Here is a 57671-nt window from a genome sequence, read left to right as displayed (position 1 = left end):
TCAGTGCGACCGGAAAGCTCCATGATGCTCTTACGTGAAGTCCCTTCTACCAGAATGCGCTGGGTGGTGCCGAGCATCCGGCGGCTCCATGCCATCGCTTGCTGATTAATGCGCTCTTGCAGAATATACAGACGCTGCTTCTTCTCTTCTTCCGGAACATCATCAACCATATCGGCGGCTGGTGTACCCGGACGTGCAGAGAAGATAAAGCTGTAGCTCATGTCGAAATTGACGTCGGCAATCAGCTTCATCGTTTTCTCGAAGTCTTCGGTGGTTTCGCCAGGGAAGCCGACGATGAAGTCAGAGCTGATCTGAATATCCGGGCGCGCCGCACGCAGTTTACGGATGATCGCTTTGTACTCCAGCGCCGTATGGGTACGTCCCATCAGGTTCAGAATGCGATCGGAACCGCTCTGTACCGGCAGATGCAGGAAGCTCACCAGCTCCGGCGTGTCGCGGTACACTTCGATGATATCGTCGGTGAATTCGATCGGATGGCTGGTGGTAAAGCGAATACGATCGATCCCGTCGATCGCCGCAACCAGACGCAGCAGATCGGCAAACGATCCGGTGGTGCCGTCGTAGTTCTCACCGCGCCAGGCGTTCACGTTCTGGCCGAGCAGGTTAACTTCACGCACGCCCTGAGCAGCAAGCTGGGCAATCTCAAACAGAATATCGTCGGACGGACGGCTTACCTCTTCACCACGGGTGTAAGGCACTACGCAGTAGGTGCAATATTTATTGCAGCCTTCCATGATGGAGACAAACGCGGTCGGCCCTTCGGCGCGCGGTTCTGGCAGACGGTCAAACTTCTCGATTTCCGGGAAGCTGATATCTACAACCGGGCTGCGGTCGCCGCGCACGGAGTTGATCATCTCTGGCAGGCGGTGCAGCGTTTGCGGCCCAAAAATAATATCGACATAGTGGGCGCGCTGGCGAATGTGCTCGCCTTCTTGCGATGCCACGCAACCGCCGACGCCGATAATCAGGTCTGGATTCTTCTCTTTTAACAGTTTCCAGCGACCCAACTGATGGAAGACTTTTTCCTGAGCCTTCTCGCGGATTGAGCAGGTGTTCAGCAGCAGCACATCCGCTTCTTCCGCCACGTCGGTCAGTTGATAGCCGTGGGTGGCATCCAGCAGATCGGCCATCTTCGATGAATCGTACTCGTTCATCTGACAGCCCCAGGTTTTAATATGGAGTTTTTTGGTCATCGACTTGCTCTTGCGAAATAGTAGCCAGGAATGCAGGGCGCATAGTGTAATGCTTTGCTGCCGTTGTGACCAGTATGAGCGTTATCAGCCCTTGGGGGTAAAAATCCTGTAAACTTAAAGCATATTGCTAACAGGATGATTGACCATGACAAATCAACCAACGGAAATTGCCATTGTCGGCGGAGGAATGGTCGGCGGCGCACTGGCGCTGGGACTGGCACAGCACGGGTTTACGGTAACGGTTATTGAACATGCCCAGCCTGCGCCGTTTGTTGCGGACAGCCAGCCGGACGTGCGGATCTCGGCGATCAGCGCGGCTTCGGTATCATTGCTTAAAGGGGTAGGGGCCTGGGATGCAGTACAGGCTATGCGTTGCCATCCTTACCGCAGACTGGAAACGTGGGAGTGGGAAACGGCGCATGTCGTGTTTGACGCCGCTGAACTTAAGCTACCGTTGCTTGGCTACATGGTGGAAAACACTGTCCTGCAACAGGCGTTGTGGCAGGCGCTGGAAGCGCATCCGAAAGTAACGTTACGTGTGCCAGGCTCGCTGATTGCACTGCATCGCCATAATGATCTTCAGGAGCTGGAACTGAAGGGCGGTGAAACGATCCTCGCGAAGCTGGTGATTGGTGCCGACGGCGCAAATTCGCAGGTGCGACAGATGGCGGGAATTGGCGTTCATGCCTGGCAGTATGCGCAGTCGTGTATGTTGATTAGCGTACAGTGTGAGAACGATCCCGGCGACAGCACCTGGCAGCAATTTACCCCGGACGGACCGCGTGCGTTTCTGCCGTTGTTTGATAACTGGGCATCGCTGGTGTGGTATGACTCTCCGGCACGCATTCGCCAGTTGCAGAATATGAATATGGCGCAGCTACAGGCGGAAATCGTGAAGCATTTCCCGTCGCGTCTGGGTTACGTGACACCGCTTGCCGCTGGTGCGTTTCCGCTGATACGTCGCCATGCGTTGCAGTATGTGCAACCAGGGCTTGCTCTGGTGGGCGATGCCGCGCATACCATCCATCCGCTGGCGGGACAGGGAGTGAATCTTGGTTATCGTGATGTCGATGCCCTGATTGACGTTCTGGTGAACGCCCGCAGCTACGGCGAAGCGTGGGCCAGTTATCCTGTGCTCAAGCGTTACCAGATGCGGCGTATGGCGGATAACTTCATGATGCAAAGTGGTATGGATCTGTTTTATGCCGGATTCAGCAATAATCTGCCACCGCTGCGTTTTGTGCGTAATCTTGGTTTGATGGCGGCGGAGCGTGCTGGCGTGTTGAAACGTAAGGCGCTGAAATATGCGTTAGGGTTGTAGCCTCACAACATTGCTGGATGCATGCCAACCGTAGGTCGGATAAGACGCGGCAGCGTCGCATCCGACTTTGAAGGATAAGACGAGTCAACATCGCATTCGGCATTGAATATACGCAGAAAAGCAAAAAGCTCGCCGAAGCGAGCTTTTTTAATGTGGCTGGGGTACGAGGATTCGAACCTCGGAATGCCGGAATCAGAATCCGGTGCCTTACCGCTTGGCGATACCCCAACTGGGTGCACTTACAAGGTAAGCGTCTTGAATAAATTGGCTGGGGTACGAGGATTCGAACCTCGGAATGCCGGAATCAGAATCCGGTGCCTTACCGCTTGGCGATACCCCAACAAATTTGTTTTTGAATTTGCCGAACATATTCGACACATTCAGAATTTGGTGGCTACGACGGGATTCGAACCTGTGACCCCATCATTATGAGTGATGTGCTCTAACCAACTGAGCTACGTAGCCAGATTGTTTCTTCGATGGCTGGGGTACCTGGATTCGAACCAGGGAATGCCGGTATCAAAAACCGGTGCCTTACCGCTTGGCGATACCCCAATAACCGGGCGGTGAACCGCTTATTCGAAGAATATGGCTGGGGTACCTGGATTCGAACCAGGGAATGCCGGTATCAAAAACCGGTGCCTTACCGCTTGGCGATACCCCATCCGTACAACGCTTTCTGGTGAATGGTGCGGGAGGCGAGACTTGAACTCGCACACCTTGCGGCGCCAGAACCTAAATCTGGTGCGTCTACCAATTTCGCCACTCCCGCAAAAAAAGATGGTGGCTACGACGGGATTCGAACCTGTGACCCCATCATTATGAGTGATGTGCTCTAACCAACTGAGCTACGTAGCCATCTTTTTTTTCGCGATACCTTATCGGCGTTGCGGGGCGCATTATGCGTATAGAGCCTTGCAGCGTCAACCTCTTTTTCAAGGAAAATTGCTCGAAAGTGACTGTTTGGTTAGGTTGCGAACAGCATGGCGCTATATTCGTCAATTATTGTTTACTTTGTGTTTTTTCCCCACCCTACAGCCATTCTTTTGTCATACAGGATGAAATTCGGAATTCAACAATAGTGGTGGGAAATTAATCTATGAAATACTGGCCTACAGTAATGAGTTGTCAAACAGCGATGTGGCAAACCCGGAACATTTCCTTACTGCATATCAGAATCAACAAGCGCCCCAGTAACTGAAATTGCCCCGGATTTCTCCGGGGCAATATTACACGTCTTATTTATATGCCGACTGGTGAACGCCAACCGCGCGACCAGACGGATCGTCCATTTTCTTGAACGCTTCATCCCACTCAATCGCTTTAGCGGAAGAACAAGCGACGGAAGGACCGCCCGGCACGCACTCAGCGGCGCTCGGAAGCGGGAACAATTCTTCAAAGATCTCCCGGTACAGATACGCTTCTTTTGAGGTCGGCGTGTTGAACGGGAAGCGGAAGCGGGCAGTTTCCAGCTGTTGATCAGAAACCTGCTGCGCTGCCACTTCTTTCAGGGTGTCGATCCAACTGTAACCGACGCCATCGGAGAACTGCTCTTTTTGCCGCCAGGCCACGCTTGCAGGCAGATACGCTTCAAAACATTCACGCAGGATGTGTTTTTCCATTTTGCCGTTACCGCACATTTTATCCTGTGGGTTAATGCGCATCGCCACATCAAGGAATTTTTTGTCGAGGAACGGAACGCGTGCTTCCACGCCCCAGGCTGACATCGCTTTGTTGGCACGCGCGCAGTCATACATATGCAGGGCCAGCAGTTTACGCACCGTCTCTTCATGCAACTCTTTAGCGTTCGGCGCTTTGTGGAAGTATAGATAACCGCCAAACACTTCGTCAGAACCTTCACCGGACAGCACCATTTTAATGCCCATCGCCTTGATCTTACGCGACATTAAATACATCGGTGTTGAAGCGCGAATAGTGGTCACATCATAAGTTTCGATGTGGTAAATCACGTCGCGGATGGCATCCAGACCTTCCTGTACAGTGAAGTGAATTTCGTGATGCACCGTGCCCAGATGGTTTGCCACTTCCTGGGCTGCTTTCAGATCCGGTGAACCCGGCAGACCTACAGCAAAGGAGTGCAACTGCGGCCACCAGGCTTCAGAGCGTTCCTGATCTTCCACGCGACGGGCGGCGTATTTCTTGGTGATAGCGGAAATAATTGAGGAATCCAGACCACCAGAAAGCAGCACACCGTAAGGCACATCAGACATCAGATGGCTTTTAACGGAATCTTCCAGTGCCTGACGCAGCTCGTTTTTGTCGGTCACGTTATCTTTCACCGCATCGTAGTCGAACCAGTCGCGATGATAATAAGAACGGATTTCGCCGTCCTGACTCCACAAATAGCTCCCCGCCGGAAACTCTTTAATCGTGCGGCAAACTGGCACGAGGGCTTTCATTTCTGAGGCCACATACAGCTGACCGTGTTCGTCATAGCCCATATACAGTGGGATGATCCCCAGATGGTCGCGACCAATCAGATATGCATCTTTTTCGCTGTCGTACAGGGCAAAGGCAAACATGCCCTGCAAGTCGTCGAGAAATTCCGGCCCTTTTTCCTGATACAGCGCGAGGATCACTTCACAGTCAGACCCGGTCTGGAACTGGTAACGATCGCCATATTCAGCGCGCAATGCCTGGTGGTTGTAGATTTCACCGTTTACTGCCAGCACATGAGTTTTTTGTTGGTTGTAGAGAGGTTGCGCCCCCGCGTTAACGTCAACAATTGACAGACGTTCGTGGGCGAGAATGGCGTTATCGCTGGCATAAATACCGGACCAGTCCGGGCCACGATGACGCATCAGGCGTGACAGCTCGAGTGCTTTCTTACGCAGCTCAACTGCGTCTGTTTTGATATCGAATACGCCAAAAATTGAACACATAACCTTCTCCGTTAACCTGGTGTTTACTGCGTGTTGTGTTTGCTTGTTAAAAAAATGCCGCAAAGCAGCACGGTGCGCAAGCGATTTGGCGGTGGAAAAATAAAAAACGTAATGACGATTGCTGATTGATGAAAAAGGGGAGGGCTTTTGGGTATATTTATTGATGGATCGATAATTTTTGACGGGTTTTATTGAATGGGGTGATTTTAATGATGGGTAAAAATAAGAAACCACGCCCTGAGGCGTGGTTGCTATTCAGATAACGTCGATTTCAGCGACTGATGGGTAAATCCAACTTGGGCGGAACGGCATACTGTCGATATCGTCGAGCGACGAAACACCAGAAAGCACCAGAATCGTCTCCAGACCGGCCTGGAAGCCCGCCAGAATATCGGTACGCAAGTTATCGCCGACAATCACCGTTTCTTCCGAATGCGCCTGCATTTTGTTTAATGCCGCGCGGATGATCCACGGACTCGGCTTTCCAACATAGAACGGTTTGCGCCCGGAGATTTTCTCGATCCCTGCACACAACGCGCCACAGGCGGGATAAAAACCGCGCCCGTGGGTGTCCGGGTTGGTGGCGATAAAGCGTGCACCGTTAGCGACGAAATAGGCTGCTTTATGCATCATGTCCCAGTTGTAGGAACGCGTTTCGCCAACAATCACAAAATCAGGGTTCACATCGGTAATAGTGAAACCGGCTTTGTACAGTTCATGAATCAGTGCGCCTTCGCCCACCACATACGCTTTCTTGCCTTCCTGGCGACGCAGGAAATCGGCGGTCGCCATCGCGGAGGTATAAAACACGCTATCCGGTACATCGACACCGGCAGTGGCAAAGCGATTCGCCAGATCTTGCCCGGTCTGCGAAGGATAGTTGGTCAGCAACACCAGCGGCAGGCCTTTATCCATAATCCCGTGCAAAAATTCCGCTGCACCCGGTACGGCGACGTTATCGTGCATCAGCACGCCGTCGATATCGCAAATTACATTTTTAATGGTCATGGACTACCCAGAATATTGACAACAATAAGCGCCACTATAAAAGCACATTAATTTTCCAGCAAATGCTGGAGCAAAATACCGTTGAGCATGGCGCGTTTTACCAGCGCAAAAGCGCCGATTGCCGAGCGGTGATCCAACTCAGAACGTACCACCGGTAGATTAGTACGAAACGCCTTCAGCGCCTGGGTATTAATGCAGCTTTCAATAGCAGGGAGCAGCACTTTATCGGCTTCGGTGATTTCTCCAGCAATAACAATTTTTTGCGGATTAAATAAGTTGATAGCAATGGCGATGGTTTTACCCAGATGACGACCGACATATTCAATCACTTCCGAGGCCAGGCTATCGCCTTTGTTCGCGGCTTTGCAGATAGTTTTGATGGTGCAGTCGTCCAGTGGCACACGGCTCTGGTAGCCCTGCTTTAACAGATTCAACACCCGTTGTTCAATGGCAGCATTGGCGGCGATAGTTTCCAGGCAGCCAAAGTTGCCGCAGTGGCAGCGTTCACCCAGCGGTTCGACCTGAATATGGCCAATTTCACCGACGTTGCCGTTGCGCCCGATAAAAATTCGCCCGTTAGAGATAATCCCGGCCCCGGTTCCGCGATGGACACGCACCAGAATGGAGTCTTCGCAATCCTGACTTGCACCGAAGTAGTGCTCTGCCAGCGCCAGACTGCGGATATCGTGGCCGACAAAACAGGTCACTTTAAAACGCTCTTCCAGTGCTTCAACCAGCCCCCAGTTTTCTACCTGAATATGCGGCATGTAATGAATTTTGCCGCTGTCCGGGTCTACAAGCCCTGGCAGGATCACCGAAATCGCGATCAGCTCGCGTAGCTTGCGCTGGTAGCTATCAATAAACTGAGCAATGGCATTCAGCAGGGCATGTTCCAGCGTCTGCTGGGTACGTTCCGGCAGCGGGTAATGTTCTTCTGCCAGCACTTTGCTGCTGAGATCAAACAAGGTGATGGTGGCGTCGTGACGACCAAGCCGTACGCCGATTGCGTGGAAATTGCGGGTTTCGGTGACGATGGAGATAGCGCGGCGGCCCCCGGTGGAGGCCTGCTGATCAACTTCTTTGATCAGCCCGCGTTCGATAAGCTGACGCGTAATTTTGGTTACGCTGGCGGGGGCAAGCTGACTTTGCTCGGCAATCTGAATCCGCGAGATTGGCCCGTACTGGTCAATCAGGCGATAAACTGCCGCGCTGTTAAGCTGTTTTACGAGATCAACATTACCTATCTGAGCTTGTCCGCCTGGTGTCATACTTTCTCTTATTGAGTTACGACCTCGTTACCGTTAACGATGGTCCTGGTGATTTTAAAATCAGGTGTGAATGCAGTCAGGTTGGCTACTTTACCTGCGGCGAGCGTGCCGAGACGTTTCTCAACGCTAATCGCACGTGCCGGATAGAGCGTCGCCATACGCAGCACTTCATCCAGTGCGATACCACAATGTTCGACCAGATTACGCACGCCTTCAATCATGGTTAAGGATGAACCGCTTAACGTACCGTTCTCATCCACACAAAGTCCATTACGGTAGTATATTGTTTTACCCGCAAAAATGAACTGTTCAATGTTGGCACCTGCTGGCGCGGTGGCATCGGTAACCAGACACAATTTGTCGCCTTTCAGACGTTTAGCGTTACGAATGTTGGCGTAATCAACATGCAGGCCATCAGCGATAATACCGCAATAAATGTCAGCTTCGTCGAGGATCGCGCCCGCCAGGCCCGGTTCACGACCGGTAATATACGGCATCGCGTTGTACAGATGGGTGGCAAAGGTAATCCCCGCGCGGAAACCGGCTTTCGCTTCTTTCAACGTCGCGTTGGAGTGACCAGCAGAAACCACAATCCCGGCATTTGCCAGTTTGCTGATGACTTCCGCTGGAACCATTTCCGGTGCCAGAGTCACTTTGGTAATCACGTCGGCGTTCTCACACAGGAAATCGACCAGCGCGGCATCAGGCTTACGCACAAAATTCGGATTATGGGTGCCTTTTTTTACCAGATTCAGCCACGGACCTTCCAGATGCAGACCTAACGCCTGGTTCGGATGTTTTGCCAGGTACTCGCGCATAACGCGCACGCCCTGTTTCATCAGCTCATCGCTGGTGGTGATAAGCGTCGGCAGATAGTTAGTACAGCCTGATTTCTCATTGGCTTTCTGCATGATTTCCAGCGTTTCCACGCTGACCGCTTCAGCGGTGTCGTTAAACTGTACGCCGCCGCAGCCGTTTAACTGCACATCGATAAAACCGGGGGAGAGAATGGCCCCGTTCAGTGAACGTTGTTCGATCTCTGGCGGCAGTTCCGCTACCGGACAGACGCTTTTAATCAGGCCATCAGCGATAACAACCGCGTGGTCATCAAGAAATTCGTGGCCGGTAAAGATCCGGCCCTGGGTTAATGCATACATTCTGACCCCCGATTTTAAAAAATATTGCCCTGAGCAAGGTGTCAGGGCAGGGATAATAATTACAGACCTTTGATATTTTCTGCTTCTAATTCATTGAAATATCTTAAAGTCTTAACTTTCAGCTCCATGGTGGAAGGTTCATCGCACACCATGATCGCTTTTGGATGCAGTTGCAGACAGCTGATGGTCCACATGTGGTTCACGCAACCTTCAACGGCGGCCTGCAGTGCCAGTGCTTTCTGACTACCCAGCACCAGAATCATCACTTCTTCGGCATCCAGCAATGTACCAACACCGACAGTCAGGGCATATTTTGGCACCTGATTAACATCGTTATCAAAGAAACGAGAGTTCGCGACGCGAGTGTCATGAGTCAGGGTTTTGATACGAGTACGAGAAGCCAGAGAAGACGCCGGTTCGTTAAATGCAATATGACCGTCGTTACCTACACCGCCCATAAACAGATGAATTTTTCCGTAAGAACGGATTTTTTCTTCATACTGGCGGCATTCGGCGTCGATATCCGGGGCGTTGCCGTTGAGAAGGTTGATATTTTCTGCTGGAATATCAACGTGATCGAAGAAATTACGGTGCATAAAGCTGTAGTAGCTTTCCGGATGCTCTTTCGGCAGACCGACATATTCGTCCATGTTGAAGGTGACAACGTGCTTAAAGCTGACCTGGCCTGCTTTATGCATTTCGACTAACGCTTTATAGGTGGTCATCGGCGTGCCGCCAGTCGGCAGGCCCAGTACAAACGGACGATCGGCAGTCGGTTTGAACGCATTGATACGATTGACGATATGGCGAGCAGCCCATTTGCCGACCTGTTCAGCGGTAGTCAGGGGGATCAGTCTCATTATTCACCTCAATAAGTAAAATGTAAGCCGTTGGCGGATTAGGCATCTTTAAGCGTAACCTGGATTTGCGCAGACAGGCGTCAATCCGACCTGATTTTTTGAATGATAAAATAAGTTTTCTGGTTTAGCCAGTAAAAGGGAGTGATGATAACGATATTTGGTGACAAAACTCACAAAAGACACGCGTTTAATTTGCGATACGAATTAAATTTTCACACACTCTGTAGCAGATGATCTAACAATCTGATTACAGAACATCGGCAGTACAATTTGCAGCAAAATAAAAATACGGCTTTAAACGAGCCAAATAGGGTTCTCGTAGGGGGAATAAGATGAATATTTTAGGTTTTTTCCAGCGACTCGGTAGGGCGTTACAGCTCCCTATCGCGGTGCTGCCGGTGGCGGCGCTGTTGCTGCGATTCGGTCAGCCAGATTTACTTAACGTTGCGTTTATTGCCCAGGCGGGCGGTGCGATTTTTGATAACCTCGCATTAATCTTCGCCATCGGCGTGGCATCCAGCTGGTCGAAAGACAGCGCAGGTGCGGCGGCACTGGCGGGTGCGGTAGGTTACTTTGTGTTAACCAAAGCGATGGTGACCATCAACCCAGAAATTAACATGGGTGTACTGGCGGGTATCATTACCGGTCTGGTTGGTGGCGCAGCCTATAACCGTTGGTCCGATATTAAACTGCCGGACTTCCTGAGCTTCTTCGGCGGCAAACGCTTTGTGCCGATCGCCACCGGCTTCTTCTGTCTGGTGCTGGCGGCCATTTTTGGTTACGTCTGGCCGCCGGTACAGCACGCTATCCATGCAGGCGGCGAGTGGATCGTTTCTGCGGGCGCGCTGGGTTCCGGTATCTTTGGTTTCATCAACCGTCTGCTGATCCCAACCGGTCTGCATCAGGTGCTGAACACCATCGCCTGGTTCCAGATTGGTGAATTCACCAACGCGGCGGGAACGGTTTTCCACGGTGATATCAACCGCTTCTATGCCGGTGACGGCACCGCGGGGATGTTCATGTCCGGCTTCTTCCCGATTATGATGTTCGGTCTGCCGGGTGCGGCGCTGGCGATGTACTTCGCAGCACCGAAAGAGCGTCGTCCGATGGTTGGCGGGATGCTGCTTTCTGTTGCTGTTACTGCGTTCCTGACCGGTGTGACTGAGCCGCTGGAATTCCTGTTCATGTTCCTTGCACCGCTGCTGTACCTCCTGCACGCACTGCTGACCGGTATCAGCCTGTTTGTGGCAACGTTGCTGGGTATCCATGCCGGCTTCTCTTTCTCTGCGGGGGCTATCGACTACGCGTTGATGTATAACCTGCCGGCCGCCAGCCAGAACGTCTGGATGCTGCTGGTGATGGGGGTTGTCTTCTTCGCTATCTACTTCGTGGTGTTCAGTTTGGTTATCCGCATGTTCAACCTGAAAACGCCGGGTCGTGAAGATAAAGAAGACGAGATCGTTACTGAAGAGGCTAACAGCAATACTGAAGAAGGTCTCAATCAACTGGCAACCAACTATATTGCTGCGGTTGGCGGTACTGACAACCTGAAAGCCATTGACGCCTGTATTACTCGTCTGCGCCTTACCGTGGTTGACTCAGCTCGCGTCAACGATGCGATGTGTAAACGTCTGGGTGCTTCTGGGGTAGTGAAACTGAACAAACAGACTATTCAGGTGATTGTTGGCGCGAAAGCAGAATCCATCGGCGATGCGATGAAGAAAGTCGTTGCCCGTGGTCCGGTAGCCGCTGCGTCAGCTGAAGCAACTCCGGCAACTGCCGCTCCTGTAGCAAAACCGCAGGCTGTACCAAACGCGGTATCTATCGCGGAGCTGGTATCCCCGATTACCGGGGATGTTGTGGCACTGGATCAGGTTCCTGACGAAGCATTCGCCAGCAAAGCGGTGGGTGACGGTGTGGCGGTGAAACCGACAGATAAAATCGTCGTATCACCAGCCGCAGGAACAATCGTGAAAATCTTCAACACCAACCACGCATTCTGTCTGGAAACCGAAAAAGGCGCGGAGATCGTCGTCCATATGGGTATCGACACCGTAGCGCTGGAAGGTAAAGGCTTTAAACGTCTGGTGGAAGAGGGCGCGCAGGTAAGCGCAGGGCAACCGATTCTGGAAATGGATCTGGATTACCTGAACGCTAACGCTCGCTCGATGATTAGCCCGGTGGTTTGCAGCAATATCGACGATTTCAGCGGCCTTATCATTAAAGCTCAGGGCCATGTTGTGGCGGGTCAAACACCGCTGTATGAAATCAAAAAGTAATCTGCTTTATGTCTGATGCGACGCGGCAGCGTCGCATCCAACAATAAAAAGCGGCAGGGATCTTCTCTGCCGCTTTTTTTGTCTGAGATTACATTGGGAAGATAAAAACAGCGCCTGCACAAAGCGCCAGAATGCGGATGAGATACATTGGTACAGAGAACACCCAGAATTCGGGAAGTTTGTATTTCCCCATTCCGAGGATCATGGCTGGCATTCCGTCAATAGGCATATAGCCGCCATTCCAGCCAGAAATCACCACCGCAATCGCGGCAGCGGTCGGGTTAAGCCCAAGGCTAGTACAGGCGGCAATGGCGATGGGGGCAAAAATATATACTGACCCCATATTCGAACCCGTGAAGGTGGCGCAGGTACTGGTAAGCAAAGCAAAGGCGACAATAAATACAAACGGTGAGACGCCAGAACCGAGCACACCTGCAACGGCATCGCCAACCATCGCCGTAAAGCCGGTGCCCGCCAGTGCATCAGCTACACCGATCACCCCCGCCATCATTAAAATGACCGGAGCCCCCATATGATCGCGAACTTCTTTGAAGTCCAGTACATCGATCATCAGAACAAACGCACCCGCAAGACCCGGAATAACGAAGGCGATATTTCCCAGAATGTTCATTAGCATCATGCCGATAACGCTGACAGCGAATGCGGCAATAGTGCAATATTCTTTCCAGGCAGGAAGGGCGTTAAACGTTTCCTCGCGTGCCGCCAGCGCATCCTCGGAAGCATCCGCAATGGGATGATCCGGAAGAAAACGGTAGGCAATAAGACTCCATGTGAGGAAAGCCGCTGACATGATGAGATTCACCAGCGCAAAGCGCCCCATCGAAATCTCCTGATGAAACCCCGCGGTTTCGAGTACGGTCGCCGTAACGCCAAAGAGAAGCGCGAGATTGATAGGAAGAAGCGGGTGGTTGGTGGCAAATCCCAGGGGCATCATTAATTTCGATGTTGGTAGCTTTTTACTGTACGGAATGGTGGATACCAGCGACAGAATTAGCACGTAATAACCGGTCGCTCCGGTGCCGGCAAGACTGGCACCCAGCATAACAATGACTAACAACAGCCCATAGCTGCGGTAACTGCCTTTATTGACCAGGCTTATCATCGCAGATTTAACGTTGCTGATAAGCCGGGTTTTTTGTAGCGCCGCCATGACCACCATAAACCCTGCAATCATCACCACGCTTGGATTGACGAATCCGGCAAAAGCCTGTTGAACGGTCGAAAGTCCCGATACAACCAGCAATAAACACGCAAGCAGTGGCGGTGCGCCAAAAGGCATTTTGTCCGACATGATCAGCACGATCATCAGGACCAGTATTCCTAATGCCAGGATCATTTCCATTGTCATTTTTTCTCTCCTTTTAGGCTTCCAGCATGTCGCGCGGTACTTTAAAGACCGCTTTGCGTATTGAAGTAGCCGTGCCAATTGCGCACAGTGCCTGGTGAGGTTCCTCAGGCATAAAGACGGCGAAATCACCGGCGTGTAGGGTGATGGCGACACTGTTTTCAGGGGATGGGGCGATAAACAGATCGGGCTTACGTTCTTCATCGTTTTCGCGAGCGATGGGCCGCGTTCCCGCATTAATGCCCTCACAACCAGTAATCACCACCTGTATATCGGCCCATAAATGGTGATACTCCGTATGGCGGAGTTCGGCGGGTTGCGTGTCTGAAGTTCCCAGCGTGCAGAACCACCGACATCCTTCAGGTTGCCAGCGACCGTCCTCTCTGGTGGATAACGCCGATAACGAACACTCCGGGCGCAGCAGAATATTTCTCACCCAGGCAGGAAGCCCCGCCAGCGACAAATGGTTGAGATTACCGATAATCATGATGCCTGCCCCTTAACCCACTCGGGGGAGATGCGTACGTACTTGATGGCCTGACGCCACCAGGTGTAAGCGATATGTAGCGTACCGTCCGGGCTTTGTTTGATGCTGGGGTAGGAGAACTCACGATTTAGCTTTTCCAGGGAATTGTTGGTCATGCAGTAGCCGTCGCCTTCATCGAGATTGCGCCGCCACGGCCAGCTTTTCCCACCATCGGCAGAAATCGCTACCGTCATCGGCGCGCGTGGGGCCCCCCAGAAAGCGGAGCGTCCGACGGCTGTCGGTTCTTTGCGGCTGTCGTCGCCATCGTCGATTTCGTCATAAAGCGACGCGCGACGTTCTACTGCGCCTGCCGCACTCATCGCGTTGTACACCAGCGCCAGTTCGCCGCTGGCAAGTGTCGTTACCTGAATAGACGAATTGTTGTTGGGCAATTCGGTTGCTTGCGGTACTGACCAGCTCTCGCCGTTGTCCGCGGAATGGCTGATATAGATGTTGTCTGCCCAACGGCTGCGAAAGAGAGCAACCAACGTACCGTTGTGCAGCATTGTGATATTCATATGAACACAGCCAAGACTTTGCGGCACCTCGACATCGCGCCAGGAGTGACCACCGTCAGCGGAAATTTTCACTGCGCTGATATCATCATTGCCGACCCATTTTTCGCCGGGTTGGGTACGGCAATAAAAGACGGGCAGCAGCCAGTTGCCGTTATCAAGCACCGTGATTGGCTGTCGAATGAACGTACCGGGTTTATCAAGCAGGGTGGCAATCTCGCCCCAGGTTTGTCCGAGGTCGTCTGACTTACGGTAGCGGACGATGGCGGTGTCCTGATTACCGGATATTTGTGCGGTCCATAGGAGCCACAGCACGTTATCCGGCGCGAGAAACAGCACCGGGTTTTGCTCTGAACGCGTGTCATCGTGGGAAAGTTTGACCGCATCGCTCCACTGCATTCCGCCAGCGGGCAATCGCGATCCCCAGACAGAAATATCGGCAATACCTTCCTGCGTTCCCGCAAACCAGACGCACATTAACGCGCCATCCGGCAAAGGCAGAATATTCGCCGCGTGGTTTTGCGGGCAGGACGAGGGCAGCATGGCGGTAAGCACATGCGAATCGTTTTCGGATGGACGGATGACGCCGTCACGAATAAGGGCTACAGACATAGTTAGACTCCATCTTAAAGTTGGTAATAGATTTATTAATGCGAGTGCGATTCATGCGTTTCGAGCAATGTCGAAACTTTTTTATTTTTTCTTTCACGGATAATATTGAGTGTCTCAACACTTAATGAGAAAAATATCGCGAAGTAGAGATACTCTTTGGCAATATGAATGTTGAGACTATCGGCAACCAGCAATACACCGACAAACAATAAAAAGGTTAACGCCAGTATTTTTATTGACGGCGTGGCGTTAACGAAATCACCAATTGTTTTCGCCGCAAACATCATGACACCGACGGCAATCATTACGGCGGCAATCATGATAAATATATGCTGAGAAAGGCCGACGGCGGTGATCACCGAATCCAGGCTAAACACGATATCGAGCAGCATTATCTGTACAATGGCACCGCACAACGACAGTTGCCGCGATCCGCTGCCATGTTCGTCTTCCTGCGCGGGCGACAGCTCTTCGCGTATCTCCTGTATCGCTTTATAAATCAGGAACAGCCCGCCCCCGAGCAGAATCAAGGTGCGGAACGAAATCTCCAGCGTCAGCACGGTAAAAAGCGGCTGGGTAATATGTGAAAGCCACGCAATGGATATCAGCAATAATATCCGCATAATCATCGCGCAGCTTAAACCCAGTTTACGCGCCATATTTTGTTGTGATAACGGAAGTTTTGCCACCACCAGTGAAAGAAAAATAATATTATCCACCCCAAGAATAATTTCCAGAAAGGTGAGGGTAATTAAAGTGAGCCAGATATCTGGCTGCATAAACCACAAAAACATGGGGTAATCCTTTATTCTCTTTATCTAAACTTTATAGCGGGCTGGATAATAGAGTTAATTTAATTAATGTTATAATGACGAATAATTTGTTGAATCTCGCTGATCTGTTCAGGCGTGAAATTAACCGCGTAGCGGCTATCACCAACATCATGCCCCATAAGCTGCAACGCTTTTTTCACCGCAGCCGGGGAGAATGCTACTTTATAAAGATCGGTACGCAGGCCCGTTACACTCTCCTGTGCTTCATAAGACCCTTCAATATCACCGGCATGGAAGCGAGACCAGATGGCATTGATTTCTCGCGGCGCGATGTTGGCGAGCCCAGAGATACAGGTTGAACATCCCTCGACAAACCCTTTATGGATCAGCGAATCCGGGCCGTTGAGCACATTAAAGCCGTCAATGTCGCGCACCGCATCGAGAAAACCCTTCAGGCTTTCGTCGCTTCCGGCGCTGTCTTTAATCCCAATGATATTGGGGTGCGACGCCAGAGCACGCGCGGTTTCTGGCTGGATCGTATTGCCAGTGCGGGCCGGGATGTTATAGAGAAACATCGGAATGCTCAGTGCGTCGGCAATTGCGCTGTAATGCGCAATCAACTCTTCCTGTTTCAGCGGTACGAAGTAAGGGGCAATGACCGACACGGCATCTACGCCAAGTTTTTCAATCTGCTGACCCAGACGAATCGTTTCGCGCGTAGAGATCTCGCCAATGTGTGCCACGACCGGCGCACGACCAGCCACTTCATCCACGCAGGTTTGCGTAACGCTGAGCTTCTCCTGTTCATTCAACACAAAAAACTCGCCGTTGGTGCCGCCGCAAAAAATCGCGTTACCCGCTTCCAGTTGACGATTCACCTGCACTTTTAACGCCGGGATATTCAGACTGCCGGTCGCGGTAAACGGGGTGACAATGGCGGTTAATACACCTTCAATGGTTTTCGGCATGATTTACTCCTTAAATGGATGTTGCGGAAACAGTGTTTGGTAAATGGCCTGTACGTCCTGTAGATCAATTTGGCACGGCGCATTGTTCATAAGGCGCTTCACGTTCAGTGCCGCCTCACTAAGCGAGGTAATATCCTCTGGTGGTACGCCGAGATCCGCGAGATTGTTGGGTAGCTTGAGTTGATTGACTAATGCCTGTAGCCAGGCCACCAGAGCATGAGATTTTTCTTCCGCGCTCAGGGATGTATCCGCGTCAGGAATGCAATCCCAGACCTGGGCAAATTTCTCAACCGCGTAAGGGCGTACGACGGCCATGCATGGCGCCAGCAAGATGGCATTCGCCACGCCGTGCGGCAGGTGATATTTGCCGCCTAACGGGTAGGAGAGCGCATGAACGAGATGCGTGCCCGCATGGGTTATCGCTACGCCGCCATAGTAAGACGCCCACAGCATTTCCAGTTTTGCGCGCAGATCCTGAGGATCATTCACGGCGGGCTGAATATGCCGGAAAAGCTTACTTAACCCAGTCAGCGCCGCGTTATCGCTGACCGGATTTGCCACGGTCGCGGTAAAACACTCCAGTAAGTGGCAAAGAGCATCAATGCCCGTGGACGCCGCAATATGCGCGGGCATGCTGGTGGTCAGTTCCGGGAAAAGCGCCACATAGTCTGGTAACAGCACCTGGGAAATAATACCCACCTTCGTGCTTTGCTCAGGGATTGCCAGAATCGCATTCGGCGTGGCTTCTGAGCCGGTTCCGGCGGTTGTAGGAATCAACCATGATTGCACCCGCTGAGTCGGTTTTTCACCCGCAAGCAGCGCATCCAGCCCCGGAGATTGTGGATGGCAAAGCACCGATAGCAGCTTCGCCACATCCAACACGCTGCCACCGCCGATCCCGACCACCACATCAAAAGAGGCATCGCCAAGGGCATCCATTAGCTGGCGCACATCATGATGCGTGGGCTCTGCGGGCACATTATCGATAATGTTAACCTGCGGGCAGTGCTTTTTCAGTAAGGCGCGAATCTGCTGCACACCGTCGAGCTGCGCAATATTACGGTCAGTGACCAGCATCATTTTTCTGATGTCGGGTAAGAGCGACGTCAGGGAAGGGATAGCGCCTGCGCCGCTCAGTATCGTGCTATTGATAATTACCACAAATAACCTCTCTTCTGGTGATTGAATTCAATCATTCAAAATGCCGTAGCCTACGTAACATGGTCTAATTTTATAATTTATTCGAGTGATTAATAACTTGAGCTTGCTCACATTTAATCAATCATGATTGAATATAATCATTGTTATCATAAAACAACCTGGAGTGATGATGGAAAAGGGAATCACTAAGCCGAGCATTCTCGTCGTTGCTGATGATTTCACGGGAGCCAACGACGCGGGGGTAAGCCTGGCGCAGGTGGGGCATACAGTTGATGTGGCCTTTGAAATGCATTATCGCGGTGATGCCAGCGTATGGGTGATTAACAGCGACAGTCGGGCGATGGATCCTAAGCTGGCGGCGATGAAAATAACCTCGCTGATGAGTCATCTCCCTCTGGCGAATAACCCGCCGCTCGTGATTAAAAAGATAGATTCCACGCTGCGAGGCAATATCGGCGCAGAAATTGAAGCCCTGATGAAGGCATGCGGTATAACGGGCGCAGTGGTTGCCCCCGCATTTCCTCAGGCGGGAAGGACCACAGTGGCCGGTGAGTGTTGGGTAAACGGTGTGCGGATAACGGAAACCGAGTTTGCCAGCGATCCGAAAACCCCGGTATTGAGCGCCCGAATTGCGGACATCATCCGGTTGCAGACGGCCATTCCATGCCAGCCCGTTACGGTTTCTCAGCTCAGCCATTTGTCTTATGAGCAACCGTGGATTGGCGTGATAGATGCGCAGACGGACAGCGACCTGGATCGCATCGCTGCCGCTGTGATGCAGGCTAAACAACCGCTGCTGCTGGTCGGCTCCGCTGGTATTTGTGATGCCGTTGCCCGGCGCTCCGCGATTATGCCGCCACCCACCGTGCTGGCCATTATTGGTTCAATGAGCGAAATCGCTCAACGGCAGATCGCCACACTTCATTCACACCCACGTATCACACAGATATACGTCGATGTTGAACACATTCTGGCAGGCAATGCCAGTGACTATGACGCGCGTATTGTGCAGGCCTTGCAGAAAGGCGACCACTGCATTGTCCACACCTGTAACGATTCTGTAGCAAGGCATCAGATCGACACCCTTTGCCAGCGTTGGCAGATGAGTCGCGCTGCACTTGGGGAAAAAATTTGTCGGTTTCTTGGCGAACTTACCCGGCAAGTTCTGCTTCGCACAATGCCCGATGCGCTTTATCTCTCTGGTGGTGATGTCGCAATGGCAATAGCCAGTGCGTTAGGCGCGACCGGATTTCGTATTACGGGGAAGGTGGCGCAATGCGTTCCATACGGTCACTTTCTGGGCGGTGTCTGGTCCCGTTCGGTGATGACGAAAGCCGGTGGGTTTGGCGATGAGACCACGTTGCATCAGGTTCTGAATTTTATCGAGGAGAAGTGTAGTGAATAATATTATTGCGGTAACGATGGGTGACCCGGCGGGTATTGGCCCGGAGATCATTATTAAATCCCTGAGCGAAGCCGGGCTTGCTGGTGCCCCGGTGGTGGTGGTGGGCTGTGTGCGTACGCTGCGACGTATTATGGCGATGAATATCACGCCGCAGGCAGAGTTACGCGTCATTCAAAAGGTGTGCGACGCCCATTTTGCTCCCGGCGTGATTAACGTGATGGATGAGCCGCTGGCTAACCCCGATGCGCTGACACCCGGAGTGGTACAGGCTGCGGCAGGCGATTTAGCGTATCGCTGTATCAAACGTGCAACGGCTCTGGCCTTATCAGGCGAGGTGAAAGCCATAGCCACTGCGCCGCTGAATAAAGAAGCGCTGCATCTTGGCGGGCATAACTATCCGGGGCATACGGAATTGCTGGCCCATCTTACCGGCAGCAAAGAGTACGCGATGGTGCTCTATACCGATAAGCTCAAGGTTATCCATATTTCGACTCACATCTCACTGCGTAAATTCCTGGATACTTTGAATGGTGAAAGGGTCAAAACGGTTATTCGAGTTGCGAACCACTTCCTGAAACGTGTTGGTATTGAGCGTCCGCGTATTGCCGTGGCGGGTGTAAATCCACATGCAGGGGAACATGGTTTATTCGGCACTGAGGAAATCGAGATTATCGCGCCTGCGATTGAAGCAATGCAGGCCGAAGATATTGATGTTACTGGCCCGTGCCCGCCAGATACCGTGTTTATGCAATGCCATGAAGGGCTATTCGATATGGTAGTGGCTATGTACCACGATCAGGGGCATATCCCTTTAAAACTGCTTGGATTTTATGATGGGGTGAATATCACCGCCGGGTTGCCATTTATTCGCACTTCTGCCGACCACGGCACCGCGTTTGATATTGCCTGGACAGGAAAAGCCAAGTCTGAGAGCATGGCAGTTTCCATCCAGTTAGCAATGCAGATTTCGCGAGAATAAAATGAAGGGATATAACCGGTTAGAGCAGATCATGGATTACCTGAAAAGCCATAATCTGGTCACCGTTGATGAGCTGGTGGCGGTAACCAATGCGTCGCCGGCTACGATTCGTCGAGACCTGATAAAACTCGATGAGCAGGGTGTTATCAGCCGTACACACGGCGGTGTGACCCTCAACCGGTTTATTCCTACCCAACCGACTACCCATGAGAAAATGCAGCGCAGCCTGGCGGAAAAACATGCCATCGCCAGCGCAGCGGCGTCAATGGTCAAAGCGGGGGATTCCGTCGTCCTTGATGCCGGTACGACAATGATTGAACTTGCGCGGCAGATTACACATTTACCGCTTCGCGTGATCACCAGCGACCTGCATATCGCGCTTTTTTTGGCTGAATTCAAGCAAATTGAAGTGACGATTATCGGCGGACGTATCGACGACTCCAGCCAGTCCTGCATTGGCGAACATGGTCGTAAATTGCTGCAAAATACCTGGCCGGACGTGGCATTTTTAAGCTGTAACAGCTGGGATCTTGAAAAGGGTATTACAGCACCCACGGAAGAGAAAGCCGCACTAAAACGCGATCTTATCGCGCATGCTTCGCGCAAAATTCTCCTGGCTGACAGCTCAAAATACGGTTCATGGTCGCTGTTTAATATCGCGCATCTTAATGAACTGACAGAGATTATTACGGATAGTCAGCTTGATGGGCAGACGCGTAGAACGCTTGCGTCCTTGTCGACGCGTTTAATCATAGCCGACTAATCTATGACTCTGCGGCCAGCTCATCCGGCAATTTAATAAATGCGTCAGGCTGGCGACGTTTGGCCTTACGTTTCCAGCGCGAGGATCTGCTGGCAGTAGCGCAGAAAACGCCCCAATATCTTACGCAAAACCATTTTTTCTCTAACTAACAGTTGTCAGCCTGTCCCGCTTATAAGATCATACGCCGTTATACGTTGTTTACGCTTTGAGGAATCCACGATGAGTGAGGCAGAAGCCCGCCCGACTAACTTTATTCGTCAGATCATCGATGAAGATCTGGCCAGTGGTAAGCACACCACAGTACACACCCGTTTCCCGCCGGAGCCGAATGGCTATCTGCATATTGGCCATGCGAAATCTATCTGCCTGAACTTCGGGATCGCCCAGGACTATAAAGGCCAGTGCAACCTGCGTTTCGACGACACTAACCCGGTAAAAGAAGATATCGAGTATGTCGATTCGATCAAAAACGACGTAGAGTGGTTAGGTTTTCACTGGTCTGGTAACGTCCGTTACTCCTCCGATTATTTTGATCAGCTCCACGCCTATGCGATCGAACTGATCAATAAAGGCCTGGCGTACGTTGATGAACTGACGCCGGAACAGATCCGCGAATACCGCGGCACCTTGACGCAGCCGGGTAAAAACAGCCCGTACCGCGATCGCAGCGTTGAAGAGAACCTGGCGCTGTTCGAGAAAATGCGTACCGGCGGTTTTGAAGAAGGTAAAGCCTGCCTGCGTGCGAAAATCGACATGGCTTCGCCGTTTATCGTGATGCGCGATCCGGTGCTGTACCGCATTAAGTTTGCTGAACACCACCAGACTGGCAACAAGTGGTGCATCTACCCGATGTACGACTTCACCCACTGCATCAGCGATGCGCTGGAAGGTATTACGCACTCTCTGTGTACGCTTGAGTTCCAGGACAACCGCCGTCTGTACGACTGGGTACTGGACAACATCACCATTCCTGTTCACCCGCGCCAGTACGAATTCTCGCGCCTGAATCTGGAATACACTGTGATGTCCAAGCGTAAGCTGAACCTGCTGGTGACCGATAAGCACGTTGAAGGCTGGGATGACCCGCGTATGCCGACCATTTCTGGTCTGCGTCGTCGTGGTTACACTGCGGCTTCTATTCGTGAGTTCTGCAAACGCATTGGTGTGACCAAGCAGGACAACACCATTGAGATGGCGTCACTGGAATCCTGCATCCGTGAAGATCTCAACGAAAATGCGCCGCGCGCAATGGCGGTTATCGATCCGGTGAAACTGGTTATCGAAAACTACCAGGGCGAAGGCGAAATGGTTACCATGCCGAACCATCCGAATAAACCGGAAATGGGCAGCCGCCAGGTGCCATTTAGCGGTGAGATTTGGATCGATCGCGCCGATTTCCGCGAAGAAGCTAACAAGCAGTACAAACGTCTGGTGCTGGGTAAAGAAGTGCGTCTGCGTAATGCTTACGTCATTAAGGCAGAACGCGTCGAGAAAGATGCCGAAGGCAATATCACCACCATCTTCTGTACTTATGACGCCGACACCTTAAGCAAAGATCCGGCAGATGGTCGTAAAGTCAAAGGTGTTATTCACTGGGTGAGCGCGGCACATGCGCTGCCGGTTGAAATCCGTTTGTATGACCGTCTGTTCAGCGTGCCGAACCCTGGTGCTGCGGATGATTTCCTGTCGGTGATTAACCCGGAATCGCTGGTGATCAAACAGGGCTTTGCTGAACCGTCGCTGAAAGATGCGGCTGCGGGTAAAGCATTCCAGTTTGAGCGTGAAGGTTACTTCTGCCTCGACAGCCGCCATTCTACGGCGGAAAAACCGGTATTTAACCGCACCGTTGGGCTGCGTGATACCTGGGCGAAAGTAGGCGAGTAAGTTTACGTTGTCGGATAGAGCGTTTACGCCGCATCCGGCAAGAAATATGCAAATTATCCCAAACGCCGCGCTCTGCGGCGTTTTTTTCTGCTTTTCTTCGCGAATTAATTCCGCTTCGCAATTTATCCATAAAACAAATTTAAAATCACAAACCATAATTAAATAAAATGTAACCGTTTTCATCTTGCTGGAAATTCACGCTTTTATTCTTCTGCAAGCCTTTCAACTGCAAACTTAAGCCTTGTAACAAAAATCATCAAAATATGTGCGGTTGCTCATGTTCTTACATTCTGGTTACAGAAAGAGATTGATAATTCGCGTCGCGAAAAATAGTCTGTTCCTGTAGTCAGCGAGACTTTTCTCAACGCTACTTTTTTAATTTTTATTTTTTTCGCTGTTCACCTTTGGTGCAGCAATTTATACGTCAAAGAGGATTAACCCATGCGTGCGTTTAGTGGCAAACGTAGTACGCTGGCGCTGGCTATCGCCGGTGTTACAGCTATGTCGGGCTTTATGGCAATTCCGGAGGCTCGCGCCGAAGGATTCATCGACGATTCAACCTTAACCGGCGGTATCTATTACTGGCAGCGTGAACGCGACCGTAAAGATGTTACCGACGGCGATAAATACAAAACCAACCTTTCTCACTCCACCTGGAACGCCAACCTCGATTTTCAGTCTGGTTATGCTGCTGATATGTTCGGCCTTGATATTGCCGCGTTTACGGCGATTGAAATGGCGGAAAACGGCGACAGCTCTCACCCGAACGAAATCGCGTTTTCAAAAAGTAATAAAGCCTATGACGAAGACTGGTCCGGCGATAAAAGCGGTATAAGCCTGTATAAAGCAGCGGCCAAATTTAAATACGGTCCGGTTTGGGCGAGGGCAGGTTATATTCAGCCAACCGGTCAGACGCTGTTAGCGCCACACTGGAGCTTTATGCCGGGTACTTATCAGGGGGCGGAGGCCGGGGCGAATTTTGATTACGGCGATGCTGGTGCGTTGAGTTTCTCCTACATGTGGACCAACGAATACAAAGCACCGTGGCATCTGGAAATGGATGAGTTTTATCAGAACGATAAAACCACCAAAGTTGATTATCTACACTCCCTTGGGGCGAAGTACGACTTCAAAAATAACTTCGTACTGGAAGCGGCGTTTGGTCAGGCCGAAGGGTATATCGATCAATATTTTGCCAAAGCCAGCTACAAATTTGATATCGCCGGTAGCCCGTTAACCACCAGCTACCAGTTCTATGGTACGCGCGATAAAGTTGACGATCGCAGCATCAACGATCTTTATGACGGCACCGCCTGGCTGCAGGCGTTGACCTTTGGTTACCGGGCGGCTGACGTAGTGGATTTGCGCCTCGAAGGTACCTGGGTTAAGGCTGACGGTCAGCAAGGATACTTCCTGCAACGTATGACTCCAACCTACGCTTCCTCGAACGGTCGCCTGGATATCTGGTGGGATAACCGTTCCGACTTCAACGCCAACGGCGAAAAAGCGGTCTTCTTCGGTGCGATGTATGACCTGAAAAACTGGAATCTTCCAGGCTTCGCCATCGGCGCTTCCTACGTTTACGCATGGGATGCTAAACCTGCGACCTGGCAGAGCAATCCGGATGCGTACTACGACAAGAATCGGACTATTGAAGAGTCTGCCTACAGCCTGGATGCGGTTTACACCATTCAGGACGGTCGTGCCAAGGGCACGATGTTCAAACTGCATTTCACCGAATATGACAACCACTCCGACATCCCAAGCTGGGGCGGTGGTTACGGCAACATTTTCCAGGATGAGCGCGACGTGAAATTCATGGTAATCGCACCATTCACCATCTTCTGATGCCCGACGCGGCAGGTTTTGTGCCTGCCGCACGTTTGAGGAATTTGCTATGAAAAAACTGATTCTCATCGCCATGATGGCATCGGGGCTGGTAGCTTGTGCGCAATCAACCGCACCGCAGGAAGACAGCCGTCTGAAAGAGGCTTACAGCGCCTGTATCAACACCGCGCAAGGTTCGCCGGAAAAAATTGAAGCCTGCCAGAGCGTGTTAAACGTGCTGAAGAAAGAGAGACAACATCAGCAGTTTGCTGACCAGGAAAGTGTCCGCGTACTGGATTATCAGCAGTGTCTGCGCGCAACGCAAACCGGTAATGACCAGGCGGTGAAAGCCGATTGTGATAAGGTCTGGCAGGAAATTCGCAGTAATAACAAATAAGTGAGAGCTGTAACTCTCGCTTTTCTTATTTCCCTTGTATAAAAAAGCCAACCTGCAGGTTGGCTTTTCTCGTTCAGGCTGGCTTATTTGCCTTCGTGCGCGTGCTCATCTTCGCGGCAATCGCCTTCGGCACAGTGACCGTAAAGATAGAGACTGTGGTTAGTCAGGCGAATGCCATGTTTTGCGGCGATTTCACGCTGACGCGCTTCGATGGAATCATCACTAAATTCGATAACCTTACCGCAGTCGAGGCAGATCAGGTGATCGTGGTGATGTTGCTGTGTTAGTTCAAATACGGATTTACCGCCTTCAAAATTGTGGCGGGTGACGATACCAGCGTCGTCAAACTGGTTCAGTACGCGATATACCGTAGCCAGACCAATTTCTTCACCCATATCGATCAGACGTTTGTATAAATCTTCCGCACTGACGTGATGGTTGTCCGGCTCCTGAAGAACTTCCAGGATTTTCAAGCGAGGAAGCGTTACTTTCAGGCCAGCTTTCTTTAGGGCGGTATTGTTATCAGTCATGCGGAATCTGTCCTGTTACTAAGCGGTTCACTTCATTAGAAGAAGTGACAGAATTTGCTCTTGAGATAATGCGTATCATTATAGAATTGCCACGCCTAAATGAAAACCACAAGTCCCTGGCAAATATTGTTAATAAAAACGTGGCACAGCTTACATTTACAACGGCAAGGCCACTTGAACACCGGGACATTGTACAGGTACAACAGCAAAAGTTACAAATTTGTAGCAATTATTTTGATTGGCATTATCTATTAATACGGCGTAGACATGAGTCTACGCCGCATCACATCAGGCATTGAGAATTTCGTCGAGATGCAGCTCTTCAGAAATTTGTTTAACCCATTTTTCTACACGTTCAGCAGTCAGTTCCGGCTGACGATCTTCGTCGATAGCCAGACCGACAAAGTGGTCATCATCAGCCAGACCTTTTGACGCTTCGAAGTGGTAGCCCGCGGTTGGCCAGTGACCAACGATAGTTGCGCCGCGCGGTTCAATGATGTCGCGGATGGTGCCTAATGCATCGCAGAAGTATTCTGCGTAATCTTCCTGGTCGCCACAACCAAACAGCGCAACCAGTTTACCATTGAAATCAATCTCTTCGAGAGTCGGGAAGAAGTCATCCCAGTCACACTGCGCTTCGCCGTAATACCAGGTTGGGATGCCCAGCAGCAGAATGTCATATGCTTCCAGATCTTCTTTGCTGCTTTTTGCAATGTCATGGACATCGGCAACGTCTTTACCAAGCTGTTTTTGAATCATTTTTGCGATATTTTCGGTATTACCGGTGTCGCTGCCGAAAAAGATGCCAGTGATAGCCATGAGTGAAATAACCTCTTGAAACTTATTGAAATGGGGGTGGAAAATTGCCCACGGATAAAGGCAATCATAGCAGAACAGGCAGTCTTGCGGAATCAGCAAACGAGCAGGACTGCACACTGTGCTACATGAAAGTGGAAATTTAAACGATGCCCTGACTACGCAGCGCCGCCAGTTGCTGCATTAACATCTCTTCGATCAGCTCGCTACGGCTCATATTGCGCGATTCCGCCAGCTCGTTCAGTGCCTCGACAGCTTCCGCGTTCAGCTTCAGTTCGACACGCTTAAGGCCACGTACTTTGTCGCGTTTTAGTTGGTTGCGTTTATTAATACGCAGCTGTTCATCGCGCGAAAGCGGATTAGTTTTCGGTCGTCCCGGTCGACGCTCGTGCGCGAACAGATCTAATGTCGTACGGTCCGTTTGTTCTTTGGCCATGATCTTGGTGACTTCGGGGGAAACAATCAGCCAGGCGCCTGCCCGGATGGATAGCGCGCCATAATACATCAGCGCGATGAGTCACGCCAACGTCCACGCGCGGAAAGCGACGCGGACGCTGGGTTTTTAATCAGTTGCGTTAATCATTGAGATAGCGACGGATAGCGCGTAATACCGCATCCGGTTTTTCAGCATGGACCCAGTGACCCGCGCCTGCAATCACATGCGCCCGAGCCTGTGGAAATTGTGCCAGTAAATCATCACGGTACTGCTCGCTAACATACGGAGAATTGCCGCCAGGGATAAACAGGATAGGATGATCCCATGCCGGGATTTTCTCCCAACCCACAATATGCGGATACTGATCCCACAATACTGGCACGTTAAAGCGCCACTCCCCATCAACAAAAGATTTCAACAGAAACTGAATCACCCCTTCTTCATTAAGATGCTGGCGCATTATTGCCGCTGCTTGCTGGCGTGTTTGTGCGTCTGATTCACTGACTGCGTTGATGGCCGCGAAAATCTCATCATGACGGCGAACGTGATAATCGACCGGCGCAATATCAATCGCCACCAGCTTGTCAATGCGATCGGGGGCTAGTGCAGTAAGAGCCATTACCGCTTTACCACCCATGGAGTGACCGATAAATGTTGCTTTGTCGATCTGCTGTGCATCCAGGGTATCAACAAGATCCTGCGCCATCGCCGGGTAATTCATTACCGGATCTCTCGGTGAAAGACCGTGGTTACGCATATCAACCTGGATGATATTGTGATCGTTTACCAGATCGCGAGCCAGTACGCCAAGGTTGTCGAGGCTGCCAAACAGACCATGGACAAGAACGATGGGAGAATTATTGTGCTGGTTTTGTGCAGTTTGCGCGCGGATATTCAATTTCATGGCAAAGTTCTTTTTTTCGCGTTGTCGGGTTAGGGTATTATGTTGACCATTGTGCCACAGGGCTGCAACAAATAAGGTTTATTCCGAGTTTTTCTGCAAGCCAGGCTTGACGCTATCCGCTGCCGGGATTTATTCATATACTCCTGGCGACTTGTATTCAGCTAAGACACTGCACTGGATTAAGATGAAAACGATTGAAGTTGATGATGAACTCTACAGCTATATTGCCAGCCACACTAAGCATATCGGCGAGAGCGCATCCGACATTTTACGGCGTATGTTGAAATTTTCCGCCGCATCACAGCCTGCTGCTCCGGTGACGAAAGAGGTTCGCGTTGCGTCACCTGCTATCGTCGAAGCGAAGCCGGTCAAAACGATTAAAGACAAGGTTCGCGCAATGCGTGAACTTCTGCTTTCGGATGAATACGCAGAGCAAAAGCGAGCGGTCAATCGCTTTATGCTGCTGTTGTCTACACTATATTCTCTTGACGCCCAGGCGTTTGCCGAAGCAACGGAATCGTTGCACGGTCGTACACGCGTTTACTTTGCGGCAGATGAACAAACGCTGCTGAAAAATGGTAATCAGACCAAGCCGAAACATGTGCCTGGTACGCCGTATTGGGTGATCACCAACACCAACACCGGCCGTAAATGCAGCATGATCGAACACATCATGCAGTCGATGCAATTCCCGGCGGAATTGATTGAGAAGGTTTGCGGAACTATCTAAAACGTTGCAGACAAAGGACAAAGCAATGGCAATCCACAATCGTGCAGGCCAACCTGCACAACAGAGTGATTTGATTAACGTCGCCCAACTGACGGCGCAATATTATGTACTGAAACCAGAAGCAGGGAATGCGGAGCACGCGGTGAAATTCGGTACTTCCGGTCACCGTGGCAGTGCAGCGCGCCACAGCTTTAACGAGCCGCACATTCTGGCGATCGCTCAGGCAATTGCTGAAGAACGTGCGAAAAACGGCATCACTGGCCCTTGCTATGTGGGTAAAGATACTCACGCCCTGTCCGAGCCTGCGTTCATTTCCGTACTGGAAGTGCTGGCAGCGAACGGCGTTGATGTCATTGTGCAGGAAAACAATGGCTTCACTCCGACACCTGCCATTTCCAATGCCATTCTGGTTCACAATAAAAAAGGTGGCCCGCTGGCAGACGGTATCGTGATTACACCGTCCCATAACCCGCCGGAAGATGGTGGTATCAAGTACAATCCGCCAAATGGTGGCCCGGCTGATACCAACGTCACTAAAGTGGTGGAAGACAGAGCCAACGCACTGCTGGCTGATGGCCTGAAAGGCGTGAAGCGTATCTCCCTCGACGAAGCGATGGCATCCGGTCATGTGAAAGAGCAGGATCTGGTGCAGCCGTTTGTGGAAGGGCTGGCCGATATCGTTGATATGGCGGCGATTCAGAAAGCGGGCCTGACGCTGGGCGTTGATCCGCTGGGTGGTTCCGGTATCGAATACTGGAAGCGCATTGGCGAGTATTACAACCTCAACCTGACCATCGTTAACGATCAGGTCGATCAAACCTTCCGCTTTATGCACCTCGATAAAGACGGTGCGATCCGTATGGACTGCTCCTCCGAGTGTGCGATGGCGGGCCTGCTGGCACTGCGTGATAAGTTCGATCTGGCGTTTGCTAACGACCCGGATTATGACCGTCACGGTATCGTCACTCCGGCAGGTTTGATGAATCCGAACCACTACCTGGCAGTGGCGATCAACTACCTGTTCCAGCATCGTCCGCAGTGGGGCAAAGATGTTGCTGTCGGTAAAACGCTGGTTTCATCTGCGATGATCGACCGTGTGGTCAATGATTTGGGCCGTAAGCTGGTAGAAGTACCGGTAGGTTTCAAATGGTTTGTTGATGGTTTGTTCGATGGCAGCTTCGGCTTTGGCGGCGAAGAGAGTGCAGGCGCTTCCTTCCTGCGTTTCGACGGCACGCCGTGGTCCACCGATAAAGACGGTATCATTATGTGTCTGCTGGCGGCGGAAATCACCGCTGTCACCGGTAAGAACCCGCAGGAACACTATAACGAACTGGCAAAACGCTTTGGTGCGCCGAGCTATAACCGTTTGCAGGCAGCAGCGACTTCCGCACAAAAAGCGGCGTTGTCTAAGCTGTCTCCGGAAATGGTGAGCGCCAGCACCCTGGCAGGTGACCCGATCACCGCGCGTCTGACGGCGGCACCGGGTAATGGCGCTTCTATCGGCGGTCTGAAAGTGATGACTGACAACGGCTGGTTCGCCGCGCGTCCGTCAGGCACGGAAGACGCATATAAGATCTACTGCGAAAGCTTCCTTGGTGAAGAACATCGCAAGCAGATTGAGAAAGAAGCGGTTGAGATTGTTAGCGAAGTTCTGAAAAACGCGTAAACATATCAAATAAGAAAAAGGGCGGTCGGAAGATCGCCCTTTTTTGCTTTGCTTAATTAACCGTGTTTATTTTTCAGTTCAAAGCGTGGTGAGACCAGACCATACAGTGTCCAACCGAGGAAGGTCACGATGGAACCGTATAGCATGGCTTCTTCCCCGGATGAGTACAGCGCATAAAAGCTGTACATCGCGCCAACAAAAGCAACAAAGTTTGCAACTTTCGCTTTTGAGGGGGGCACATTAGCGACCTTCTGAATAATGACTAATGCCGCCATTGACAGAATATACGGAATGATATTGGTCACCACGGCCAGGTTAACCAGCACGTTGAACTGACTGTTTAGCGACGGGCTAATCGTCATCAGCGCCAACCCGCTCTGGATAATCACAATGGTCAACATTCCCTGCACCGGTGCATCCACTTTGGTTACACGGGAGAAAATTTTAGGGAAGTAGCCTTCATCAGATGAAGATTTAAACACCTGGGCAATGGTGAACTGCCAGCCAAGCAGCGAACCGCAGCAGGACATCACCATCAGCGCCATAATGACTTTACCCACTTCCGGCGTGAACATCTGCGCGAAGGCCAGACCAAATGGTGCCGTTGAATTTGCCAGCTCCATATTTGGCACAATCCCGGCAATCACGTTGGTGGAGACGATATAAATCACCGCCGCACCTAACGTACCGCCGAGTACCGCGATTGGCACATTACGTTCCGGGTTTTCCACTACATCAGTATTCGCACACGCAGACTCCAGACCAAGAAAAGCCCACAGCGTCATAGCGATGGAAGAACCTACCGCACTGAAGAAGGGGGCATGATGCGGATTCCAGGAATCAACGTAAAGCGTCGGGCTAAACCAGAACCAGCCGATAATGCACAGGCCTACCACCGGAATAATGACCCCCCACACGGTAATGCTACTGATTTGCCCGGTAATGCGCGCACCACCAAAGTTAGCCACGGTACAAATCCACAGCACCCCGATGGTCGCAAGACCAATCTGCACTGGCGACAAACTCGCGCCGAGCAGTTCGGTGCCGTAACCAACCGCCGAAATAGCAATCGCGACGTTAGCAATCAGCAGCGAGACGCCGTAGGTATAGTTCGCCATAAAGTTACCGGATTTACCGAAAGCATACTCGGCATAACCGCCCATACCTCCTGATTTACGGCTGAACATACCGCATTTTGCGAATGCCCATGCCAGTGCCATTGAGCCTACGGCTGTCACCAGCCAGGAGATAATTGAGATTGTCCCGACTTCGGCAAGCTTTGTCGGCAGCATGATGATACCGGAGCCCATCATGTTGACCATCGTCAGTATGGTTAACTGAACGACACCCATTTTGTTCGATTTAGCCTGACTCATAATTTTTCCCCTTTCAAAAGGGCGCTTTGCGCATCACGAGGCTTGATGACATAGCACCAAACTTGCTTACGACCATCATGTTCTTCGATATAGACACCCTGCAGCTCCGGTGCAAAACCTGGCAGCAGGTTGATGCCTTCTTCCAGAGCGCTGAAGTAACGCAAAACAGCACCACCCCAGATTTCACCAGGAACAACACACAGCACACCCGGAGGATAAGGAAGCGCACCTTCGGCAGCGATACGGCCTTCTGCATCCGGCAGACGAACCAGCTCCACTTCACCGCGTAAGTAGGCGTAGTTGGCTTCTTGCGGATTCATGCTGACGCGTGGGAAGTGTTCCTTACGGAACATCTCTTTTTGCAGTTGTTTCACGTTGTGGCGGGCATACAAATCATGCATTTCCTGGCACAACTGACGAAGGGTATAACCGGCGTAGCGCTCTTCATGCTGTTTGTAGATGGAAGGCAGTACTTCCGCCAGAGGCGCATCAGCTTCCAGTAGTTTTTCGAAGCGTACCAGCAGGGCAACAAGTTGCTGCAGTTTGGCCATATCTTCTGCCGGAGTCAGCAGGAAGAGGATGGAGTTAAGATCGCATTTTTCCGGCACTACGCCATTTTCGCGCAGGAAGTTAGCAAGAATCGTTGCGGGTACACCGAACGCTTCATATTCGCCGTTACGTGCATCAATACCTGGAGTTGTCAGCAACAGTTTGCACGGATCGACAAAGTATTGGTTCTCTGCGTAGCCTTCAAAAGAATGCCAGTGCTCACCGGGTACAAATTTAAAGAAGCGCAGATCAACCGCAATTTGCGCTGTTTCATACGACTGCCAGGGTTTACCATCCACCAGTTCAGGAACGAACGGGCGAATGTGCTGGCAGTTATCGAGGATCAATTTGCGGGCATTAATACCGTTAACCACACAATCCATCCACATATTACGACCGCTGACACCTTCATGCATTTTGGCGTTGATATCCAGTGCGGCAAACAGCGGATAGAACGGGCTGGTGGAGGCGTGCATCATAAAGGCGTTGTTCATGCGTTTGTGCGGTACATAACGCTGTTGCCCTTTGATATGGCTGTCTTTTTTATGAATTTGTGAAGTCTGAGAAAAACCAGCCTGTTGTTTATGCACAGATTGCGTAACCAGAATACCCGGATCGTTCTCATTAAGCTCCAGCAGCAGCGGCGAACAGTCCGCCATCATCGGAATAAACTGTTCATAGCCGACCCATGCTGAGTCAAACAGGATGTAGTCACACAGATGACCGATTTTATCCACCACCTGGCGGGCGTTATAAATAGTACCGTCGTAGGTGCCTAACTGAATCACAGCGAGGCGGAACGGACGCGCTTCTTTTGCCCGTTGCGGTGCAACTTCTGTAATCAGTTCACGCAGATAACTTTCTTCGAAGCAGTGCGCATCAATGCCACCGATAAAACCATACGGGTTACGTGCTGTTTCCAGATAAACCGGTGTTGCACCAGCCTGTAGCAAGGCCCCGTGGTGGTTAGACTTATGGTTATTGCGGTCAAACAGCACCAGATCACCCGGTGTCAACAGGGCGTTTAAAACCACTTTGTTGGAAGAGGAGGTGCCGTTTAAAACAAAGTACGTTTTATCGGCATTAAACACTTTAGCCGCATGTTGCTGTGCAATGCATGGCGCACCTTCATGAATCAGTAGATCGCCCATTGCAACGTCGGCATTACACAAGTCGGAGCGGAAGAGCATTTCGCCAAAATATTCCACGAACTGATTGCCTGCCGGATGGCGACGGAAAAACTCACCTCCCTGATGACCCGGGCAGTCAAAAGCGCTATTGCCCTGATTGACATAATCGACCAGTGCGCGGAAGAAGGGCGGGCGCAGTTGCGTTTCATAATGGCTGGCAGCGGTTTCTAACTGACGTCCATAAAACTCTTTCCGTGATTCGCAATGCTCGAAGACACCAGAAATACGTGGCAGATATTCTGCTGGTACACGTTCTTCATTTTCCGTTGCAATAAAAACAGGAATGCCATAGCCAGTAGCGTCTATTTCATCGAGTTTTCCACGTTCAACATCATTGACTGATAAAATAATGGCGGCAACGTCAATATAATTACTTTTGTCAATATTCACGCATTCACGATGAGTGGAAAAACAATCCGGGCAAGAACGGCTAACGGCAATTTTTAATTCTGACATTTTGTTCATCTCTTTATTTCAGGTAATAGCAGGTCCTCAATTTCTCAAAGAAGAAATTGATCACGCCGGAAAAAAGCAAAACCCCACCGCTGATAAATAAATCAGTAGTTTGCTTTTTGCAGATGCAATAACCCAGACCAGCCCGGTAACTGGCTATACTCGTCATACTTCAAGTTGCCTATGCTGCGACTCGAATTATTTAGAGTTTAAAAGGGTTAGCAGTATATGAGCACCGAGGGATACAGGTATTAACCTGTAATGCTTAAAGTCAGGGAGACCTGTACGCTGGGGTGCCCTTTAGTCAGAAGACTAGCGGGCATTAAAGAAATGAAAGTCAAAACTATTACGATGGGCAAACTTCATGATATGGGTTGTCCGCCTTATATGAGGCATTAAGCGGTTATTATTTTCCATTTACCTTTACCTTTTTCTGTGTCAGTTGAAGGTAGGGTTATTCTATCCATGAAATGGCTATAATCTGTGAAGAAGATCAACAAAAAACGATCATATCCCAAATAATAAATCATTAATGATGAATAGCGCCATATTAGATGCTGTTTTGTTGTTTAAATGTTGCAATTTTGTGGGTTGTATTTTCATTAAGAAATTAAACCTGCCAAATAATAATTTTCGGGGCAGGTTTAATAATAAATTAATAATTATTTAAGCGTATTTATTGAATAATAATTCATGGCATAAACCGATACCCAATACCGGTTTCAGTAATAAAATGGCGGGGGCGGGCGGGATCTTGCTCCAGTTTTTGTCGCAGATGCCCCATATAAATACGCAAATAGTGGCTGTGTTCGACCGCGTTTGGTCCCCACACCTGATTGAGTAACTGGCGCTGGGTGAGCACTTTTCCGGCGTTGTTGAGCAGCACGGCCAGCAGGCGGAACTCAATCGGTGTGAGATGCACCTCTTCCTCGCCGCGGTGGATAACGCGGGCGGCTAAATCGACGGTAACATCAGAAAATTTCACCAGCGGATCGGGCGTGGTGGTGGCGGAGTGGCGGCGTAATGCGACGCGCAGACGGGCCTGCAATTCGCCAATGCCAAACGGCTTACTCAGATAATCATCCGCTCCGGCATCCAGCGCGGCGATTTTATCGCTCTCTTCGCTGCGTGCGGAAAGCACAATCACCGGCACCGCGCTCCACTGGCGCAGGTCGCGGATAAACTCAATCCCATCACCGTCGGGCAGGCCGAGATCGAGAATAATCAAATCTGGCTTACGGGTTGCCGCTTCCAGCAAGCCGCGTTGCAGCGTTTCGGCCTCAAAGACGCGCATACCGTCGCCCTCCAGCGCCGTGCGCAGAAAGCGACGAATAGCCTGTTCATCTTCAACAATCAGAACGTTTGTCACATATCCTCATGAAATTCTTCAAGTTCAGGGGCTGTTTGCTGGGGAAGTGTAACACGAAAACAGGCACCACCTTCCGGTCGGTTGAATGCGGTAATGGTGCCGCCGTGTACATCCACTATCGCCCGACAAATTGCCAGCCCAAGCCCTACACCCGGTACCGCCGACTCTTTATTCCCGCGAGCAAACTTATCAAATATCGTCTGCTCCTGGCCTGGTGGAAGACCGGGGCCGTTATCCCAGACATCCAGTTGTAGATTTTCGCCCTCAACGTGGGCATTGATACCAATTTCGGCCTGCGCCCCCGCATATTTCACCGCGTTCTCCAGCAGGTTAATCAGCACCCGTTCAAAGAGTGGCCCGTCAACGTGGATTAAGGTCAGCGGCTCTGGCAGAGAAAGATTGATGGGCGACGATAAACCCGGTTCCAGCATTTGCAGCGCGCTGCCGACCACTTCTTCCAGCGTTAACCACTCTTTCTTCAAATTAAAGCCGCCGGACTGAATTCGCGCCATATCCAGTAGATTATTCACCAGTCGGGTGGTGTTCAGCACATGCTGACGAATCTCGCTGGCCTGGCGGGCGTGGGGCGATCCTTCGCTTGCCAGATCGAGCGTTAAGATTTCTGCCTGACCGAACAGCACCGTAAGCGGCGTGCGTAAATCATGCGAAAGCGCCGCCAGCAGGGCGTTGCGGATCTGTTCACGTTCGCTTGCCATCCGCGCCTGTTCTTCGCTGGCGGTCAGTGTCAGTCGCTCAAGGGCATTGGCGACTAACAGCGTAAACGTCTCCAGCAGGCGCTGCTGTTCCGGGATCATCAACTGGCGCAGATTCCCCGGTTCCACCACCACCAGTCCGTAGGTTTTCTCGCCGCTTTTTAGCGGCAAAATCTGGTACGGTACACCGGGTAACGTGTCGGTGCCCGCGCCCGCAGGCAGGCCTTTATCAAAACTCCACTGCGCGATGGCATCGTCCCACGGCGTCATTCCTTGCGGATGTGTTAAAGGCTGCAATTTACCGTTGTCATCAGGCAGCAACACCTGGCTACGGGCATGAAACGTGGAGGCAATAAACTGTTCGCTGGTGGCGGCGATATCCTGCGAACTACGGCCCACAGCCAGAGCTTTGGACATTTCATATAAGTGCCGTGTGCGTTGTTCGCGGTAACGGGCTACCCGCGCCTGATAACGCACGCCAGCAGTAAGGTTCCCGATCACCAGCCCGACGGTTAACATCACCGCGAAGGTCAGCAGATATTGCACATCAGAGACGGCGAGCGTGCCGCGTGGGGCGATAAAAAAGAGATCGAAACTCACCACATTAATGACGGTGGCAACCACCGAAGGCCAGCGTCCGTAAAATAGTGCCACCACCACGACGCCAAGCAGATACAGCATCACCAGGTTGGCGGCATCAAACGCCATCAGCCACTGCATGGCAATTAAGGTGATAACGGCGCATAACGCGGCGGCAACCACGCATCCCTGAATCTGTACCCGCCACTTGTCTTTAAAAGAGCGGCTATCCGGCGCGTTGTTAATCGTGCGGGCGGGTGGTTCATCAAGCGCGACCAGCACCTGATCGAGATCGGGGGCGATGCGTGCCAGCCGGTCAGCAAATGTTTCCCGACGCCACCAGCGGCGCGAAGCCGGGCGACCGAGAATAATCTTGCCGAGATTATGTTCACGGGCATAACGCACTACCGCTTTTTCTTCCGCTGGATCAGAAAGTGTTGCCGTCTCCGCGCCCAGCTCCTGCGCCAGACGTAAGGCGCTGAGAATTGCCCGACGTTTTTTCTCCGGTAAGCGATGCAGGGCAGGGGTTTCAACATACACCGCGTGCCAGACACTGCCCAGGCGCGAGGCCAACCGCGCCGCCGCGCGGACCAGTTTCTCACTGCCGGTGTTATGCCCGATGCATAAAAGGATCGCGTCGCGTGTGTGCCAGACTTTCTCTTCGCCAGGATGCCCCCGCCAGGCGCGCATTTGCTCATCTACGCGATCGGCAGTACGGCGCAGTGCCAGTTCGCGCAGGGCGATCAGATTACCTTTGCGGAAAAAATGTTCAATGGCGCGCTCCGCCTGCCCGGCAATATAGACTTTGCCTTCTTTCAGTCGCTGGCGCAGATCGTCCGGGGGCAAGTCCACCAGCACCACGTCGTCGGCGGCATCAAAAAAAGGATCGGGCACGGTCTCCCGTACCTGAATTCCGGTGACGCCGCTGACCACATCATTCAGACTTTCCAGATGCTGAACGTTGACGGTAGTGAAAACATCAATGCCAGCTTCCAGCAGCTCCTCAATGTCCTGCCAGCGTTTAGGATGACGTGAACCTGGCGCATTACTGTGCGCCAGTTCGTCCATTAAGATCAGTGCCGGACGGCGGGCGAGGGCGGCATCGAGATCAAACTCGCTGATGTGCCGCCCACGGTACGCCTGGCGTTTTAACGGCAGAACAGCCAGACCTTTCAGCATTGCGGCGGTATCTTTCCGACCGTGGGTTTCTACCACGCCAACCACAATATCCAGCCCTTGCGCCCGCAGTCGCTGGGCTTCCGCCAGCATCGCCCAGGTCTTCCCGACGCCTGCGCAGGCACCGAAGAAAACTTTCAGCTTCCCCCGATGCGGCGCGGCAGCTTGTTCCAGCAGACGATCGGGGTCGGGACGTAAGGGTTCGTTATTCATCAAGCTTATCCAGTGCCAGATTGAGTTCGACAATGTTGACGACCGGCTGGCCGATATATTTCACCAGCGGTTGTTGGCTGTATTTTGCGATCAGTTGCGTGAGCTGTTCAACGCTGAGATTACGCGCTTTCGCCACGCGTGGGATCTGCCAGGCCGCCGCTTGCGGGGTGATGTTATTGTCCAGCCCGCTTGCTGACGCCGTCACCAGTTCAACCGGAACGTTCGTGCTGGCATCCGGGTTAGCAGCCCGTAATGCAGCAACGCGTGCGGCTATCTGTTTATCCAGCTCCGGGTTACTGACCGCCAGGTTGCTCCCGCCAGAAGCCTGTGGATTATAGGGCATTTCTGCTGTTGCCGACGGGCGACCATGAAAATAGCCGTTGCCGGTAAAATTTTGCCCGATTAATGCCGAACCGCGCACCGTATCACCTTCACGAATCAATGAACCGTTGGCCTGCCAGGGAAACCACCATTGCCCCAGTGCGGTGGTCAGCAGCGGGTAAACGCCGCCAGTAATCAATAACAGAAAGAGAAATGTCGATAATGCCGGACGTAATCCACGCATGGTAAACCTCACACCAGACCGCAAACGGTTAGCAGTAAATCAATGACTTTGATACCAATAAACGGCACCAGCAGCCCACCCAGACCGTAAATCCATAAGTTACGGCGCAACATGGCAGAAGCGGTAAGCGGTTTATAACTCACGCCTTTTAACGCCAGGGGAATCAAAAAGACGATAATCAAGGCGTTGAAAATGACCGCACTGAGAATGGCGGAGTCGGGCGAATGCAGGCGCATGATGTTCAGCGCATTTAACTGCGGATACGTTGCCGCGAACGCCGCTGGAATAATGGCGAAGTATTTCGCCACATCGTTGGCAATGCTGAAGGTGGTCAACGAGCCACGGGTCATCAGCATCTGTTTGCCAATGTGCACTACCTCGATCAACTTGGTCGGGTTGGAGTCGAGATCCACCATATTGCCCGCTTCTTTCGCCGCCTGGGTGCCGGAGTTCATCGCCACCGCAACATCGGCCTGTGCCAGCGCCGGAGCATCGTTGGTGCCATCGCCGGTCATCGCCACTAAACGGCCTTCCGCCTGATACTGACGAATCAGTGCCAGCTTGGCCTCCGGTGTTGCTTCGGCGAGAAAATCATCGACACCCGCTTCCGCAGCTATCGCGGCGGCAGTCAGGCGGTTATCGCCGGTAATCATCACCGTTTTAATGCCCATTTTACGCAGCTGGGCGAAGCGCTCTTTAATACCGCCTTTGACGATATCTTTCAGCGCAATAACGCCCAGCACACGAGAACCTTCCACCACCACCAGCGGCGTGGCTCCCTGACGCGCAACCTGATCGACTTTTTGATCAACATCGGCAGGGAAGTGACCGCCGTTAGCCTCAACATGGCGGCGAATGGCATCGACAGAACCTTTACGGATCATGCGGTTGTCGATGTTGATCCCGCTCATCCGGCTTTGTGCAGTAAACGGTACAAAGGTGGCATGGAGCGACTGCACATCGCGCTCGCGCAGGTTAAAACGCTGCTTGGCGAGGATCACAATACTGCGGCCTTCCGGCGTTTCATCAGCCAGCGAAGCCAGTTGTGCGGCGTCGGCCAGCGCTTTTTCCTCCACGCCTTGTGCGGGGATAAACTCTGACGCCTGACGGTTACCGAGGGTGATGGTGCCGGTTTTATCCAGCAGCAGAACGTCAACATCACCCGCTGCTTCAACTGCTCGCCCGCTGGTGGCAATAACATTCGCGCCCAGCATCCGGCTCATCCCGGCGACGCCAATCGCTGACAACAGGCCGCCAATAGTGGTTGGGATCAGACAGACCAGCAGTGCCACCAGTACCGTTACGCTGACGGCATTACCGCCCCACGCGGAAAACGGCCACAGCGTGGCGGTTGCCAGTAAAAAGACGATAGTCAGGGCAATCAGGAGAATGGTCAGGGCAATCTCGTTCGGCGTTTTACGTCGCTGCGCACCTTCCACCATCGCGATCATCCGATCCAGAAATGTCTCGCCGGGGTTAACGCTGCACTCAATCACCAGCCAGTCAGAAAGAATACGCGTGCCGCCAGTGACGGAGGCAAAATCACCGCCGGATTCACGGATCACCGGAGCCGATTCCCCGGTGATGGCGCTTTCATCGACCGATGCGCCGCCTTCAATGACTTCACCATCGCAGGGGATAATATCGCCAGCTTCTACCAGCACGATGTCACCTTTACGCAGTTGATCAGCAGGAACTTTGTCCGCCGCAGCGCCATATTTCGGTTCGCGCAGTTTGCGAGCAAAAGCGGTTTTTTTCACCCCTTTCAGACTGTTGGCCTGCGCTTTACTGCGGCCTTCTGCCAACGCCTCGGCGAAATTAGCGAACAGTACGGTGACCCACAGCCAGCCGCTAATTGCCGCGCTAAACAGCGCATTGCCAGGCATCACACCGCTTGCCATCGCGATGCTAATACAGGTGGTCAGCAGACTGCCGATCCAGACGATAAACATCACCGGATTGCGCCATTGCGCCTGCGGGTTTAATTTTTTCACCGCTTCTTTCAGCGCCTGAACGACAAGTGTTGGTTCGAATAGCGCCAGTTGTTTACGACTCATATTCAGTGCTCACTCAATATCATCAGGAGAGATATTCCGCCACCGGACCAAGCGCCAGGGCAGGGATAAAGGTCAGTGCGCCAACCAGCAACACGGTGCCGATTAACAGGCCAACAAACAGCGGGCCGTGCGTTGGCAATGTGCCGGAGCTGGCGGGTTGGCTCTTTTTACTCACCAGCGAACCGGCAATTGCCATCACCGGGATAATCACCCCGAAGCGCCCGACAAACATGCACAACGCCAGTAAACAGTTCCAGAATGGAGAGTTGGCGCTTAATCCGGCAAAGGCGCTGCCGTTGTTGTTAGCGGCGGATGACACGGCGTACAGCACTTCGCTAAAACCATGCGGGCCAGGGTTGAGCATGGCGCTACGTCCGGCGTCGGTCATCATTGCCAGCGCCGCGCCCATCAGCACCAGCGTCGGGGTGACCAGAATCGCCAGTGCAGTCAGTTTCATCTCGCGTACGTCGATTTTTTTACCCAGATATTCCGGTGTACGACCAATCATCAGCCCGGCAATAAACACCGCCAGCAGGACAAACAGCATCATGCCGTAAAGGCCGGAACCGACGCCGCCGAATACCACTTCACCAATTTGCATCAACCACATCGGCACCATGCCACCAAGAGCGGTAAACGAATCATGCATCGCAATCACCGCGCCGCAGGAAGCCGCCGTAGTCACGACCGCAAACAGGCTACTGACCAGCACGCCGAAACGGCTCTCTTTACCTTCCATATTGATGCTGCTGTCCGCGCCGAGCGCCAGCAGATGCGGATTACCCTGAACTTCTGCCCACATCACTACGCCTACGCAGATGACAAAAATCACCGACATCGCCCACAGCAACATGCGCCCCTGGCGACGATCGCCCGCCACTTCACCAAAGGCAAAGCACAGCGCTGTTGGGATCAAGAAAATCGCCAGCATTTGCACGAAGTTGGTCAGTGCGGTTGGGTTTTCAAACGGATGCGACGAGTTGGCATTAAAAAAGCCACCGCCGTTAGTTCCGAGCATTTTGATCGCTTCCTGAGAAGCTACTGGCCCCATTGGTAACAGCTGTTGCGATCCTTCAATGGTCGTCACAGCCTGATAAGGCAAAAAGTTTTGCAGCGCACCTTGTTGTATAAAAAACAGTGCGATCAACAATGCCACAGGGGCTAACACCCATAACGTGATGCGTAGCAGATCGACCCAGGCATTACCGAGCGTGCTCATGCTCTGGCGGGTAAACGCGCGAATAAGCGCAAAAATCACCGCAATCCCGCTGGCGGCAGAAAGAAAGTTTTGCACCGTTAAGCCCGCCATCTGGCTGAAATAGCTCAACGTGGTTTCACCGCTATAAGATTGCCAGTTGGTATTCGTGACAAAGCTGACGGCGGTATTGAGCGCCAGATCCCACGACAGCCCCGGCAACTGCTGTGGATTAAGCGGCAGATAGTGCTGACCGAGCAACATAAAAAACAGCACCGCCAGCCCCAGCATGTTCAGGCCGAGAATGGCACAGAGATACTGCTTCCAGTTCATCTCACTGTCAGAGACGCCAGGTAAACGAAAAAGTACGCGTTCAACACCCGCTGTACCGGGAAGAGGTATGTCATTAATCAGCCGCGCCAGCCCGCTGCCTAAAGGACGTGCCAGCACCATTAATACCAGTAAAAACGTGGCGATAAGTAAGAACCCTTGCGCAGCCATCAGAACGCCTCCGCATTGATCAGGGCATAAACCAGATAACCCAGTAATAAAAACACCAGCAACACGCCGGCTATCACGCCTGCACTCACAGTGCACCTCCAGTGGCCTAAAAGTGATACCGGAAGGGTAGAGTTCTGGCTGCAAAGATTTCGCAAAAATCTGCGGGCGGGGTGTAAAAAAAGTATAAAAATGGCAAAAGCCATGATTTAACTAATGCTTAGTATTAATTTAACTTTTATGTAACTTAATTACACGGTGAATGTAAATAAACCATCAATAAGCAAAAATAAGTGGTCGGATGAGTAGTAAAATTACACAAACAGCGGTACTATTTTCATCAGATAAACGAATTCATTTTTCCGGTGCTATTCACCGGGTAGATACAAAAGGGGGAGAAAAGTATGGAACTCTACAAAGAATATCCTGCATGGCTTATCTTTTTACGCCGTACTTGTGCGGTTGCAGCGGGCGTTCTGGCGCTGCCTTTCATGCTTTTCTGGAAAGACCGCGCCCGCTTTTATAGCTACCTGCACCGCGTCTGGTCGAAAACCAGCGATAAACCGGTGTGGATGGATCAGGCCGAAAAGGCAACCAGTGATTTTTACTGATTGCCAAACATGACGTTTAAAGAAAACCGCCGGTGGAAACGCTGGCGGTTTTCTTTTTTCGGCGTCTACACTTACTCCTGTAAACCGTTCAGGAGCAGTAATGAATCAACAACTTTTTGATGACAGCACCCTTATCCGCATTTTTGCTTTGCATGAGTTACACAATCTCAAAGATCGAGGACTAACGCGCGGGGCGCTTCTCGATTATCACAGCCGCTATAAACTCGTCTTTCTGGCGCATTCTCAGCCGGAGTACCGCAAACTTGGCCCGTTTGTGGCTGATATTCACCGGTGGCAAAGTCTGGATGACTATTACAACCAGTACCGCCAACGCGTGATTGTTTTGCTTTCTCACCCTGCCAACCGGCGTGATCATACTAACGTTTTGATGCACGTTCAGGGATATTTTCGCCCACATATTGATTCCACAGAACGCCAGCAGCTGGCGGCGCTTATCGACAGTTATCGCCGTGGCGAGCAACCGCTTCTTGCGCCGCTGATGCGTATCAAACACTATATGGCGCTTTATCCTGACGCCTGGCTTTCAGGGCAGCGTTATTTCGAACTTTGGCCGCGTGTGATTAACTTGCGCCATGCAGGAGTTTTATGACTACCCATCTGGTCTGGTTTCGCCAGGATTTACGTCAGCACGATAATCTCGCGCTGGCTGCCGCCTGCCGCAATTCGTCTGCGCGCGTGCTGGCGTTGTATATCGCTACACCACACCAGTGGGCGGCGCATAATGTGTCGCCGCGTCAGGCTGAACTTATCAATACACAACTTAATGCGCTGCAAAACGCGCTGGCGGAAAAAGGCATTCCTTTATTGTTCCGCGAAGTGGATGACTTTGCTGCCAGTGTCGAAACAGTTAAACAGGTGTGCGCGGAAAATCGCATTACCCATCTGTTTTATAACTATCAGTATGAGGTGAATGAGCGGGCGCGGGATGTGCAGGCTGAGAGGACGCTGCGTAACGTGGTGTGTGAAGGATTTGATGACAGCGTGATCCTGCCGCCGGGGGCGGTGATGACTGGCAATCATGAGATGTACAAAGTCTTTACGCCTTTTAAAAACGCATGGTTGAAACGGCTGCGGGAAGGGATGCCGGAGTGCGTCGCTGCACCAAAAGTTCGTAGTAGCGGATCGATAGAGCCCGCGCCATCCATTACGCTGAATTATCCTCGTCAGTCTTTCGATACTGCGCATTTCCCGGTGGAAGAAAAAGCGGCGATTGCGCAATTACGCCAGTTTTGCCAGAACGGTGCCGGAGAGTATGAGCAACAACGAGATTTTCCGGCAGTGGAAGGCACCAGTCGTTTGTCCGCCAGCCTGGCAACGGGCGGGTTATCGCCTCGCCAGTGTTTACATCGCCTGTTGGCGGAACAACCGCAGGTGCTGGAAGGCGGACCGGGGAGCGTCTGGCTTAATGAGCTGATATGGCGCGAGTTCTACCGCCATTTGATGACGTATTATCCTTCGCTGTGTAAACATCGTCCGTTTATTGCCTGGACGGATCGTGTACAGTGGCAAAGTAATCCCGCCCATTTAAAGGCCTGGCAGGAAGGCAAAACGGGATACCCGATTGTCGATGCTGCCATGCGTCAGCTTAACAGCACTGGCTGGATGCATAACCGGCTACGGATGATTACAGCCAGTTTTCTGGTGAAAGATTTGTTGATCGACTGGCGCGAAGGCGAGCGATATTTCATGTCGCAGCTGATTGATGGTGATTTGGCAGCTAATAACGGTGGCTGGCAGTGGGCCGCTTCTACGGGTACTGATGCAGCGCCGTATTTTCGTATTTTCAACCCGACAACTCAGGGCGAGAAATTTGACCGCGAAGGCGAATTTATCCGCCAGTGGCTACCGGAGCTGCGCGATGTACCGGGGAAAGCGGTGCATGAGCCGTGGAAGTGGGCAGAGAAAACAGGTGTGACGTTGGATTATCCGCAACCGATAGTCGATCACAAAGAGGCAAGGCTGCGAACGCTGGCAGCGTACGAAGAAGCGAGGAAAGGAGCCTGATAAAACGCAGCGAGCGTTTTATCAGGCATGGTGCTGGCTTATTAAGACTCCAGCGCCAGCGCGCGGTTTCTGAACTTAAGCGCCTGATACAGCCAAATCATCAGTACCAGTCCTACACACGCCAGTGCGCCCCAGGTAATTTGATCAAATACTTCAATATATGCATTGATGGAGTAGTTGATCGCCCCGGAAGCATCAAACGAAGCCTGCGATGTCTGATCGGCAATCACGCCCGCCAGATAGTTCGCAATCGCGCCGGAAAGCAGCATATAAATGCCGGTTAATACGCCGGTCACGCCGGGGATTTCAATGCGCGTAATCTGCGACATAGCAACCGGATCGATAAACAGTTCCGCAAAGCCCATCACCGCCAGGCCTAACACCATCAGTGGCAGAGAAGAGTGACCATACATTGCGGACCAGCGGGCGCTTAAGGTCAGAATGCAGAATCCGGCGCTCATCAGGCCAAGGCCAAGAGCAAATTTTCCCCAGATGCGCACGGTACGATTACCTGCGACGCTTTCTTTAACCACCCACGCCAGGAACACACCGCACAGCATAACTGCGAAGGCATTAATCGACTGGAACATAGCAGTCGGAACGGTATAACCAAACATATCGCGGTTAACGAAGCGGTCGATATAAAGGCTAATCGAGCTACCCCCCTGTTGTGCGAATGCCCAGAACAACATGCTGAAGAAGGTGAGGGTAACAATCAGCCCCAGCTCCTTACGCTGTTTTTGGTTTTCTGCTTTGCGATAAATTTTTGCCAGAACCCCAAGGCCAATGATCGTCGCGACAATCAAGGCGTATACCGACCACTCTTTCCAGAACAACACGGTAATCAGCGCAGGCGTTGCCACCAGCAGAACCAGTAGCCATCCCCAGTTGGGCAGGAGAAAGTTTGTCGCACGCAGTACCTTTTTGTTAACGCCGCGGGTGTGTGTGAAATGACGATTGCCACATAAGAAAATGACCAGACCCGCGATCATACCCACCGCCGCCAGGCCAAAGCCCATCGCCCAACTGTACTCTTCCTGGGCGAAACCACAGGCGATAGGTGCGATAATAGACCCCACGTTACCCGCCGCATACATCAGCGAGAAACCGCCATCACGACGTGGATCGGTTGGCTCATACAGCTCGCCGAGCAGGCAACTGACGTTGGATTTAAACAGACCATAGCCGCAGACGATAATCGCCAGGGACAGATAGAGGAATGACGGATGGATCTCACTGGCACCCAGCACCACATGACCGATCGCCATCAACAACGCCCCCAGCATCACCGCCATGCGATTGCCGAGAACTTTATCCGCCAAAAAGCCACCGAGGATTGGCGTGACATATACCAGCGAACAGTAGGCGCTAAATAACTCGTAGGCGTGATTATCGCTATATTTTAGTTGATTGGTGAGATAGAGGATCAGCAGGGCACGCATGCCGTAAAAGCTAAAATATTCCCAGATTTGCAGCGCAACGACATAGTAAATAGCGCGCGGTTGTGATGCGTGTTTATTCATAATAATTCCACAATTGACTGCAACGTCACGTAATAGTTGCGCGGCGTGCTTGTGTTTCCTTAAAGTTAAAACTTTGATACAGATCTGATTATTTATGCAATATGCTGTCTGATTGCATAAATATACATTAGCTGAAGCGTGATGATATAAACAATTTGCGTCTTTTGGCGTCGGGTTTGTTTCTTAATATGTCAAAAGATTGGCTATCGACGAACAGGCGAGGTAACGCTATGTTAACGGTGTAGCTATCAGAATACGGAAGGCGCGAAGATGAAAAACACCGAACTGGAACAACTGATTAACGAAAAACTGAACAGCGCGGCGATTAGTGATTACGCGCCGAATGGTTTGCAGGTGGAAGGCAAAGAGACGGTGCAAAAAATTGTTACCGGTGTCACTGCCAGCCAGGCTTTGCTCGATGAGGCAGTGCGTCTGGGCGCGGATGCGGTCATTGTGCATCATGGCTACTTCTGGAAAGGCGAATCTCCGGTCATTCGCGGAATGAAGCGTAACCGTTTAAAAACGTTGCTGGCGAATGATATCAACCTGTATGGCTGGCATCTGCCCCTGGACGCGCATCCGGAGCTGGGTAATAACGCACAACTGGCGGCGTTACTGGGGATCACGGTCATGGGCGAAATTGAGCCGTTGGTGCCGTGGGGCGAACTGACCATGCCTGTGCCGGGACTAGAACTGGCCTCCTGGATTGAAGCGCGTCTGGGACGTAAGCCGTTATGGTGTGGCGATACCGGACCTGAGGTGGTCCAGCGCGTCGCCTGGTGCACGGGCGGCGGGCAAAGTTTTATCGATAGCGCCGCGCGTTTTGGCGTGGATGCTTTTATTACTGGCGAAGTTTCTGAACAGACCATTCATTCAGCCCGCGAGCAGGGATTGCATTTTTATGCTGCGGGTCACCATGCCACTGAACGCGGTGGTATTCGCGCATTGAGCGAGTGGCTGAATGAAAATACCGATCTTGATGTGACCTTTATTGATATTCCTAATCCTGCATAACGAATAATCAGAGGGATCGAAAGTGCAACGAGCGCGTTGTTATCTGATAGGTGAAACGGTGGTAGTACTGGAACTGGAACCGCCGGTGACGCTGGCTAGCCAGAAACGGATCTGGCGACTGGCACAGCGTCTGGTGGATATGCCGAATGTGGTTGAAGCCATTCCTGGCATGAACAATATCACAGTGATTTTGCGTAATCCTGAGTCGCTGGCGCTGGATGCCATAGAGCGTTTGCAACGCTGGTGGGAGGAGAGTGAGGCGCTGGAGCCGGAGTCTCGCTTTATTGAAATTCCGGTGGTTTACGGTGGCGCAGCCGGACCGGATTTGGCGGTGGTCGCGGCGCATTGTGGATTGAGCGAAAAACAGGTTGTTGAATTGCACTCCTCCGTGGAATACGTGGTCTGGTTTTTAGGTTTTCAACCGGGCTTCCCGTATCTCGGGAGTTTGCCGGAACAACTACACACGCCACGGCGCGCTGAACCGCGCTTGCACGTTCCGGCAGGTTCTGTCGGGATCGGCGGGCCGCAGACCGGTGTTTATCCGCTGGCAACGCCGGGTGGCTGGCAGTTGATTGGTCATACCTCACTCAGCCTGTTTGATCCGGAGCGTGACGAACCCATCTTATTACGTCCGGGAGACAGCGTGCGCTTTGTACCCCAGAAGGAGGGAGTATGCTGAAGATTATTCGTGCGGGCATGTATACCACTGTGCAGGATGGCGGTCGTCACGGTTTTCGCCAGTCGGGTATCAGCCACTGCGGCGCACTGGATATGCCTGCGCTGCGCATTGCTAACCTGCTGGTGGGTAATGACGCCAACGCCCCCGCGCTGGAGATCACGCTCGGTCAGTTAACGGTTGAGTTCGAAACTGATGGGTGGTTTGCCCTGACGGGTGCCGGTTGCGAAGCGCGGCTGGATGATAACGCCGTCTGGACCGGCTGGCGATTGCCAATGAGAGCAGGCCAGCGTTTAACGCTTAAACGCCCGCAGCACGGGATGCGCAGTTATCTGGCGGTCGCGGGTGGTATTGATGTTCCGCCGGTAATGGGATCATGCAGCACCGATCTCAAAGTGGGGATTGGCGGGCTGGAAGGCCGTTTACTGAGGGATGGTGACCGACTCCCGATTGGCAAAGCGAAGCGTGATTTTATGGAAGCGCAGGGCGTTAAACAGCTGCTGTGGGGCAACCGCATTCGCGCCTTGCCGGGGCCGGAATATCATGAGTTCGATCGCGCCTCGCAGGATGCATTCTGGCGTTCGCCCTGGCAGCTTAGCTCGCAAAGTAACCGGATGGGCTATCGCTTACAGGGGCAAATTTTAAAACGCACCACCGATCGCGAACTGTTATCTCACGGTTTGTTACCAGGTGTGGTGCAGGTGCCGCATAACGGGCAGCCCATTGTGTTGATGAACGATGCGCAAACCACCGGTGGTTACCCGCGTATTGCCTGTATCATTGAGGCTGATATGTACCATCTGGCGCAAATTCCGCTCGGTCAGCCGATTCATTTTGTCCAGTGTTCACTGGAAGAGGCACTGAAAGCACGGCAAGATCAACAACGTTATTTCGAACAATTAGCATGGCGGCTGCACAATGAAAATTGACCTGAACGCCGATCTGGGCGAAGGCTGCGCCAGCGACGCAGAGCTATTAACGCTGGTTTCCTCTGCCAATATTGCCTGTGGATTTCATGCAGGCGATGCGCAAACCATGCAGGCTTGCGTGCGTGAAGCAATAAAAAACGGTGTCGCGATTGGCGCGCACCCGAGTTTTCCCGACAGGGAAAATTTTGGTCGCAGCGCCATGCAGCTGCCGCCAGAAACCGTTTTCGCCCAGACGCTGTATCAAATTGGCGCGCTGGCAGCGATTACCCGTGCGCAAGGCGGCGTAATGTGTCATGTCAAACCGCACGGCATGTTATACAACCAGGCGGCGAAAGAGGCACAACTGGCAGACGCTATCGCCAGAGCGGTATACGCTTGCGATCCGGCATTGATTCTCGTCGGGCTGGCAGGAAGCGAGCTGATTCGTGCAGGCGAACGATATGGCCTGGTAACGCGCGAGGAAGTGTTTGCCGATCGTGGTTATCAGGCAGACGGTTCGCTGGTGCCGCGAAGCCAGCCAGGCGCGTTGATTGAAAACGAAGAACAGGCGCTGGCGCAAACGTTGGAGATGGTGCAATACGGCAGAGTCAAAAGTATCACCGGCGAATGGGCAATGGTCACGGCGCAAACGGTCTGCCTACATGGCGATGGCGAGCACGCACTGGCGTTCGCCCGCCGATTACGAGCTACATTTGCTGAAAAGGGGATTGTTGTCGCAGCATAACCCCGCTTAATAAAGAATGAAAAAAGGATATCACCATGCCTGAAGGCCCGGAGATCCGCCGTGCAGCGGATAACCTGGAGGCGGCGATCAAAGGCAAACCACTAACTGATGTCTGGTTTGCCTTCCCGCAGTTAAAATCTTATCAATCACGACTTATCGGTCAACACGTTACCCATGTGGAAACGCGTGGTAAGGCGTTGTTAACTCATTTTTCCAACGACTTAACGCTCTACAGCCATAATCAGCTTTACGGCGTCTGGCGCGTGGTTGATACCGGCGAAGAGCCGCAGACCACGCGAGTATTGCGGGTAAAACTGCAAACGGCTGACAAAACCATTCTGCTTTATAGCGCCTCGGATATTGAGATGTTGACTCCGGAACAACTGACCACGCATCCGTTTTTACAACGCGTTGGTCCCGATGTGCTGGATCCGAATCTGACGCCAGAGGTGGTAAAGGAACGATTATTGTCGCCGCGCTTTCGTAACCGTCAGTTTGCTGGATTACTGCTCGATCAGGCGTTTCTGGCAGGACTTGGCAATTATTTGCGGGTGGAGATCCTCTGGCAGGTTGGGTTGACCGGAAATCATAAAGCGAAAGATCTCAATGCGGCGCAACTGGATGCACTCGCACACGCGTTACTGGATATTCCGCGACTTTCTTACGCTACGCGGGGCCAGGTGGATGAAAACAAATATCATGGGGCGCTGTTTCGCTTTAAGGTTTTTCATCGTGATGGCGAACCTTGCGAACGCTGTGGCGGCATCATTGAGAAAACCACGCTGTCATCGCGCCCGTTTTACTGGTGCCCAGGCTGCCAGCACTAGGCCGAACGCTTCGGCGCATAGGTTGAAATAAACCGTGCGATGGCAGGCCCCGTCAGCAAAATACTGAACAGGCGCAGGGTTTGCATCGCCATGATGAGCGCCATATCGGCATTGCTCCCTGCGGCGATGACCGCCACGGTATCAAGCCCGCCGGGGCTGGTGGCGAGGTAGGCGGTCATAAAATCAATATGCATAAACCGGGTCAGCCCCCACGCCATACCCGCACAAATAGCCAGCAGAGCAAAAATCGACAGCAGGATTTGTGGCAGTGGGCGCAATGCCCGCAGTAATATTTGCTTATCGAAACCAAGACCAATCCGCCAGCCAATTGCCATATATGCCATCGCCAGCAGCCATTCCGGGAGTTCAATCGTGATGAGCTGACCAGACTGGAGCACTGCGCCCGCCAGCATCGGGATGAGCATCGTGCCGGAAGGAAGACGTAGCAAGCATCCCGCCGTACCGGCAACGACCGCGAGCAAAATCGTAAGCAGGAGATTAATGCTCACTGGCGGGAACCAGACGATCTGCTGGTTAACCGCTTCAGCGTTATCGCCCAGCATCATGCGGGTGACCAGAACAGCGGCCCCCGCGACGAACAGCACTCGCAGATATTGCATAAACGCCACCAGGCGAATATCTGCGCCGTAATCTTGCGCCATTGCGACCATTGCCGCCGCGCCGCCAGGAGAAGAACCCCAGGCCCCGGTATTTCCAGGCAGTGAGCTATAGCGCACCAATAACCAACCCACGATGGCGCTGGAAAGCAGCGTCACCAGTAAAATCGCAAGCACGATCGGCCAGTTGACGGCCAGCGTGGTGAGAATCGAACCAGTGAGGTTTTGTGCAATCATGCAGCCAAGAATGGCTTGGGCAGCGAGAAAAGCGGAGCGGGGAAGTTGCAGAGTGACTCCGCGCATACTGAAGATGATCCCGGCGATCATCGGGCCAAGCAGGAGTGCCGCCGGGAGATGTAAAGCGAGGAAGCCAATAGAAAGGAGAAGTGACAGAACACATAACATTCCCCACTGCAATACAGGCATTCTTCGCTTCCTCATTATTTTATCTTTGGTGTATCGATACAGCATAAAGAAAGCTGGGTCTGGAAAAAATAACGGTAATCAAGGAAAAGGGGAAAATCAGCAATAATCTGAATACGTTGCCCTTTCCGGCTGAAAAGGGCGTCGTGTTAAATCAGTTATAGTTAATCTTAAAAAGTACCACTGTATCGAAGGGACCCGCCGCGATGGGAGTGCCAGGTGTGGACGATAATTCAGCCGTATAGGTTTTTTCGTAGATCAGCATATCACTGGTGAAATCGGCGTATTCAGCATATTTATTGAATGTATAAGGCGAGGCGTTTTCATCCAGTATACGTAGCTTCAGACCATTACCAATCAACAATGCTTTATCTTCTTCAACCAACGTTTTTTCGGTATAAAACGAGGAGCTGACCTTAAATCCGTCGGTACACTGGTCATTTTGCGATTTTGTTGTCTTGATACTGAATGTTTTCGACATTGTGTGGCGGCGAATATCCAGTAAGTTAAATTTACCCAAATCAATCACCAGTGTTTCCGGTGAAATATTTTTTCACCATTATTAATGGGTATTTGCATCTGGTTTAATTTTTACAATTTTTTATGTTCAGCCATATAAAAAGAACCCGCTCTATTAAAGGCGGGTCCGGAAAGTGAACGGCTTAGCAATCAACCATTAACGCTTGATATCGCTTTTAAAGTCGCGTTTTTCATATCCTGTATACAGCTGACGCGGACGGGCAATCTTCATACCGTCACTGTGCATTTCGCTCCAGTGGGCGATCCAGCCAACCGTACGTGCCATAGCGAAGATCACGGTGAACATAGAAGACGGAATACCCATCGCTTTCAGGATGATACCAGAGTAGAAATCGACGTTCGGGTACAGTTTTTTCTCGATAAAGTACGGGTCGTTCAGCGCGATGTTTTCCAGCTCCATAGCCACTTCCAGCAGGTCATCTTTGGTACCCAGCTCTTTCAGAACTTCATGGCAGGTTTCACGCATTACGGTGGCGCGCGGGTCGTAATTTTTGTACACGCGGTGACCGAAGCCCATCAGGCGGAAAGAATCATTTTTGTCTTTCGCACGACGAACAAATTCTGGAATGTGTTTAACGGAGCTGATTTCTTCCAGCATTTTCAGCGCCGCTTCGTTAGCACCACCGTGCGCAGGTCCCCACAGTGAAGCAATACCTGCTGCGATACAGGCAAACGGGTTCGCACCCGAAGAGCCAGCGGTACGCACGGTGGAGGTGGAGGCGTTCTGTTCATGGTCAGCGTGCAGGATCAGAATACGGTCCATAGCACGTTCCAGAATCGGATTAACTTCATACGGTTCGCACGGCGTGGAGAACATCATATTCAGGAAGTTACCGGCGTAGGAGAGATCGTTGCGCGGGTAAACAAATGGCTGACCAATGGAATACTTGTAACACATCGCGGCCATGGTCGGCATTTTTGACAGCAGGCGGAACGCGGCAATTTCACGATGACGAGGATTGTTAACATCCAGCGAGTCGTGATAGAACGCTGCCAGCGCGCCGGTAATACCACACATGACTGCCATTGGATGCGAGTCGCGACGGAAAGCATGGAACAGACGGGTAATCTGCTCGTGGATCATGGTATGACGGGTCACCGTAGTTTTAAATTCGTCATACTGTTCCTGAGTCGGTTTTTCACCATTCAGCAGGATGTAACAAACTTCCAGGTAGTTAGAATCGGTCGCCAGCTGATCGATCGGGAAACCGCGGTGCAGCAAAATACCTTCATCACCATCAATAAAAGTAATTTTAGATTCGCAGGATGCGGTTGAAGTGAAGCCTGGGTCAAAGGTGAACACACCTTTTGAACCGAGAGTACGGATATCAATAACATCTTGACCCAGCGTGCCTTTCAGCACATCCAGTTCAACAGCTGTGTCCCCGTTGAGGGTGAGTTTTGCTTTTGTATCAGCCATTTAAGGTCTCCTTAGCGCCTTATTGCGTAAGACTGCCGGAACTTAAATTTGCCTTCGCACATCAACCTGGCTTTACCCGTTTGTTATTTGGCTCGCCGCTCTGTGAAAGAGGGGAAAACCTGGGTACAGAGCTCTGGGCGCTTGCAGGTAAAGGATCTATTGATGACGAATAAATGGCGAATCAAGTACTTAGCAATCCGAATTATTAAACTTGTCTACCACTAATAACTGTCCCGAATGAATTGGTCAATACTTCCACACTGTTACATAAGTTAATCTTAGGTGAAATACCGACTTCATAACTTTTACGCATTATATGCTTTTCCTGGTAATGTTTGTAACAACTTTGTTGAATGATTGTCAAATTAGATGATTAAAAATTAAATAAATGTTGTTATCGTGACGCAGATCACTGTTCGGGATAAAACCCGACAAACTATATGTAGGTTAATTGTAATGATTTTGTGAACAGCCTATACTGCCGCCAGGTCTCCGGAACACCCTGCAATCCCGAGCCACCCAGCGTTGTAACGTGTCGTTTTCGCATCTGGAAGCAGTGTTTTGCATGACGCGCAGTTATAGAAAGGACGCTGTCTGACCCGCAAGCAGACCGGAGGAAGGAAATCCCGACGTCTCCTGGTAACAGAAAGTTAACCTCTGTGCCCGTAGTCCCCAGGGAATAATAAGAACAGCATGTGGGCGTTATTCATGATAAGAAATGTGAAAAAACAAAGACCTGTTAATCTGGACCTACAGACCATCCGGTTCCCCGTCACGGCGATAGCGTCCATTCTCCATCGCGTTTCCGGTGTGATCACCTTTGTTGCAGTGGGCATCCTGCTGTGGCTTCTGGGTACCAGCCTCTCTTCCCCTGAAGGTTTCGAGCAAGCTTCCGCGATTATGGGCAGCTTCTTCGTCAAATTTATCATGTGGGGCATCCTTACCGCTCTGGCATATCACGTCGTCGTAGGTATTCGCCACATGATGATGGATTTTGGCTATCTGGAAGAAACATTCGAAGCGGGTAAACGCTCCGCCAAAATCTCCTTTGTTATTACTGTCGTGTTTTCACTTCTCGCAGGAGTCCTCGTATGGTAAGCAACGCCTCCGCATTAGGACGCAATGGCGTACATGATTTCATCCTCGTTCGTGCTACCGCTATCGTCCTGACGCTCTACATCATTTATATGGTCGGTTTTTTCGCTACCAGTGGCGAGCTGACATATGAAGTCTGGATCGGTTTCTTCGCCTCTGCGTTCACCAAAGTGTTCACCCTGCTGGCGCTGTTTTCTATCTTGATCCATGCCTGGATCGGCATGTGGCAGGTGTTGACCGACTACGTTAAACCGCTGGCCTTGCGCCTGATGCTGCAACTGGTGATTGTCGTTGCACTGGTGGTTTACGTGATTTATGGATTCGTTGTGGTGTGGGGTGTGTGATGAAATTGCCAGTCAGAGAATTTGATGCAGTTGTGATTGGTGCTGGCGGCGCAGGTATGCGCGCGGCGCTGCAAATTTCCCAGAGTGGCCAGACCTGTGCGCTGCTCTCTAAAGTCTTCCCGACCCGTTCCCATACCGTTTCTGCGCAAGGTGGTATTACCGTTGCGCTGGGTAATACCCATGAAGATAACTGGGAATGGCATATGTACGACACCGTAAAAGGGTCGGACTATATCGGTGACCAGGACGCGATTGAATATATGTGTAAAACCGGGCCGGAAGCGATTCTGGAACTGGAACATATGGGCCTGCCGTTCTCGCGTCTTGATGATGGTCGTATCTATCAACGTCCGTTTGGCGGTCAGTCGAAAAACTTCGGCGGCGAGCAGGCGGCACGTACTGCGGCGGCTGCCGACCGTACCGGTCACGCACTGTTGCACACCCTTTATCAGCAGAACCTGAAAAACCACACCACTATTTTCTCCGAGTGGTATGCGTTGGATCTGGTGAAAAACCAGGATGGCGCAGTGGTCGGTTGTACCGCACTGTGCATCGAAACTGGTGAAGTGGTTTACTTTAAAGCTCGCGCGACAGTGCTGGCGACTGGCGGGGCAGGGCGTATTTATCAGTCCACCACTAACGCCCACATTAACACTGGCGACGGTGTCGGCATGGCTATCCGTGCAGGCGTACCGGTACAGGATATGGAAATGTGGCAGTTCCACCCGACCGGTATTGCCGGTGCGGGCGTACTGGTCACCGAAGGTTGCCGTGGTGAAGGCGGTTATCTGCTGAACAAACATGGCGAACGCTTTATGGAGCGTTATGCGCCGAACGCCAAAGACCTGGCGGGCCGTGACGTGGTAGCGCGTTCCATCATGATCGAAATCCGTGAAGGCCGCGGCTGTGATGGTCCGTGGGGGCCACACGCAAAACTGAAACTTGACCATCTGGGGAAAGAAGTTCTCGAATCCCGTCTGCCGGGTATTCTGGAACTCTCCCGCACCTTCGCTCACGTTGATCCGGTGAAAGAGCCGATTCCGGTAATTCCAACCTGTCACTACATGATGGGCGGTATTCCGACCAAAGTGACCGGTCAGGCGCTGACTGTGAATGAGAAAGGCGAAGATGTGGTTGTTCCGGGGCTGTTTGCCGTTGGTGAAATCGCTTGTGTATCGGTACATGGCGCTAACCGTCTGGGCGGCAACTCGCTGCTGGACCTGGTCGTATTTGGTCGTGCGGCAGGTCTGCATCTGCAAGAGTCTATTGCCGAGCAGGGCGCACTGCGCGATGCCAGCGAGTCTGATGTAGAAGCGTCTCTGGATCGCCTGAACCGCTGGAACAATAACCGTAACGGTGAAGATCCGGTGGCGATCCGTAAAGCACTGCAAGAATGTATGCAGCATAACTTCTCGGTCTTCCGTGAAGGTGATGCGATGGCGAAAGGGCTTGAGCAGTTGAAAGTTATCCGCGAGCGTCTGAAAAATGCCCGTCTGGATGACACTTCCAGCGAGTTCAACACCCAGCGCGTTGAGTGCCTGGAACTGGATAACCTGATGGAAACGGCGTATGCAACGGCTGTTTCTGCCAACTTCCGTACCGAAAGCCGTGGCGCGCATAGCCGCTTCGACTTCCCGGATCGTGATGATGAAAACTGGCTGTGCCACTCCCTGTATCTGCCAGAGTCGGAATCCATGACGCGCCGAAGCGTCAACATGGAACCGAAACTGCGCCCGGCATTCCCGCCGAAGATTCGTACTTACTAATGCGGAGACAGGAAAATGAGACTCGAGTTTTCAATTTATCGCTATAACCCGGATGTTGATGATGCTCCGCGTATGCAGGATTACACCCTGGAAGCGGAAGAAGGTCGCGACATGATGCTGCTGGATGCGCTTATTCAGCTGAAAGAGAAAGATCCCAGCCTGTCGTTCCGCCGCTCCTGCCGTGAAGGTGTGTGCGGTTCCGACGGTCTGAACATGAACGGTAAGAATGGTCTGGCCTGTATTACTCCGATTTCGGCACTCAACCAGCCGGGCAAGAAGATTGTGATTCGCCCGCTGCCAGGTTTACCGGTGATCCGCGATTTGGTGGTAGACATGGGACAATTCTATGCGCAATATGAGAAAATTAAGCCTTACCTGTTGAATAATGGACAAAATCCGCCAGCTCGCGAGCATTTACAGATGCCAGAGCAGCGCGAAAAACTCGACGGGTTGTATGAATGTATTCTCTGCGCATGTTGTTCAACCTCTTGTCCGTCTTTCTGGTGGAATCCCGATAAGTTTATCGGCCCGGCAGGCTTGTTAGCGGCATATCGTTTCCTGATCGATAGCCGTGATACCGAGACTGACAGCCGCCTCGACGGTTTGAGCGATGCATTCAGTGTATTCCGCTGTCACAGCATCATGAACTGCGTCAGTGTATGTCCGAAGGGGCTGAACCCGACGCGCGCCATCGGCCATATCAAGTCGATGTTGTTGCAACGTAATGCGTAAACCGTAGGCCTGATAAGACGCACAAGCGTCGCATCAGGCAACCAGTGCCGGATGCGGCGTGAACGCCTTATCCGGCCTACAAAAGAAATGCAGAAACCGTAGGCCTGATAAGACGCACAAGCGTCGCATCAGGCAACCAGTGCCGGATGCGGCGTGAACGCCTTATCCGGCCTACAAAAGAAATGCAGAAACCGTAGGCCTGAT

The 57671-nt window shown here is 51.9% G+C and carries 53 protein-coding genes, 7 tRNA genes and 1 pseudogene (1 of these 61 running past the window's edge); 22 read left to right on the top strand and 39 right to left on the bottom strand.

The window, feature by feature from the left end; genetic code table 11:
• On the bottom strand, window positions 1-1214 hold the 5' portion of the coding sequence (miaB, locus tag ACJHYO_RS06095; RefSeq protein WP_000162740.1) for a tRNA (N6-isopentenyl adenosine(37)-C2)-methylthiotransferase MiaB. Its footprint begins 211 nt before the window's first position; 1214 of the gene's 1425 nt are visible here — the first part of the coding sequence; it begins with the start codon at window positions 1212-1214; the stop codon falls past the left edge of the window.
• Between the two features lie 145 nt (window positions 1215-1359).
• Between miaB and ubiF the strand changes: the two genes are divergently transcribed.
• Window positions 1360-2535: a 3-demethoxyubiquinol 3-hydroxylase gene (gene ubiF, locus ACJHYO_RS06090; protein WP_021520585.1), complete on the top strand. Its 1176-nt coding sequence runs from the start codon at window positions 1360-1362 to the stop codon at window positions 2533-2535.
• A 153-nt stretch (window positions 2536-2688) separates the two neighbouring features.
• Here the strand turns inward: ubiF and ACJHYO_RS06085 are convergent.
• From ACJHYO_RS06085 to nagB, 12 genes are all read right to left on the bottom strand, one after another.
• Window positions 2689-2763: transfer RNA gene (locus ACJHYO_RS06085), tRNA-Gln, on the bottom strand.
• A 37-nt stretch (window positions 2764-2800) separates the two neighbouring features.
• A tRNA-Gln gene (locus ACJHYO_RS06080) sits at window positions 2801-2875 on the bottom strand.
• A gap of 48 nt (window positions 2876-2923) precedes the next feature.
• Window positions 2924-3000, bottom strand: a tRNA-Met gene (locus tag ACJHYO_RS06075).
• A gap of 15 nt (window positions 3001-3015) precedes the next feature.
• Window positions 3016-3090 (bottom strand) — tRNA-Gln (locus tag ACJHYO_RS06070).
• Between the two features lie 34 nt (window positions 3091-3124).
• Window positions 3125-3199, bottom strand: a tRNA-Gln gene (locus ACJHYO_RS06065).
• 23 nt (window positions 3200-3222) lie between these two features.
• Window positions 3223-3307, bottom strand: a tRNA-Leu gene (locus ACJHYO_RS06060).
• A gap of 9 nt (window positions 3308-3316) precedes the next feature.
• Window positions 3317-3393: transfer RNA gene (locus ACJHYO_RS06055), tRNA-Met, on the bottom strand.
• Window positions 3394-3773: 380 nt separating this feature from the next.
• On the bottom strand, window positions 3774-5438 hold the full coding sequence (gene asnB / locus ACJHYO_RS06050; RefSeq protein WP_000337076.1) for an asparagine synthase B: 1665 nt from the start codon (window positions 5436-5438) through the stop codon (window positions 3774-3776).
• Between the two features lie 255 nt (window positions 5439-5693).
• Entirely contained in the window at window positions 5694-6446 is a 753-nt protein-coding gene (gene nagD, locus ACJHYO_RS06045; RefSeq protein ID WP_000153129.1) for a ribonucleotide monophosphatase NagD, read from the bottom strand.
• A gap of 47 nt (window positions 6447-6493) precedes the next feature.
• Window positions 6494-7714 carry a DNA-binding transcriptional regulator NagC gene (gene nagC / locus ACJHYO_RS06040; RefSeq protein WP_000187594.1) on the bottom strand — a complete coding sequence of 407 codons (1221 nt, stop codon included), beginning with the start codon at window positions 7712-7714 and terminating at the stop codon, window positions 6494-6496.
• An 8-nt stretch (window positions 7715-7722) separates the two neighbouring features.
• Window positions 7723-8871, bottom strand: coding sequence for an N-acetylglucosamine-6-phosphate deacetylase (gene nagA, locus ACJHYO_RS06035; RefSeq protein ID WP_000271158.1), 1149 nt, complete (start codon window positions 8869-8871; stop codon window positions 7723-7725).
• Between the two features lie 59 nt (window positions 8872-8930).
• Window positions 8931-9731: a glucosamine-6-phosphate deaminase gene (gene nagB, locus ACJHYO_RS06030; RefSeq protein ID WP_001237072.1), complete on the bottom strand. Its 801-nt coding sequence runs from the start codon at window positions 9729-9731 to the stop codon at window positions 8931-8933.
• 332 nt (window positions 9732-10063) lie between these two features.
• Between nagB and nagE the strand changes: the two genes are divergently transcribed.
• A complete protein-coding gene (nagE, locus tag ACJHYO_RS06025; protein WP_001023115.1) occupies window positions 10064-12010 on the top strand; it encodes a PTS N-acetyl glucosamine transporter subunit IIABC in 1947 nt (648 codons plus the stop codon).
• A gap of 88 nt (window positions 12011-12098) precedes the next feature.
• Here the strand turns inward: nagE and ACJHYO_RS06020 are convergent, their stop codons facing one another.
• Genes ACJHYO_RS06020 through ACJHYO_RS05995 form a run of 6 tightly spaced genes read right to left on the bottom strand, consistent with a single transcriptional unit; the run spans window position 12099 to window position 17931 of the window.
• Entirely contained in the window at window positions 12099-13379 is a 1281-nt protein-coding gene (locus ACJHYO_RS06020) for an SLC13 family permease (RefSeq protein WP_410232423.1), read from the bottom strand.
• 13 nt (window positions 13380-13392) lie between these two features.
• Window positions 13393-13863 carry a YhcH/YjgK/YiaL family protein gene (locus tag ACJHYO_RS06015; protein WP_000583482.1) on the bottom strand — a complete coding sequence of 157 codons (471 nt, stop codon included), beginning with the start codon at window positions 13861-13863 and terminating at the stop codon, window positions 13393-13395.
• A complete protein-coding gene (locus ACJHYO_RS06010; RefSeq protein WP_000109429.1) occupies window positions 13860-15029 on the bottom strand; it encodes a sialidase family protein in 1170 nt (389 codons plus the stop codon). Before ACJHYO_RS06010 ends, ACJHYO_RS06015 begins: the two co-directional genes overlap by 4 nt.
• Before the next feature lie 35 nt (window positions 15030-15064).
• On the bottom strand, window positions 15065-15823 hold the full coding sequence (locus ACJHYO_RS06005) for a TerC family protein (protein WP_000480544.1): 759 nt from the start codon (window positions 15821-15823) through the stop codon (window positions 15065-15067).
• Between the two features lie 59 nt (window positions 15824-15882).
• A complete protein-coding gene (locus tag ACJHYO_RS06000; RefSeq protein WP_001126958.1) occupies window positions 15883-16770 on the bottom strand; it encodes a dihydrodipicolinate synthase family protein in 888 nt (295 codons plus the stop codon).
• A 3-nt stretch (window positions 16771-16773) separates the two neighbouring features.
• Window positions 16774-17931 (bottom strand): iron-containing alcohol dehydrogenase, encoded by a 1158-nt coding sequence (locus tag ACJHYO_RS05995; RefSeq protein WP_085455233.1) that lies wholly within the window; start codon window positions 17929-17931, stop codon window positions 16774-16776.
• A gap of 169 nt (window positions 17932-18100) precedes the next feature.
• Here ACJHYO_RS05995 and dtnK point away from each other — a divergent pair, with 169 nt between their 5' ends.
• From dtnK to chiQ, 6 genes are all read left to right on the top strand, one after another.
• Window positions 18101-19336: a D-threonate kinase gene (gene dtnK / locus ACJHYO_RS05990; RefSeq protein ID WP_085455234.1), complete on the top strand. Its 1236-nt coding sequence runs from the start codon at window positions 18101-18103 to the stop codon at window positions 19334-19336.
• Window positions 19329-20315: a D-threonate 4-phosphate dehydrogenase gene (locus tag ACJHYO_RS05985; RefSeq protein ID WP_001059575.1), complete on the top strand. Its 987-nt coding sequence runs from the start codon at window positions 19329-19331 to the stop codon at window positions 20313-20315. Before dtnK ends, ACJHYO_RS05985 begins: the two co-directional genes overlap by 8 nt.
• Before the next feature lies 1 nt (window position 20316).
• On the top strand, window positions 20317-21078 hold the full coding sequence (locus tag ACJHYO_RS05980) for a DeoR/GlpR family DNA-binding transcription regulator (RefSeq protein WP_000679501.1): 762 nt from the start codon (window positions 20317-20319) through the stop codon (window positions 21076-21078).
• A gap of 219 nt (window positions 21079-21297) precedes the next feature.
• Window positions 21298-22962 (top strand): glutamine--tRNA ligase, encoded by a 1665-nt coding sequence (glnS, locus tag ACJHYO_RS05975; protein ID WP_021515816.1) that lies wholly within the window; start codon window positions 21298-21300, stop codon window positions 22960-22962.
• Window positions 22963-23403: 441 nt separating this feature from the next.
• Window positions 23404-24810, top strand: a complete 1407-nt coding sequence (gene chiP / locus ACJHYO_RS05970) for a chitoporin ChiP (protein ID WP_052895458.1) — start codon at window positions 23404-23406, stop codon at window positions 24808-24810.
• Between the two features lie 49 nt (window positions 24811-24859).
• Window positions 24860-25186, top strand: a complete 327-nt coding sequence (gene chiQ / locus ACJHYO_RS05965; RefSeq protein WP_053294333.1) for a ChiQ/YbfN family lipoprotein — start codon at window positions 24860-24862, stop codon at window positions 25184-25186.
• A gap of 83 nt (window positions 25187-25269) precedes the next feature.
• Here chiQ and fur read toward each other — a convergent pair whose 3' ends face one another.
• The 5 genes from fur to ybfF all read right to left on the bottom strand — a co-directional run bounded on the left by fur (window position 25270) and on the right by ybfF (window position 27872).
• The gene (gene fur / locus ACJHYO_RS05960) at window positions 25270-25716 is read right to left on the bottom strand and encodes a ferric iron uptake transcriptional regulator (protein WP_000131702.1); all 447 of its coding nucleotides are present in this window, start codon (window positions 25714-25716) and stop codon (window positions 25270-25272) included.
• Window positions 25709-25795 (bottom strand): fur leader peptide, encoded by an 87-nt coding sequence (uof, locus tag ACJHYO_RS05955; RefSeq protein WP_001406816.1) that lies wholly within the window; start codon window positions 25793-25795, stop codon window positions 25709-25711. Before uof ends, fur begins: the two co-directional genes overlap by 8 nt.
• Before the next feature lie 209 nt (window positions 25796-26004).
• Window positions 26005-26535, bottom strand: coding sequence for a flavodoxin FldA (gene fldA / locus ACJHYO_RS05950; RefSeq protein ID WP_001018618.1), 531 nt, complete (start codon window positions 26533-26535; stop codon window positions 26005-26007).
• A 139-nt stretch (window positions 26536-26674) separates the two neighbouring features.
• Window positions 26675-26968 (bottom strand): LexA regulated protein, encoded by a 294-nt coding sequence (gene ybfE / locus ACJHYO_RS05945; protein ID WP_001300829.1) that lies wholly within the window; start codon window positions 26966-26968, stop codon window positions 26675-26677.
• A 139-nt stretch (window positions 26969-27107) separates the two neighbouring features.
• Window positions 27108-27872 carry an esterase gene (gene ybfF, locus ACJHYO_RS05940; protein WP_001552579.1) on the bottom strand — a complete coding sequence of 255 codons (765 nt, stop codon included), beginning with the start codon at window positions 27870-27872 and terminating at the stop codon, window positions 27108-27110.
• A 184-nt stretch (window positions 27873-28056) separates the two neighbouring features.
• On the opposite strand from ybfF, the gene seqA reads away from it, so the two are divergent.
• On the top strand, window positions 28057-28602 hold the full coding sequence (gene seqA / locus ACJHYO_RS05935) for a replication initiation negative regulator SeqA (RefSeq protein WP_000848387.1): 546 nt from the start codon (window positions 28057-28059) through the stop codon (window positions 28600-28602).
• Window positions 28603-28627: 25 nt separating this feature from the next.
• Window positions 28628-30268, top strand: a complete 1641-nt coding sequence (pgm, locus tag ACJHYO_RS05930) for a phosphoglucomutase (alpha-D-glucose-1,6-bisphosphate-dependent) (RefSeq protein ID WP_001295873.1) — start codon at window positions 28628-28630, stop codon at window positions 30266-30268.
• A 56-nt stretch (window positions 30269-30324) separates the two neighbouring features.
• Here pgm and potE read toward each other — a convergent pair whose 3' ends face one another.
• From potE to kdpF, 10 genes are all read right to left on the bottom strand, one after another.
• Window positions 30325-31644 (bottom strand): putrescine-ornithine antiporter, encoded by a 1320-nt coding sequence (gene potE / locus ACJHYO_RS05925; protein ID WP_000075845.1) that lies wholly within the window; start codon window positions 31642-31644, stop codon window positions 30325-30327.
• Window positions 31641-33839 (bottom strand): ornithine decarboxylase SpeF, encoded by a 2199-nt coding sequence (gene speF, locus ACJHYO_RS05920; protein WP_001362902.1) that lies wholly within the window; start codon window positions 33837-33839, stop codon window positions 31641-31643. Before speF ends, potE begins: the two co-directional genes overlap by 4 nt.
• Window positions 33840-34148: 309 nt before the next feature.
• Window positions 34149-34253 (bottom strand): leader peptide SpeFL, encoded by a 105-nt coding sequence (speFL, locus tag ACJHYO_RS05915; RefSeq protein ID WP_001312672.1) that lies wholly within the window; start codon window positions 34251-34253, stop codon window positions 34149-34151.
• Window positions 34232-34366, bottom strand: a complete 135-nt coding sequence (locus ACJHYO_RS05910; protein ID WP_001295874.1) for a hypothetical protein — start codon at window positions 34364-34366, stop codon at window positions 34232-34234. The genes speFL and ACJHYO_RS05910 overlap by 22 nt, the downstream gene beginning before the upstream one ends.
• Before the next feature lie 161 nt (window positions 34367-34527).
• Complete coding sequence (kdpE, locus tag ACJHYO_RS05905) at window positions 34528-35205, bottom strand: two-component system response regulator KdpE (protein ID WP_000186082.1); 678 nt, start codon at window positions 35203-35205, stop codon at window positions 34528-34530.
• Window positions 35202-37886: a two-component system sensor histidine kinase KdpD gene (gene kdpD / locus ACJHYO_RS05900; protein ID WP_001298625.1), complete on the bottom strand. Its 2685-nt coding sequence runs from the start codon at window positions 37884-37886 to the stop codon at window positions 35202-35204. The genes kdpE and kdpD overlap by 4 nt, the downstream gene beginning before the upstream one ends.
• Window positions 37879-38451 (bottom strand): K(+)-transporting ATPase subunit C, encoded by a 573-nt coding sequence (gene kdpC, locus ACJHYO_RS05895; RefSeq protein ID WP_001298627.1) that lies wholly within the window; start codon window positions 38449-38451, stop codon window positions 37879-37881. Before kdpC ends, kdpD begins: the two co-directional genes overlap by 8 nt.
• A gap of 8 nt (window positions 38452-38459) precedes the next feature.
• On the bottom strand, window positions 38460-40508 hold the full coding sequence (gene kdpB / locus ACJHYO_RS05890; protein ID WP_000087998.1) for a potassium-transporting ATPase subunit KdpB: 2049 nt from the start codon (window positions 40506-40508) through the stop codon (window positions 38460-38462).
• A gap of 22 nt (window positions 40509-40530) precedes the next feature.
• Window positions 40531-42204: a potassium-transporting ATPase subunit KdpA gene (gene kdpA / locus ACJHYO_RS05885; protein ID WP_001682707.1), complete on the bottom strand. Its 1674-nt coding sequence runs from the start codon at window positions 42202-42204 to the stop codon at window positions 40531-40533.
• Window positions 42204-42293, bottom strand: coding sequence for a K(+)-transporting ATPase subunit F (gene kdpF, locus ACJHYO_RS05880; RefSeq protein ID WP_001365534.1), 90 nt, complete (start codon window positions 42291-42293; stop codon window positions 42204-42206). The genes kdpA and kdpF overlap by 1 nt, the downstream gene beginning before the upstream one ends.
• Before the next feature lie 312 nt (window positions 42294-42605).
• On the opposite strand from kdpF, the gene ACJHYO_RS05875 reads away from it, so the two are divergent.
• From ACJHYO_RS05875 to phrB, 3 genes are all read left to right on the top strand, one after another.
• Complete coding sequence (locus ACJHYO_RS05875; protein ID WP_000424789.1) at window positions 42606-42812, top strand: YbfA family protein; 207 nt, start codon at window positions 42606-42608, stop codon at window positions 42810-42812.
• Window positions 42813-42912: 100 nt separating this feature from the next.
• A complete protein-coding gene (locus tag ACJHYO_RS05870; protein ID WP_001075783.1) occupies window positions 42913-43422 on the top strand; it encodes a YbgA family protein in 510 nt (169 codons plus the stop codon).
• The gene (phrB, locus tag ACJHYO_RS05865) at window positions 43419-44837 is read left to right on the top strand and encodes a deoxyribodipyrimidine photo-lyase (RefSeq protein ID WP_001682708.1); all 1419 of its coding nucleotides are present in this window, start codon (window positions 43419-43421) and stop codon (window positions 44835-44837) included. The genes ACJHYO_RS05870 and phrB overlap by 4 nt, the downstream gene beginning before the upstream one ends.
• Window positions 44838-44878: 41 nt before the next feature.
• Here the strand turns inward: phrB and dtpD are convergent, their stop codons facing one another.
• Entirely contained in the window at window positions 44879-46360 is a 1482-nt protein-coding gene (gene dtpD / locus ACJHYO_RS05860; RefSeq protein ID WP_001032722.1) for a dipeptide permease DtpD, read from the bottom strand.
• 270 nt (window positions 46361-46630) lie between these two features.
• On the opposite strand from dtpD, the gene ybgI reads away from it, so the two are divergent.
• From ybgI to nei, 5 genes are read left to right on the top strand one after another with little or no spacing between them, the layout of a single operon-like run.
• Window positions 46631-47374, top strand: coding sequence for a radiation resistance protein YbgI (ybgI, locus tag ACJHYO_RS05855; protein ID WP_000798871.1), 744 nt, complete (start codon window positions 46631-46633; stop codon window positions 47372-47374).
• A 22-nt stretch (window positions 47375-47396) separates the two neighbouring features.
• Window positions 47397-48053, top strand: a complete 657-nt coding sequence (pxpB, locus tag ACJHYO_RS05850; protein WP_001188361.1) for a 5-oxoprolinase subunit PxpB — start codon at window positions 47397-47399, stop codon at window positions 48051-48053.
• Window positions 48047-48979: a 5-oxoprolinase subunit PxpC gene (pxpC, locus tag ACJHYO_RS05845; RefSeq protein WP_000912744.1), complete on the top strand. Its 933-nt coding sequence runs from the start codon at window positions 48047-48049 to the stop codon at window positions 48977-48979. The genes pxpB and pxpC overlap by 7 nt, the downstream gene beginning before the upstream one ends.
• Complete coding sequence (gene pxpA, locus ACJHYO_RS05840; RefSeq protein ID WP_000687123.1) at window positions 48969-49703, top strand: 5-oxoprolinase subunit PxpA; 735 nt, start codon at window positions 48969-48971, stop codon at window positions 49701-49703. Before pxpC ends, pxpA begins: the two co-directional genes overlap by 11 nt.
• Before the next feature lie 35 nt (window positions 49704-49738).
• A complete protein-coding gene (gene nei / locus ACJHYO_RS05835; protein WP_001114006.1) occupies window positions 49739-50530 on the top strand; it encodes an endonuclease VIII in 792 nt (263 codons plus the stop codon).
• Here the strand turns inward: nei and ACJHYO_RS05830 are convergent.
• The 4 genes and pseudogenes from ACJHYO_RS05830 to ACJHYO_RS05815 all read right to left on the bottom strand — a co-directional run bounded on the left by ACJHYO_RS05830 (window position 50527) and on the right by ACJHYO_RS05815 (window position 53843).
• Window positions 50527-51573 (bottom strand): AbrB family transcriptional regulator, encoded by a 1047-nt coding sequence (locus ACJHYO_RS05830; RefSeq protein ID WP_001144719.1) that lies wholly within the window; start codon window positions 51571-51573, stop codon window positions 50527-50529. The genes nei and ACJHYO_RS05830 overlap by 4 nt on opposite strands.
• A gap of 151 nt (window positions 51574-51724) precedes the next feature.
• A pseudogene (locus ACJHYO_RS05825) lies at window positions 51725-52120 on the bottom strand (type 1 fimbrial protein); the annotation flags it as partial.
• Window positions 52121-52246: 126 nt separating this feature from the next.
• Window positions 52247-53530 carry a citrate synthase gene (gltA, locus tag ACJHYO_RS05820; RefSeq protein ID WP_000785834.1) on the bottom strand — a complete coding sequence of 428 codons (1284 nt, stop codon included), beginning with the start codon at window positions 53528-53530 and terminating at the stop codon, window positions 52247-52249.
• A gap of 205 nt (window positions 53531-53735) precedes the next feature.
• Window positions 53736-53843, bottom strand: a complete 108-nt coding sequence (locus ACJHYO_RS05815) for a hypothetical protein (protein ID WP_001305582.1) — start codon at window positions 53841-53843, stop codon at window positions 53736-53738.
• Between the two features lie 380 nt (window positions 53844-54223).
• On the opposite strand from ACJHYO_RS05815, the gene sdhC reads away from it, so the two are divergent.
• The 4 genes from sdhC to sdhB are packed head-to-tail and all read left to right on the top strand — an operon-like array spanning window position 54224 to window position 57467.
• Window positions 54224-54628: a succinate dehydrogenase cytochrome b556 subunit gene (sdhC, locus tag ACJHYO_RS05810; RefSeq protein ID WP_000263353.1), complete on the top strand. Its 405-nt coding sequence runs from the start codon at window positions 54224-54226 to the stop codon at window positions 54626-54628.
• Window positions 54622-54969 (top strand): succinate dehydrogenase membrane anchor subunit, encoded by a 348-nt coding sequence (gene sdhD / locus ACJHYO_RS05805; protein WP_000254365.1) that lies wholly within the window; start codon window positions 54622-54624, stop codon window positions 54967-54969. Before sdhC ends, sdhD begins: the two co-directional genes overlap by 7 nt.
• The gene (gene sdhA / locus ACJHYO_RS05800) at window positions 54969-56735 is read left to right on the top strand and encodes a succinate dehydrogenase flavoprotein subunit (protein ID WP_000775540.1); all 1767 of its coding nucleotides are present in this window, start codon (window positions 54969-54971) and stop codon (window positions 56733-56735) included. The genes sdhD and sdhA overlap by 1 nt, the downstream gene beginning before the upstream one ends.
• 15 nt (window positions 56736-56750) lie before the next feature.
• Window positions 56751-57467, top strand: coding sequence for a succinate dehydrogenase iron-sulfur subunit SdhB (gene sdhB, locus ACJHYO_RS05795; protein WP_001235263.1), 717 nt, complete (start codon window positions 56751-56753; stop codon window positions 57465-57467).
• Window positions 57468-57671 lie beyond the last annotated feature (204 nt).

Source organism: Escherichia sp. WS1118, from assembly GCF_046487695.1.
In the GTDB taxonomy this organism is placed as follows: Bacteria; Pseudomonadota; Gammaproteobacteria; order Enterobacterales; family Enterobacteriaceae; genus Escherichia; species Escherichia coli.
Note: the sequence above shows the minus strand (reverse complement) of the source record. Positions and strands in the feature narration are given on the sequence as shown.

Excerpts from the sequence above, each read along its gene's own strand:
- ACJHYO_RS05830 (WP_001144719.1), bottom strand. The coding sequence starts at position 51,573 with ATGCCTGTATTGCAGTGGGGAATGTTATGTGTTCTGTCACTTCTCCTT.
- ACJHYO_RS05910 (WP_001295874.1), bottom strand. The coding sequence starts at position 34,366 with ATGATTTATTATTTGGGATATGATCGTTTTTTGTTGATCTTCTTCACA.
- dtnK (WP_085455234.1), top strand. The coding sequence starts at position 18,101 with ATGGAAAAGGGAATCACTAAGCCGAGCATTCTCGTCGTTGCTGATGAT.
- pgm (WP_001295873.1), top strand. The coding sequence starts at position 28,628 with ATGGCAATCCACAATCGTGCAGGCCAACCTGCACAACAGAGTGATTTG.
- pxpC (WP_000912744.1), top strand. The coding sequence starts at position 48,047 with ATGCTGAAGATTATTCGTGCGGGCATGTATACCACTGTGCAGGATGGC.
- chiP (WP_052895458.1), top strand. The coding sequence starts at position 23,404 with ATGCGTGCGTTTAGTGGCAAACGTAGTACGCTGGCGCTGGCTATCGCC.
- fur (WP_000131702.1), bottom strand. The coding sequence starts at position 25,716 with ATGACTGATAACAATACCGCCCTAAAGAAAGCTGGCCTGAAAGTAACG.
- ybfF (WP_001552579.1), bottom strand. The coding sequence starts at position 27,872 with ATGAAATTGAATATCCGCGCGCAAACTGCACAAAACCAGCACAATAAT.
- asnB (WP_000337076.1), bottom strand. The coding sequence starts at position 5,438 with ATGTGTTCAATTTTTGGCGTATTCGATATCAAAACAGACGCAGTTGAG.
- potE (WP_000075845.1), bottom strand. The coding sequence starts at position 31,644 with ATGAGTCAGGCTAAATCGAACAAAATGGGTGTCGTTCAGTTAACCATA.
- glnS (WP_021515816.1), top strand. The coding sequence starts at position 21,298 with ATGAGTGAGGCAGAAGCCCGCCCGACTAACTTTATTCGTCAGATCATC.
- sdhB (WP_001235263.1), top strand. The coding sequence starts at position 56,751 with ATGAGACTCGAGTTTTCAATTTATCGCTATAACCCGGATGTTGATGAT.
- uof (WP_001406816.1), bottom strand. The coding sequence starts at position 25,795 with ATGATACGCATTATCTCAAGAGCAAATTCTGTCACTTCTTCTAATGAA.
- sdhA (WP_000775540.1), top strand. The coding sequence starts at position 54,969 with ATGAAATTGCCAGTCAGAGAATTTGATGCAGTTGTGATTGGTGCTGGC.
- nagC (WP_000187594.1), bottom strand. The coding sequence starts at position 7,714 with ATGACACCAGGCGGACAAGCTCAGATAGGTAATGTTGATCTCGTAAAA.
- ACJHYO_RS05980 (WP_000679501.1), top strand. The coding sequence starts at position 20,317 with ATGAAGGGATATAACCGGTTAGAGCAGATCATGGATTACCTGAAAAGC.
- ACJHYO_RS06005 (WP_000480544.1), bottom strand. The coding sequence starts at position 15,823 with ATGTTTTTGTGGTTTATGCAGCCAGATATCTGGCTCACTTTAATTACC.
- phrB (WP_001682708.1), top strand. The coding sequence starts at position 43,419 with ATGACTACCCATCTGGTCTGGTTTCGCCAGGATTTACGTCAGCACGAT.
- sdhC (WP_000263353.1), top strand. The coding sequence starts at position 54,224 with ATGTGGGCGTTATTCATGATAAGAAATGTGAAAAAACAAAGACCTGTT.
- nei (WP_001114006.1), top strand. The coding sequence starts at position 49,739 with ATGCCTGAAGGCCCGGAGATCCGCCGTGCAGCGGATAACCTGGAGGCG.
- fldA (WP_001018618.1), bottom strand. The coding sequence starts at position 26,535 with ATGGCTATCACTGGCATCTTTTTCGGCAGCGACACCGGTAATACCGAA.
- ACJHYO_RS05870 (WP_001075783.1), top strand. The coding sequence starts at position 42,913 with ATGAATCAACAACTTTTTGATGACAGCACCCTTATCCGCATTTTTGCT.
- kdpC (WP_001298627.1), bottom strand. The coding sequence starts at position 38,451 with ATGCGTGGATTACGTCCGGCATTATCGACATTTCTCTTTCTGTTATTG.
- ACJHYO_RS05875 (WP_000424789.1), top strand. The coding sequence starts at position 42,606 with ATGGAACTCTACAAAGAATATCCTGCATGGCTTATCTTTTTACGCCGT.
- ybgI (WP_000798871.1), top strand. The coding sequence starts at position 46,631 with ATGAAAAACACCGAACTGGAACAACTGATTAACGAAAAACTGAACAGC.
- dtpD (WP_001032722.1), bottom strand. The coding sequence starts at position 46,360 with ATGAATAAACACGCATCACAACCGCGCGCTATTTACTATGTCGTTGCG.
- kdpD (WP_001298625.1), bottom strand. The coding sequence starts at position 37,886 with ATGAATAACGAACCCTTACGTCCCGACCCCGATCGTCTGCTGGAACAA.
- kdpB (WP_000087998.1), bottom strand. The coding sequence starts at position 40,508 with ATGAGTCGTAAACAACTGGCGCTATTCGAACCAACACTTGTCGTTCAG.
- ACJHYO_RS06000 (WP_001126958.1), bottom strand. The coding sequence starts at position 16,770 with ATGCCGAAAACCATTGAAGGTGTATTAACCGCCATTGTCACCCCGTTT.
- sdhD (WP_000254365.1), top strand. The coding sequence starts at position 54,622 with ATGGTAAGCAACGCCTCCGCATTAGGACGCAATGGCGTACATGATTTC.
- ybfE (WP_001300829.1), bottom strand. The coding sequence starts at position 26,968 with ATGGCCAAAGAACAAACGGACCGTACGACATTAGATCTGTTCGCGCAC.
- kdpA (WP_001682707.1), bottom strand. The coding sequence starts at position 42,204 with ATGGCTGCGCAAGGGTTCTTACTTATCGCCACGTTTTTACTGGTATTA.
- chiQ (WP_053294333.1), top strand. The coding sequence starts at position 24,860 with ATGAAAAAACTGATTCTCATCGCCATGATGGCATCGGGGCTGGTAGCT.
- nagA (WP_000271158.1), bottom strand. The coding sequence starts at position 8,871 with ATGTATGCATTAACCCAGGGCCGGATCTTTACCGGCCACGAATTTCTT.
- ACJHYO_RS06020 (WP_410232423.1), bottom strand. The coding sequence starts at position 13,379 with ATGACAATGGAAATGATCCTGGCATTAGGAATACTGGTCCTGATGATC.
- nagE (WP_001023115.1), top strand. The coding sequence starts at position 10,064 with ATGAATATTTTAGGTTTTTTCCAGCGACTCGGTAGGGCGTTACAGCTC.
- seqA (WP_000848387.1), top strand. The coding sequence starts at position 28,057 with ATGAAAACGATTGAAGTTGATGATGAACTCTACAGCTATATTGCCAGC.
- ACJHYO_RS05815 (WP_001305582.1), bottom strand. The coding sequence starts at position 53,843 with ATGCGTAAAAGTTATGAAGTCGGTATTTCACCTAAGATTAACTTATGT.
- speF (WP_001362902.1), bottom strand. The coding sequence starts at position 33,839 with ATGTCAGAATTAAAAATTGCCGTTAGCCGTTCTTGCCCGGATTGTTTT.
- ubiF (WP_021520585.1), top strand. The coding sequence starts at position 1,360 with ATGACAAATCAACCAACGGAAATTGCCATTGTCGGCGGAGGAATGGTC.
- ACJHYO_RS06010 (WP_000109429.1), bottom strand. The coding sequence starts at position 15,029 with ATGTCTGTAGCCCTTATTCGTGACGGCGTCATCCGTCCATCCGAAAAC.
- speFL (WP_001312672.1), bottom strand. The coding sequence starts at position 34,253 with ATGGAAAATAATAACCGCTTAATGCCTCATATAAGGCGGACAACCCAT.
- ACJHYO_RS06015 (WP_000583482.1), bottom strand. The coding sequence starts at position 13,863 with ATGATTATCGGTAATCTCAACCATTTGTCGCTGGCGGGGCTTCCTGCC.
- nagB (WP_001237072.1), bottom strand. The coding sequence starts at position 9,731 with ATGAGACTGATCCCCCTGACTACCGCTGAACAGGTCGGCAAATGGGCT.
- gltA (WP_000785834.1), bottom strand. The coding sequence starts at position 53,530 with ATGGCTGATACAAAAGCAAAACTCACCCTCAACGGGGACACAGCTGTT.
- pxpA (WP_000687123.1), top strand. The coding sequence starts at position 48,969 with ATGAAAATTGACCTGAACGCCGATCTGGGCGAAGGCTGCGCCAGCGAC.
- nagD (WP_000153129.1), bottom strand. The coding sequence starts at position 6,446 with ATGACCATTAAAAATGTAATTTGCGATATCGACGGCGTGCTGATGCAC.